The 55,467-nt window shown below is 67.0% G+C and carries 59 protein-coding genes (1 of these 59 only partly in view); 41 read left to right on the forward strand and 18 right to left on the reverse strand.

Annotated elements, in window-relative coordinates; translation table 11 throughout:
• On the reverse strand, nt 1-182 hold a 182-nt coding region (locus H623_RS21335; RefSeq protein ID WP_245558854.1), incomplete at its 3' end, for a helix-turn-helix domain-containing protein.
• 364 nt (nt 183-546) lie between these two features.
• Here H623_RS21335 and H623_RS0101355 point away from each other — a divergent pair.
• Nucleotides 547-1,716 carry a hypothetical protein gene (locus H623_RS0101355; RefSeq protein ID WP_022899144.1) on the forward strand — a complete coding sequence of 390 codons (1,170 nt, stop codon included), beginning with the start codon at nt 547-549 and terminating at the stop codon, nt 1,714-1,716.
• Nucleotides 1,717-1,921: 205 nt separating this feature from the next.
• Here the strand turns inward: H623_RS0101355 and H623_RS21620 are convergent, their stop codons facing one another.
• Nucleotides 1,922-2,227 carry a site-specific integrase gene (locus tag H623_RS21620; protein ID WP_022899145.1) on the reverse strand — a complete coding sequence of 102 codons (306 nt, stop codon included), beginning with the start codon at nt 2,225-2,227 and terminating at the stop codon, nt 1,922-1,924.
• 808 nt (nt 2,228-3,035) lie between these two features.
• Between H623_RS21620 and H623_RS0101365 the strand changes: the two genes are divergently transcribed.
• From H623_RS0101365 to H623_RS0101375, 3 genes are read left to right on the forward strand one after another with little or no spacing between them, the layout of a single operon-like run.
• Nucleotides 3,036-4,121: a DUF262 domain-containing protein gene (locus H623_RS0101365; protein WP_022899146.1), complete on the forward strand. Its 1,086-nt coding sequence runs from the start codon at nt 3,036-3,038 to the stop codon at nt 4,119-4,121.
• Nucleotides 4,108-4,860, forward strand: coding sequence for an MAE_28990/MAE_18760 family HEPN-like nuclease (locus tag H623_RS0101370; protein ID WP_022899147.1), 753 nt, complete (start codon nt 4,108-4,110; stop codon nt 4,858-4,860). The genes H623_RS0101365 and H623_RS0101370 overlap by 14 nt, the downstream gene beginning before the upstream one ends.
• Nucleotides 4,860-5,939: a DNA cytosine methyltransferase gene (locus tag H623_RS0101375; protein ID WP_022899148.1), complete on the forward strand. Its 1,080-nt coding sequence runs from the start codon at nt 4,860-4,862 to the stop codon at nt 5,937-5,939. Before H623_RS0101370 ends, H623_RS0101375 begins: the two co-directional genes overlap by 1 nt.
• Nucleotides 5,940-6,352: 413 nt before the next feature.
• Here the strand turns inward: H623_RS0101375 and H623_RS0101385 are convergent, their stop codons facing one another.
• Nucleotides 6,353-7,297: an NAD-dependent epimerase/dehydratase family protein gene (locus H623_RS0101385; protein ID WP_022899150.1), complete on the reverse strand. Its 945-nt coding sequence runs from the start codon at nt 7,295-7,297 to the stop codon at nt 6,353-6,355.
• Between the two features lie 76 nt (nt 7,298-7,373).
• Here H623_RS0101385 and H623_RS0101390 point away from each other — a divergent pair, with 76 nt between their 5' ends.
• Together H623_RS0101390 and H623_RS0101395 are read left to right on the forward strand one after the other, a co-directional pair.
• On the forward strand, nt 7,374-7,970 hold the full coding sequence (locus tag H623_RS0101390) for a TetR/AcrR family transcriptional regulator (RefSeq protein WP_022899151.1): 597 nt from the start codon (nt 7,374-7,376) through the stop codon (nt 7,968-7,970).
• Nucleotides 7,967-8,659: a type 1 glutamine amidotransferase domain-containing protein gene (locus tag H623_RS0101395; RefSeq protein ID WP_022899152.1), complete on the forward strand. Its 693-nt coding sequence runs from the start codon at nt 7,967-7,969 to the stop codon at nt 8,657-8,659. The genes H623_RS0101390 and H623_RS0101395 overlap by 4 nt, the downstream gene beginning before the upstream one ends.
• A 308-nt stretch (nt 8,660-8,967) precedes the next feature.
• On the opposite strand, the gene H623_RS17170 is transcribed toward H623_RS0101395, so the two are convergent.
• Nucleotides 8,968-9,396: a MerR family transcriptional regulator gene (locus H623_RS17170; RefSeq protein WP_157560856.1), complete on the reverse strand. Its 429-nt coding sequence runs from the start codon at nt 9,394-9,396 to the stop codon at nt 8,968-8,970.
• 89 nt (nt 9,397-9,485) lie between these two features.
• On the opposite strand from H623_RS17170, the gene H623_RS0101405 reads away from it, so the two are divergent.
• Nucleotides 9,486-10,391 (forward strand): NAD-dependent epimerase/dehydratase family protein, encoded by a 906-nt coding sequence (locus H623_RS0101405; RefSeq protein WP_022899154.1) that lies wholly within the window; start codon nt 9,486-9,488, stop codon nt 10,389-10,391.
• A gap of 155 nt (nt 10,392-10,546) precedes the next feature.
• Here H623_RS0101405 and H623_RS17175 read toward each other — a convergent pair whose 3' ends face one another.
• Nucleotides 10,547-10,720 (reverse strand): hypothetical protein, encoded by a 174-nt coding sequence (locus tag H623_RS17175; RefSeq protein WP_022899156.1) that lies wholly within the window; start codon nt 10,718-10,720, stop codon nt 10,547-10,549.
• 360 nt (nt 10,721-11,080) lie between these two features.
• Here H623_RS17175 and H623_RS17180 point away from each other — a divergent pair, with 360 nt between their 5' ends.
• From H623_RS17180 to H623_RS0101440, 5 genes are all read left to right on the forward strand, one after another.
• Nucleotides 11,081-11,563, forward strand: coding sequence for a fluoride efflux transporter FluC (locus H623_RS17180; RefSeq protein WP_022899157.1), 483 nt, complete (start codon nt 11,081-11,083; stop codon nt 11,561-11,563).
• Nucleotides 11,560-11,937 carry a fluoride efflux transporter FluC gene (locus H623_RS0101425; protein WP_022899158.1) on the forward strand — a complete coding sequence of 126 codons (378 nt, stop codon included), beginning with the start codon at nt 11,560-11,562 and terminating at the stop codon, nt 11,935-11,937. Before H623_RS17180 ends, H623_RS0101425 begins: the two co-directional genes overlap by 4 nt.
• Before the next feature lie 103 nt (nt 11,938-12,040).
• Nucleotides 12,041-12,364: an ArsR/SmtB family transcription factor gene (locus H623_RS0101430; protein ID WP_022899159.1), complete on the forward strand. Its 324-nt coding sequence runs from the start codon at nt 12,041-12,043 to the stop codon at nt 12,362-12,364.
• A gap of 150 nt (nt 12,365-12,514) precedes the next feature.
• Entirely contained in the window at nt 12,515-13,627 is a 1,113-nt protein-coding gene (gene nicT / locus H623_RS0101435) for a Nickel transporter NicT (protein ID WP_022899160.1), read from the forward strand.
• 94 nt (nt 13,628-13,721) lie between these two features.
• On the forward strand, nt 13,722-17,045 hold the full coding sequence (locus H623_RS0101440) for an FUSC family protein (protein ID WP_022899161.1): 3,324 nt from the start codon (nt 13,722-13,724) through the stop codon (nt 17,043-17,045).
• 9 nt (nt 17,046-17,054) lie between these two features.
• Here the strand turns inward: H623_RS0101440 and H623_RS0101445 are convergent, their stop codons facing one another.
• Nucleotides 17,055-18,083: an FUSC family protein gene (locus H623_RS0101445; RefSeq protein ID WP_084485498.1), complete on the reverse strand. Its 1,029-nt coding sequence runs from the start codon at nt 18,081-18,083 to the stop codon at nt 17,055-17,057.
• Between the two features lie 183 nt (nt 18,084-18,266).
• On the opposite strand from H623_RS0101445, the gene H623_RS0101450 reads away from it, so the two are divergent.
• Genes H623_RS0101450 through H623_RS17190 form a run of 8 tightly spaced genes read left to right on the forward strand, consistent with a single transcriptional unit; the run spans nt 18,267 to nt 25,003 of the window.
• Nucleotides 18,267-18,572 (forward strand): urease subunit gamma, encoded by a 306-nt coding sequence (locus H623_RS0101450; protein WP_022899163.1) that lies wholly within the window; start codon nt 18,267-18,269, stop codon nt 18,570-18,572.
• A 5-nt stretch (nt 18,573-18,577) separates the two neighbouring features.
• Nucleotides 18,578-19,420, forward strand: coding sequence for a sirohydrochlorin chelatase (locus tag H623_RS17185; protein WP_033371138.1), 843 nt, complete (start codon nt 18,578-18,580; stop codon nt 19,418-19,420).
• Between the two features lie 28 nt (nt 19,421-19,448).
• Nucleotides 19,449-19,892, forward strand: coding sequence for an urease subunit beta (locus H623_RS22105; protein WP_022899165.1), 444 nt, complete (start codon nt 19,449-19,451; stop codon nt 19,890-19,892).
• 2 nt (nt 19,893-19,894) lie between these two features.
• Nucleotides 19,895-21,619, forward strand: coding sequence for an urease subunit alpha (gene ureC, locus H623_RS0101465; protein WP_022899166.1), 1,725 nt, complete (start codon nt 19,895-19,897; stop codon nt 21,617-21,619).
• Between the two features lie 6 nt (nt 21,620-21,625).
• On the forward strand, nt 21,626-22,345 hold the full coding sequence (locus tag H623_RS0101470; protein ID WP_022899167.1) for an urease accessory protein UreF: 720 nt from the start codon (nt 21,626-21,628) through the stop codon (nt 22,343-22,345).
• 53 nt (nt 22,346-22,398) lie between these two features.
• Complete coding sequence (ureG, locus tag H623_RS0101475) at nt 22,399-23,034, forward strand: urease accessory protein UreG (protein WP_022899168.1); 636 nt, start codon at nt 22,399-22,401, stop codon at nt 23,032-23,034.
• A gap of 7 nt (nt 23,035-23,041) precedes the next feature.
• Complete coding sequence (locus tag H623_RS0101480; RefSeq protein ID WP_022899169.1) at nt 23,042-24,058, forward strand: urease accessory protein UreD; 1,017 nt, start codon at nt 23,042-23,044, stop codon at nt 24,056-24,058.
• 21 nt (nt 24,059-24,079) lie between these two features.
• Nucleotides 24,080-25,003, forward strand: a complete 924-nt coding sequence (locus tag H623_RS17190) for an urea transporter (protein WP_022899170.1) — start codon at nt 24,080-24,082, stop codon at nt 25,001-25,003.
• Between the two features lie 30 nt (nt 25,004-25,033).
• Here the strand turns inward: H623_RS17190 and H623_RS0101490 are convergent, their stop codons facing one another.
• Nucleotides 25,034-25,456 (reverse strand): MarR family winged helix-turn-helix transcriptional regulator, encoded by a 423-nt coding sequence (locus H623_RS0101490; protein WP_022899171.1) that lies wholly within the window; start codon nt 25,454-25,456, stop codon nt 25,034-25,036.
• A gap of 83 nt (nt 25,457-25,539) precedes the next feature.
• Here H623_RS0101490 and H623_RS0101495 point away from each other — a divergent pair, with 83 nt between their 5' ends.
• From H623_RS0101495 to H623_RS17195, 3 genes are all read left to right on the forward strand, one after another.
• Nucleotides 25,540-26,304, forward strand: a complete 765-nt coding sequence (locus H623_RS0101495) for an alpha/beta fold hydrolase (protein ID WP_022899172.1) — start codon at nt 25,540-25,542, stop codon at nt 26,302-26,304.
• Nucleotides 26,305-26,422: 118 nt separating this feature from the next.
• Nucleotides 26,423-26,692 carry a hypothetical protein gene (locus H623_RS0101500; protein WP_022899173.1) on the forward strand — a complete coding sequence of 90 codons (270 nt, stop codon included), beginning with the start codon at nt 26,423-26,425 and terminating at the stop codon, nt 26,690-26,692.
• 68 nt (nt 26,693-26,760) lie between these two features.
• Nucleotides 26,761-27,450 carry a YbhB/YbcL family Raf kinase inhibitor-like protein gene (locus tag H623_RS17195; protein WP_022899174.1) on the forward strand — a complete coding sequence of 230 codons (690 nt, stop codon included), beginning with the start codon at nt 26,761-26,763 and terminating at the stop codon, nt 27,448-27,450.
• Nucleotides 27,451-27,457: 7 nt separating this feature from the next.
• Here the strand turns inward: H623_RS17195 and H623_RS0101510 are convergent, their stop codons facing one another.
• Genes H623_RS0101510 through H623_RS17200 form a run of 3 tightly spaced genes read right to left on the reverse strand, consistent with a single transcriptional unit; the run spans nt 27,458 to nt 30,242 of the window.
• Entirely contained in the window at nt 27,458-28,285 is an 828-nt protein-coding gene (locus H623_RS0101510; protein WP_342664572.1) for a UdgX family uracil-DNA binding protein, read from the reverse strand.
• Entirely contained in the window at nt 28,228-28,884 is a 657-nt protein-coding gene (locus H623_RS0101515; RefSeq protein ID WP_022899176.1) for a response regulator transcription factor, read from the reverse strand. Before H623_RS0101515 ends, H623_RS0101510 begins: the two co-directional genes overlap by 58 nt.
• Nucleotides 28,885-28,934: 50 nt before the next feature.
• Nucleotides 28,935-30,242 carry a sensor histidine kinase gene (locus H623_RS17200; RefSeq protein WP_157560857.1) on the reverse strand — a complete coding sequence of 436 codons (1,308 nt, stop codon included), beginning with the start codon at nt 30,240-30,242 and terminating at the stop codon, nt 28,935-28,937.
• A 210-nt stretch (nt 30,243-30,452) separates the two neighbouring features.
• Here H623_RS17200 and H623_RS17205 point away from each other — a divergent pair, with 210 nt between their 5' ends.
• A complete protein-coding gene (locus tag H623_RS17205; protein ID WP_022899178.1) occupies nt 30,453-31,001 on the forward strand; it encodes a DUF4352 domain-containing protein in 549 nt (182 codons plus the stop codon).
• A 59-nt stretch (nt 31,002-31,060) separates the two neighbouring features.
• On the opposite strand, the gene H623_RS17210 is transcribed toward H623_RS17205, so the two are convergent.
• Complete coding sequence (locus tag H623_RS17210) at nt 31,061-32,263, reverse strand: multidrug effflux MFS transporter (RefSeq protein ID WP_022899179.1); 1,203 nt, start codon at nt 32,261-32,263, stop codon at nt 31,061-31,063.
• 211 nt (nt 32,264-32,474) lie between these two features.
• Here H623_RS17210 and H623_RS0101535 point away from each other — a divergent pair, with 211 nt between their 5' ends.
• From H623_RS0101535 to H623_RS0101565, 7 genes are all read left to right on the forward strand, one after another.
• The gene (locus H623_RS0101535; RefSeq protein WP_022899180.1) at nt 32,475-33,926 is read left to right on the forward strand and encodes a magnesium chelatase ATPase subunit I; all 1,452 of its coding nucleotides are present in this window, start codon (nt 32,475-32,477) and stop codon (nt 33,924-33,926) included.
• Nucleotides 33,919-36,075, forward strand: coding sequence for a vWA domain-containing protein (locus tag H623_RS17215; RefSeq protein ID WP_022899181.1), 2,157 nt, complete (start codon nt 33,919-33,921; stop codon nt 36,073-36,075). Before H623_RS0101535 ends, H623_RS17215 begins: the two co-directional genes overlap by 8 nt.
• Nucleotides 36,076-36,344: 269 nt before the next feature.
• Complete coding sequence (locus H623_RS17220) at nt 36,345-37,097, forward strand: siderophore-interacting protein (RefSeq protein WP_022899182.1); 753 nt, start codon at nt 36,345-36,347, stop codon at nt 37,095-37,097.
• A gap of 367 nt (nt 37,098-37,464) precedes the next feature.
• The gene (locus tag H623_RS0101550) at nt 37,465-37,779 is read left to right on the forward strand and encodes a hypothetical protein (RefSeq protein WP_022899183.1); all 315 of its coding nucleotides are present in this window, start codon (nt 37,465-37,467) and stop codon (nt 37,777-37,779) included.
• A 106-nt stretch (nt 37,780-37,885) separates the two neighbouring features.
• Nucleotides 37,886-38,263 carry an ArsR/SmtB family transcription factor gene (locus H623_RS0101555; RefSeq protein ID WP_022899184.1) on the forward strand — a complete coding sequence of 126 codons (378 nt, stop codon included), beginning with the start codon at nt 37,886-37,888 and terminating at the stop codon, nt 38,261-38,263.
• A gap of 25 nt (nt 38,264-38,288) precedes the next feature.
• Entirely contained in the window at nt 38,289-38,804 is a 516-nt protein-coding gene (locus H623_RS0101560) for an SRPBCC family protein (RefSeq protein WP_022899185.1), read from the forward strand.
• Complete coding sequence (locus H623_RS0101565) at nt 38,797-39,264, forward strand: VOC family protein (protein WP_022899186.1); 468 nt, start codon at nt 38,797-38,799, stop codon at nt 39,262-39,264. Before H623_RS0101560 ends, H623_RS0101565 begins: the two co-directional genes overlap by 8 nt.
• Nucleotides 39,265-39,351: 87 nt before the next feature.
• Here H623_RS0101565 and H623_RS0101570 read toward each other — a convergent pair whose 3' ends face one another.
• A complete protein-coding gene (locus H623_RS0101570) occupies nt 39,352-41,910 on the reverse strand; it encodes an ATP-dependent Clp protease ATP-binding subunit (RefSeq protein ID WP_022899187.1) in 2,559 nt (852 codons plus the stop codon).
• A 234-nt stretch (nt 41,911-42,144) separates the two neighbouring features.
• On the opposite strand from H623_RS0101570, the gene H623_RS0101575 reads away from it, so the two are divergent.
• The 5 genes from H623_RS0101575 to ligD all read left to right on the forward strand — a co-directional run bounded on the left by H623_RS0101575 (nt 42,145) and on the right by ligD (nt 45,074).
• Complete coding sequence (locus H623_RS0101575) at nt 42,145-42,549, forward strand: DUF7144 family membrane protein (RefSeq protein WP_026939789.1); 405 nt, start codon at nt 42,145-42,147, stop codon at nt 42,547-42,549.
• A gap of 137 nt (nt 42,550-42,686) precedes the next feature.
• Nucleotides 42,687-43,136, forward strand: coding sequence for a MerR family DNA-binding transcriptional regulator (locus H623_RS17225; RefSeq protein WP_022899189.1), 450 nt, complete (start codon nt 42,687-42,689; stop codon nt 43,134-43,136).
• On the forward strand, nt 43,133-43,450 hold the full coding sequence (locus tag H623_RS0101585) for a thioredoxin family protein (RefSeq protein WP_022899190.1): 318 nt from the start codon (nt 43,133-43,135) through the stop codon (nt 43,448-43,450). The genes H623_RS17225 and H623_RS0101585 overlap by 4 nt, the downstream gene beginning before the upstream one ends.
• A gap of 140 nt (nt 43,451-43,590) precedes the next feature.
• Nucleotides 43,591-44,004, forward strand: a complete 414-nt coding sequence (locus tag H623_RS0101590; protein WP_022899191.1) for a VOC family protein — start codon at nt 43,591-43,593, stop codon at nt 44,002-44,004.
• A gap of 23 nt (nt 44,005-44,027) precedes the next feature.
• Nucleotides 44,028-45,074: a non-homologous end-joining DNA ligase gene (gene ligD / locus H623_RS17230; RefSeq protein WP_022899192.1), complete on the forward strand. Its 1,047-nt coding sequence runs from the start codon at nt 44,028-44,030 to the stop codon at nt 45,072-45,074.
• 53 nt (nt 45,075-45,127) lie between these two features.
• Here ligD and H623_RS0101600 read toward each other — a convergent pair whose 3' ends face one another.
• The 5 genes from H623_RS0101600 to H623_RS0101620 form a co-directional block, all read right to left on the reverse strand.
• Complete coding sequence (locus tag H623_RS0101600) at nt 45,128-46,186, reverse strand: ATP-dependent DNA ligase (protein ID WP_022899193.1); 1,059 nt, start codon at nt 46,184-46,186, stop codon at nt 45,128-45,130.
• Nucleotides 46,187-46,193: 7 nt separating this feature from the next.
• Complete coding sequence (locus H623_RS0101605; RefSeq protein WP_022899194.1) at nt 46,194-47,138, reverse strand: DNA-3-methyladenine glycosylase family protein; 945 nt, start codon at nt 47,136-47,138, stop codon at nt 46,194-46,196.
• Nucleotides 47,135-47,716, reverse strand: coding sequence for a methylated-DNA--[protein]-cysteine S-methyltransferase (locus H623_RS0101610; protein WP_022899195.1), 582 nt, complete (start codon nt 47,714-47,716; stop codon nt 47,135-47,137). The genes H623_RS0101605 and H623_RS0101610 overlap by 4 nt, the downstream gene beginning before the upstream one ends.
• Nucleotides 47,713-48,207, reverse strand: coding sequence for an RNA polymerase sigma factor (locus H623_RS0101615; protein WP_026939791.1), 495 nt, complete (start codon nt 48,205-48,207; stop codon nt 47,713-47,715). The genes H623_RS0101610 and H623_RS0101615 overlap by 4 nt, the downstream gene beginning before the upstream one ends.
• 73 nt (nt 48,208-48,280) lie before the next feature.
• Nucleotides 48,281-49,306, reverse strand: a complete 1,026-nt coding sequence (locus H623_RS0101620) for an LLM class flavin-dependent oxidoreductase (protein ID WP_022899197.1) — start codon at nt 49,304-49,306, stop codon at nt 48,281-48,283.
• A 189-nt stretch (nt 49,307-49,495) separates the two neighbouring features.
• On the opposite strand from H623_RS0101620, the gene H623_RS17235 reads away from it, so the two are divergent.
• Both H623_RS17235 and H623_RS17240 read left to right on the forward strand, forming a co-directional pair.
• Entirely contained in the window at nt 49,496-50,629 is a 1,134-nt protein-coding gene (locus H623_RS17235) for a YihY/virulence factor BrkB family protein (RefSeq protein WP_169514885.1), read from the forward strand.
• Nucleotides 50,630-50,773: 144 nt separating this feature from the next.
• Nucleotides 50,774-51,076: a hypothetical protein gene (locus tag H623_RS17240; protein WP_157560858.1), complete on the forward strand. Its 303-nt coding sequence runs from the start codon at nt 50,774-50,776 to the stop codon at nt 51,074-51,076.
• Between the two features lie 151 nt (nt 51,077-51,227).
• On the opposite strand, the gene H623_RS0101635 is transcribed toward H623_RS17240, so the two are convergent.
• Entirely contained in the window at nt 51,228-53,687 is a 2,460-nt protein-coding gene (locus tag H623_RS0101635; RefSeq protein ID WP_022899200.1) for an ATP-dependent DNA ligase, read from the reverse strand.
• A gap of 118 nt (nt 53,688-53,805) precedes the next feature.
• Here H623_RS0101635 and ku point away from each other — a divergent pair, with 118 nt between their 5' ends.
• The 3 genes from ku to H623_RS21625 form a co-directional block, all read left to right on the forward strand.
• Nucleotides 53,806-54,789: a non-homologous end joining protein Ku gene (gene ku / locus H623_RS0101640; RefSeq protein ID WP_022899201.1), complete on the forward strand. Its 984-nt coding sequence runs from the start codon at nt 53,806-53,808 to the stop codon at nt 54,787-54,789.
• Nucleotides 54,790-54,926: 137 nt separating this feature from the next.
• On the forward strand, nt 54,927-55,199 hold the full coding sequence (locus H623_RS0101645; protein ID WP_022899202.1) for a DUF7218 family protein: 273 nt from the start codon (nt 54,927-54,929) through the stop codon (nt 55,197-55,199).
• 92 nt (nt 55,200-55,291) lie between these two features.
• Nucleotides 55,292-55,467, forward strand: partial view of a DUF7882 family protein gene (locus H623_RS21625; RefSeq protein WP_022899203.1) — the 5' portion only. It continues 157 nt past the right edge of the window; only the first 176 of its 333 coding nucleotides appear in the window; it begins with the start codon at nt 55,292-55,294; its stop codon lies off the right edge, out of view.

The following is a 55,467-nucleotide window of genomic DNA, read 5'->3' on the forward strand; positions in this document are numbered from 1 at the left end:
GAGGTCGCGTTCGGTGAGGTGACGGGACGTCGGGAATGCGGCTGAAACGCGCTCTCACCCTCGAGCCGATATCGGGCCACCAGTTTGGACACCCAACTCTGCGATACCCCGTAACGACGGGCGGCCTCCGACTGCGAAATACCGGACAGAACGGCACTAATCACGAGACGCTGCTTAGTCATGCCCCAGCGTCAACCGCCCAGCTACTCCCACCTCCGCAGACACGGTATTCCAATGACGCGAGACACCCATTCCGATGACGCGAGACACCCATTCCGATGTCCTGAACCAGGACACTGTCCCCCCGACGTAAAAGCCCAGAGCAGATTTCTCGCCTGGGCTTCATCACGTTCAGGGGTCGTTCTTCGTGGTCCCCTTCTGGTCCCCCTGGGGCGGCGCCGCACAGTCGCCTGTTGACAGTGGCGCCTCCTGGACTCGCTGTCCTGTGGATAAGGGGACCAAAAGGAGACCAGCTCACCTCATCCTTGACAGAGCCTTCTCGCTAGAAGCTCGCTGACGCGCAAACGACTACGGCAGAGTGGACCTGTGACCGCTGACGACATGCACTCCGAGCTTCGAGCCGTGTGGGGCCGGCTGGAGCGTCGACTGCGAGGTCGTCGTGACGACGCCAACATGGACTTCGGTGACGACACCTTCCACGTCGAGTTTGGCGATAAGGCCACTCGCGCAGTGAGTCTAGGACGATACCTCGACTCCGCGATTCAGTTGTCAGACAGGCATCTCTACGGCCCAGCGTTCACGATGCTCCGAAGCGGTCTTGAGCACGCGGTCTTCGACTGGTTGGTCTTTCTAGGCGAGACGTATGTGGAGCGCATACGGTCCGTTTCAGACGAGACGTGGGGCGAGTGGCAACGGGAACGAGAGGCAGGCGCCGATTGGGCCACGAGCATCCATACCTGGACCCGCACGAAGAAGGGTGACGTGATCATCCGATGGCGGGGATTGCTGTCGGCGCCCGATGAGCACGGCAAGCAGGAAAGACTGAGCATCTACTACTTCCTGATCGATGAATACGACGGTCTTCTAGGAAAGCCTGCTGACCAAGAGGATGACGGCTTCCTCACCAAAGACGAACTGCGACGTCGCGCTAGTGAGAACGAAGCTCGCTGGTTTGTGTACCTCCGGTGGTCCGCGCTCTTGGAGAACCTCGAACAGAACGGACTCATTGACGCTGCCGACTCGGGGCGGATCAGTGTCCACTACAGGTTTCTCTCCAGCTACGCGCACCCTGTCACGAACAGCGATGTGCGGTTGTATGGCCGCAACCTTGCCGGAGCGACGCCTCACTATGACCACTACGCGAGCGAGTTGGTTCTGCTCTATGCCATTGCGATCGCTGCACTCGAACTCCGTACCTACAGCGAAGGAATCAAAGAACGTCTGAACGCCGAAACTGCCGACCACGAGGGAACCACCGAGGACCTCAAGGCGGCAGATCAAGTTGCAGGGCACTTCTGGTTTGTAGGCGAAAATCCCCACCCGAGGGACCTTCACGACGAGGCAAACAGGCGATCAATCCGTCAACTTCGGGAAGGCGGCGACGAGCCGGTAGCTGTCCCGGAGATGTCAGAAGTGGCTTTCCCGCGCGACCCGCTCTCCAGGCTAATCAGACAGCACGCTAGTTCTTATGGGCGAGTCGCAGGAAGCGAGTACGTGAGCCCGTGGCCTCGTACCGACGCATCAGCGAGAGGATGAAACCAGGCCTTAGCACCCATCCTTCGTCAGATCCCTTGCCCCTGGCGAGCCTGCTTACGCTGCCCGGCGGCGGGAGAGGAAGGCGTTGGCCTGCTCGGCTGCTTAGGCCAGGTGGCGGTCGTCGGGGTGAAGATAGCCGCGGGTGGTTTCCATTGAGGCATGCCCGAGAATGTCTTGGAGCACGTGCAGCGGGATGCCGCGTCGGTCATCCAGGTCGCCCCCGTGTGGCGCAGGCCGTGCCGGGTGAGGTCGGGCAGTCCGAGCCCGCGACCATGCTGTCCCAATCGGTAGCGTCGCGGACCGTCGCGGTGGTGAGATAGCCGCCCTTCGGACCGACCAGTAACGAGTCCTCCGGCTGCTTGCCCTCGGTGAGGCGTTCCAGCACGGGCCGGAGCGGTTCCAGGATCGGCACCCGGCGCTCTTTGCGGCTCTTGGTCGGCTTGGTGACCAAGCCACCCTTGCCGGGGAAGACCTGCCGGCGGATGACGACGAGGTTCTTGCCGAAGTCCACGTCCCCGACTGCAACCCGGACACTTCGGAAGAGCGTGCGGCGACGAGCGCTGCGAGCATGACGAAGTCGCTGTAGGACTGGTGGACCTTCCCGCATGCCAACGTCGCCGTGATTCGGTGTCCTCTCGCTCCAAGGTCACCGACGAGGTACACGCCCATCTGCCGTCGGAGTTCTCTCTGTCACGAGTCAGTCGTGGACTCGGTGGCGAGGCAGGTTCAGCAAACTGCGCGGGTCCTTCGGGACGGCCCCTCGCGGGCACTCGGTTCATAGCCGCCTCCATGACGGAACACCGTCGCGCTATGACGAGGAAAGAGGCCCGCGATGCTGCGCACATCCATGAACCTGAGCGAACGAGGCTACGGCCTGTTCCGGTACGCGCCCACGAACCTGCTGCTCGGCGCGATCCGCTGTCGCCGCCGAGGCTTGAAGTGGGGCATCCCGGCCATGCTGGTCCTGGGCGCGGCTACTACTTCGCTACGGCGATCTGCTACACGAACATCGAGCGGGAAGGCCCCGGCCCCCTCTACCTGCTGGTCCTGCTGTTCGGCTGGAACGCCCCCAAGTTTCTTCTGGATCGGGCCGGTCAGCCTCGTCCAGCTCGTCCTCATCCGAGCACGGGAACGGAGTGCCCGCCGAGCCGCCGACGCAGGGGAGGGTGAGGAGAGCCGACAGGTGTCGGAGGCTACAGGCATCCTGTGACGTGGGCATGGGGTTCGCCCGCCTGTCGTCTCGGTGGCAGGGCAGCACCCCGGTAGCCTGAAGACAGGCCTACCTGTCGGAGGTGACGCAAGCAGAAGGAGGAGGTGCGATGGTGGCGCGCTCCAACGACCGACCGACTGCGGAGCAGATCGAGCTTGCCGAAGCACAGATCGTTGAGCAGTCCAAACGAATCGACTTCTTCCTCACTGAGTACTCCGTCGAGTTGCTGGCCCAGAAGGTCCGCGACGGCGAATACGTTGTGCCCGCGTATCAGCGTGAGTTCACCTGGGAGGAGCGTCGCAAGTCTCGGTTCATCGAGTCGTTGATTATGGGGCTTCCGATTCCGTTCATCTTCTTCTGGGAGATGCCGGACGGGCGGCTCGAAATCGTTGACGGCTCGCAGAGGCTGCGCACGATCGAAGAGTTCATCTACGGCGGATTCCAGCTCGGCGAACTCGACCCTCTGACACATCTGTCGGGATTCCGTTTCGATGACCTTCCCGAGTCGAGGCAGCGAAAGATCAAGAACCGATCAGTTCGGGGCATCGTTCTGAATGAGCATGCCGATGAGGCAGCACGACTCGACATGTTTGAGCGCATCAACACCGGCAGCAAGATCGCCAACAATGCTGAGATTCGTCGTGGCGCTCTCGCTGGACCGTTTCTGGACGTAGTGACTGAGCTTGCCAACGTGCCGCTCCTTGCCCAGCTCGCGCCGATGCCGGCGAAGGCCAAGAGAGAGCGCGGCTACGAAGAACTCGTCACGCGACTCTTCGCTTACGGGGACGGTCTTGACGGCTACCGAGACCGGCCTTCCGACTTCCTCTTCGCGTACTCAAAGAAGATGAACCAAGAGTTCGCCTCGAACCCGGACCTGGCTGACGCATATCGCCAGCGGTTCAATGCTGTTCTCGACTTTGTCTCGCGTAACTTCCCCTTCGGATTCCGTAAGGCTGAGAAGAGCACGGCCACGCCGCGGACGCGATTCGAGTCGATCGCTATAGGTGTTGACCGCGCCCTAGCTGAGATGCCGGATCTTGCCGACCGTCCAGTCGGCAAGATCGATGTTGCCTCCTGGATCAATCTGCCAGAGTTCCAGACGATCACGAGTTCGGACGGCGCTAATGCGATCGCTCGCCTTCGTGGACGTATCGACTTCGTGAAGCACAAGTTGGTGGGGCATGGCGACGATTGATCTTGCCCCGTTTTTCGAGGAGAGGTATGCAGAGATAGAGGCGTACCTCTCGTTTCTGCAGAACGTCGAGGATGCCGCCCGTGAGGGCACGCCCCGGCTCCGTGGAACCGACGCTCCGATCACCACCGAGCAGAAGAAGATTCTCAACTCAAGTCTCTACCTACAGCTTTACAACCTCGTAGAAGCGACTGTGCTCCGGTGCTTGGACGCGGTTGTCGCCGCGGTCGAGGAGACGGAACGGCGTCCGAGCGAACTAAGCATCGGTCTCCGAACTGAGTGGGTGCGTTCCATCGCGCGCACTCATGGCGACCTGGGGCCGGACAAGCGTCTGCAAGCGGCACTCGACCTGTGCGAGCAATTGTTGCGGCAGATGCCTGTCAAAGGGTTCAAGATCGAACCTGGTGGGGGCGGCAACTGGGACGACTCTTCGATTGAGAAGATATGTGAACGAGTCGGTTGCGGCCTGACGCTCTCACCTAATGTCGTTCAAGCGGCAAAGCGTCACATACGGGACGACATGGGCGCTCTCAAACTCGTCAAGGATCGTCGCAACGGGCTTGCTCATGGGTCACTGTCCTTCGTTGACTGCAGCGATGGCGTGACGGTAGCGGAACTCAAAGGGCTCGCGACTGCCGTCGGAGACTACCTGAGAGAAGCAGTTGGATGCTTCGTGAGTTTCATCCAGGTCGAGATTACCAAGAGTGAAGAGCAGGCAGAGATGGAAGGAGTGGTCGCTTGATGAACGAAAGCGAGAACGCTCCGACGATTCGTGCTGTCGATCTTTTTTGCGGAGTTGGCGGCCTGACTTACGGCCTCGTGCAGGCGGGTATCGAGGTAGTGGCGGGCATCGACATCGACCCGGCGTGCAAGTATCCCTACGAAGCTAATAACAAGGCCAAGTTCATTGAACGCGATGTCAACGAAGTCTCCGCGTCAGACGTGGCAGGAATGATTGCTGGGGCGGAAATCAGCATGATTGCTGGATGTGCTCCATGTCAGCCGTTCTCAACGTACAGTCGGTCAGGCAGGAGCAAGAAGCGCGGCGATGACTGGCAACTTGTTGAGACGTTCGGCAAGCTCGTGAAGGAAGTCCAGCCCGATCTGGTCACGATGGAGAACGTTCCTCAGTTGCTTGACCATCCCGTCTTCGCCCAGTTCCTGGAGAACTTTGAGGGTTATTCGGTTGAGTGGTCTGTTGTTCAAGCGGTTCGTGTTGGCATCCCTCAGACGCGTAAGCGCCTGGTTCTCATCGCGTCGAAGTTGGGCGCTGAAGGCCTCACGCTGGCGCAGGACAAGGAACGCGTGAAGACCGTGCGGGAGGCCATCGGCCGTCTCCGTCCGATCGATGCTGGCGAATCCGACCCGAAAGACCGCCTTCATGTCGCATCCCGATTGAGCAAGACCAATCTTGAACGGATACGCCACTCGAAGCCGGGCGGTACATGGCGCGACTGGCCCGATGAGCTCCAGGCCGCCTGTCATCGGAAGAGCACGGGCGCCACGTATCCGAGTGTATACGGCCGGATGTCGTGGGACGACGCGAGTCCGACGATCACTACCCAGTGCTTCGGGTACGGGAACGGGCGGTTTGGTCACCCCGAGCAGGATCGGGCCATCTCCTTGCGGGAGGCCGCGATCTTGCAGACCTTCCCACCTAAGTACAAGTTCGTACCTCCGGGCGAGCCTGTCCGGTTCAGCGTGCTGGGACGCCTCATCGGCAATGCCGTACCAGTGCGCCTCGGCGAGGTTGTTGGTCAGACGATCGTCGCGCACGCTTCGCGGTTCCGGCCGTCGGAGAGCCGTGTTGGGGCCGAGTGAGGTACGCCAAGACAAGAGCCGCGTGGCGCTCATCTTTCGTGGGGGACCAGAATCATGCAAACCATGCATCCCTGACGTGTTCTGCATGATCTGACGCCCGGAATCACGTCGGAATCCGGTCGGGCCGAAGCCGTTTGGACGCCTGGGGGGTCAAGGGGTCGCAGGTTCAAATCCTGTCAGCCCGACCGATAAACTACTGATCAGAAGGTGTTTTCATGAGGTCGTGAGATCGGCGTTCGCGCCGGTCTTGGACCCGACGTTGTACCCGTTGAACGCCTTGGCTCGACATGGTCGAAGCGGGCACGAGCATGTTCCTCGAGTACATGCGGCAGATGTACCCGGAGGCGATCTCCGCGAAGGCCGAGGCACGCATCGCGGATCAATAGCGCGCCGAGGGGAGCTCGTCAGATCGGTCAGCGCGGGGACGTTGTCTTCGGAGGTGCGATGAGCAGGCTCTCGAGGCCTTGCTGATGGGACGTGACGTCGAATCCGGGGAACCGCGAGGTGAACTTAGTGGAGTCGAAAACGTTGTCGTGCCGGTATCTCGGTAGAAGCTCCCGCATCTCGCGTACTTGCGGTGATACGTACCCGGCGGCACTCAGCAGCCACTTCGGGATCACGGAATAGCCGAGGTCGCGTCCGAGCACCGCGCCCGCGGTCGCGACAAACTCACGGTAGGTGGGATGCTTGGATGGAGCGGGCAGGTGCCACGTCTGCCCGAACGCGTCGGTCGTGTGGCCGAGCAGTGCGAGCGCCCGGCTCGCGTCCGGGGTCCAGATGAGGGTGCGCCGACGATCGTCGCGGACCGGCACGAGAGGCCGCTTCCCCGTCCTTATGCGATCGAGGACGAGGGCGTTCGTGAAGCTCTGCGTCTTCCCAGGTCCATAGAACTCCGGTGCGCGAGCGATGAGCACCGGAATGTCGCCGCGCTCGATCTCCTCAAGGACCGTCGTGGCCATCGCGGCACGGACTCTGCCCTTCGGCCCGACGGGCGCGAATGGGGTCTCCTCGGTCTGGACGCGGTCGTCCTGCGGGTACATGTAGGTGTTGTCGAAATAGGCGAACGCCGCGCCCGCCGCCCGGGTGGCGTTCAGCGCGTTTCGGAGCATCGTGGGGAACTGCCGTTCCCAGAGTTCGGTGTCGGCTGGAAGGCCGGCGGTGAAGTAGACAACCTCGCTGCCTGCCACTGCAGCGGCGGTCTGTCCCGCATCGAGCAGGTCCGCCTGGGCCACCGCATCGCTCGCGTTCACCTTGCGTGGATTCCGGCTAACGAGTCGCAGGTCAGTGGTGTACGCACGCGCCAGTTCGCGGGCAAGCTCGGTAGCGATCTGACCGTTCGCGCCAAGGATCGTCTGCATGGAGTTCCTCTCGTCAGAGTGTTATGTTAGCACCGCATACATTACGCAAGCGCCACGAAGGTGGCGGGGAGTATCAATGTCGACAATCGAGAAGACGTACCATCACGGCGACCTTCGCGCGGCGCTGCTCGCGGCGGCGGTCGAAAGCCTTGAAGCCGGCGAGACGCCGTCGATGCGCGCAGTTGCGCGCCGGGCGGGCGTATCGCCCGCTGCGCCGTATCGCCACTTCGCCGACCGTGACGCGCTGGATTCGGCGCTCGCCGTTCGGGGCTTCGATGATCTGCGTGGCGCTCTCGTGGCGGCGCTCGGGCGGATACCCGCGCCGGCCTCGGCGCAGGAGACTCTGTGCGCTCTGGCTGTGACGTACGTGGACTTCGCGTTGCGCCGGCCCGCGCTGTTCCATCTGATGTTCGGCAACGAATGCGACGATGCAGACAGTGAGAGGGTGCGGGCCTCCGGCCAGCTCCACGACCTGCTTGGTGATGTCGTGACGCGACTATTCCCGACCGCGGAGAGAGCCACCCTGTCGCTGGCGCTGTGGGGTCTCGCCCACGGCCTGGCCTTCCTTCACCTCGACGGCAAACTCCGTCCCGAACCCACCGATGAGGTCGCGGCGCGCGTCTGCGCCGCCATCACGATGATCCTCGCCTTGAACCAAGGAGAAGCGTCATGACCCGCATCTTGCACGTCGTCACCAACGTCGGCCACTACGACGACCCGTCGCAGCATCCGACCGGACTGTGGCTGTCCGAGCTCTCCCATGCGTGGGAGGTGTTCGAGCAACGAGGGTTCGAGCAGGCGATCGTCAGTCCGCAGGGCGGCGTATCGCCCCTGGAGCCTCGCTCGCTGAAGTTCCCCAATTACCACAAGAACGCCAAGGCGTGGCATAACGACCCGGCGCGGATGGTGCTGCTTGAGACGACCCTGAGCCCCGACGAGGTGCACTCGGCCGACTACGACGCCATCTACTTCACCGGCGGACACGCGGTCATGTTCGACTTCCCCGACAGCGAGGGACTGCAGCGCATCACTCGCGAGATCTGGGAGCGCGGCGGCATCGTGTCGTCTGTCTGCCATGGATACTGCGGGCTGCTCAACACCCGGCTATCCGACGGGACGCTGCTCGTCGAGGGCAAGAACCTCACGGGCTTCGCGTGGCAGGAGGAGGTCCTCGCGCGGGTCGACAAGCTCGTCCCTTACAACGCCGAGAAGGAGATGAAGAAGCGCGGTGCGCACTACGAGAAGGCGAAGCTGCCGTTCGTCTCTTACGCGGTCGTCGACGGCAACCTCGTTAGCGGGCAGAACCCTGGATCCGCGAAGGAGACCGCCGAAAGGGTCGCAGCTGCTCTGACCACTGACTAAGCCCTGTGCTCATATCCCTCGCGCCTTCGTCGGCTTGCGTAAGCCGACCCTGGCCTTCAGGATCGCTTGGCCAGTTGCCTCGTGGTGTCGCCCGTTTCGTAGCGATGCGCCACTTCGGCACGCTGCCATTCCGCACCCGCCTGACACGCGGTTGGAGTTCCCGAGAAGAAGCCCCGACGGACCTTGAAATATCGCGGGGTCGCGCGGCGTAACAGAGGCCGCCTATTTATTGGAACAGAGGTCGACGATGTCGACCGCGTGATGTCTCAGGACATCGGAATAGCTCGAACAAGTCGTGCAGGTTCGGGCTATTCACCCTTCTGCGGCATGGGTCGTCGCGTTCGACGTTGAAGGTCGGCTCGCGTCGCGTGTATCTGTGTCGGGCCGCCGCTGGATGTCTCGCGCAAGTAATCCGAGAGCAGGTCTCGCGTCTGCAGAAGCCGCTGGGCCTTGGCATCCATCTCGTCGCGGATCTGAGCGACACGTTCGCTGATCGCCGCGCAGTCTCCCTCGATGGGACCCGCACCGGCGGTGCACGGGAGAACCCTCTCGATCAAGCTGGTCGGGAAGCCGAGGTCGAGGAGCGACTTGATCGTTCCGACCGTCTCGGCGGCCGAGGAGTCGTACTCGCGATAACCGTTGGGCTGCCGCCGTGAGGAGATCAGACCGAGGCTCTCGTAGTACCGAAGCGATCGCGGGCTCGCGCCTGTCGCGCTGCTCAACTCACCGATCTTCACGATCCGCACCTTTCACGACTTGACCTTGACACTGGTGTTAAAGTTTAGCGTGGTGTCCGCCGCGAAACACGCGGCGGGAAGGAACACCGATGAAGATCTTCATCACGGGCGGAACCGGCTATCTGGGATCGGTTCTCGTCGAGCACCTGACCGAGGCCGGGCATGAGGTCGCCGCTCTGGCGCGGTCGACCGCGAGCGCTCAGCGACTTACCGAAGCAGGGGCCACTCCCGTTCTCGGGTCGTTGGCCGATACCGCGATCCTCACTCGAGCGGCCGGCGAGGCGGACGCCGTGATCCACGCTGCTGTCGACTACTCCATGTCGGAAGAGTCCACGCGCACGGAGCTCGCCGCCGTCACGGCTCTGGTGGCCGGTGCGGGCTCGGCCGGCACCGGCAAGCCCGTCATCTACACGAGCACCGGCCTCGTCTACGGATTCGATGCCGGCCAGGATTCTTCCGAGGACGCTGTGCTTCCCGAGGCCAGCGCGCAGCCGGTGAAGGTCGCCGCCGAACGCATCGTGCTCGACGCCGCGGGGACGACGAGCATCGTCGTGCGGGCGGGTCTCATCTTCGGTCGAGGCGGAACGGGTCTCGTCACCGGGCTCATGGAGTCCGCCGCGACGAACGGCGTCGCGACCTACATCGACGAGGGCAGCAACTCCTGGCTGCCCGTCCACGTCGACGACCTGGCGGACCTTTACGTGCGGGCGATCAGCGCGCCGGTCGCCGGCATCTTCAACGCGGTCGGCGACATCCGGTTCAGCTTCCGTGACCTTGCCGAGGCGATCGGAGATCTCACCGGCACCCCCGCCGTCTCCGTTCCCTTCGCCGCCGCGGAGCAGGCGTTGGGTCCCGCCGCCCGGGTGCTCACGACCACCAGCGGTCTTGTGAGCACGAAGGCGCGTGAGACCTTCGGCTGGACTCCTTCGAACCGCTCTCTGATCGACGACGTGCGTCACGGCTCCTACGTCGCCCTCGCCAGCGCGCACGCGTAGGCTCGCCCCCGGGAGCGGCTCGGGGCGTGTTCCACGAAGTGAGCCGCTCCCGGTGCGCGCGAGCGTGCCTTCGCTCGGCTTCCGCGCGCTCGTCGAACAGTGCCGAGCGGGCTCCGGCTCGGTCGGTTCATCGACGTCGCGAGCTTCCGACGACCTCAGCTGATCCGGAGCGACGCGATCCGGCCGTCGCGCACGACGAACGCCAGCGGGCTCGTCCCGTTGAAGCCGTTGCCTGTCACCGTCACAGTGACGGTCCACGCACCCGGCTCCGAACCGGCGCTGGCATCGACGAACTCTCGGATGGCGTCGGGAACTCGCTGCTCACTCATGGTCTTCCTCTTCTCGCGCGCTGTTGTGTGGCCCGGGGCTCGGACGGCCGAGCGACCGAACGTGCGCGCTACGAGAAGTCTTCATCACCGGGCGGACACCAGGGGGAGACCAGAAGTCACCGCCTTGCTCCCTCGTGCGGGATGAGCGAAAGCCGCGGGTCGTGCGCGAATCGAGCCCGAGGCCGACGATAACGTCGGTCCGGTGAGGCCCGGGGGGAGCTTCGGGTCGAACGCTGCGGAGTTCGACCGAGCGCCGCAGCGCACGCAGAAGCAGCACGAGACCAATGGCGGTCCAGCGGCACGACGACCGCCTGATCGGACGATCCCGGTGGAGATCGGGGTCGCACAAGGGGGCCCGCAATGACGTCCGTCGAACACGCTCGCGACAGCCATCCAACCAATCCCCGGCCGGCGTTCGCTCAGCCGAGACTCATCCTCTACGTCTTCCTCGGAGGAGGGATCGGGGTGGGGTTCCGACTCGGGATCGAGCTGCTGCTGCCCTGGTCGGCGGAGGACGGCATCCCGTGGGCTATCGTCACCACGAACCTGTCGGGCGCGTTCATCCTCGGGTTCCTGCTGACCGCGCTCGGACGTCGAGGGCCTGAGACCTCGGCGAGGCGCGACATCCGGCTCTTCGCCGGAACGGGCATTCTGGGCGGCTTCACGACGTACAGCTCGTTCGCGACCGACACAGCGGTGCTGCTCGGCACGAACCCTGTGCTGGCCGTGGGGTTCGGCACGGTCGGCGTTCTCGCGGGTGTAGTTGCCGCGGCGCTCGGAGTGTCGCTCGCGGGAGCGCTCGTGCGAGAACCATCGACGCAGACCGAGGAGGACGCGGCATGAACGCCGGAACCTTCCTTCTCGCCATGGTGGGCGGTGGCGTCGGGGCATCCATCCGGTTCGTCCTCGACGGTCGCATCATGCGCACCGTGCACACCGGTTATCCGTGGGGGACGTTCACCATCAACGTCACAGGCTGGCTGGTGCTGGGATTCCTGACCGGGCTGGCTCATTCGTCTGTGCTCGACACATCCTGGCTGTTCATCCTGGGCGAAGGAGCGCTGGGCGGCTACACGACGTTCTCCACTGCGATGGTGGACATCGTGCACATGCTGCAGAAGCGCACGAACGGCGGCCCGGTCTGGAACGGGATAGTGGTGCTCGTGCTGGCCGTCGCCGCGGCGGTGATCGGCCTTCTGATCGGACGCGCGTTCTAGCCTGCGCTGGAGAGCCGGCCGCACTCACGCTCGTCGCGCCTCCGGGGTCTCTTCGCGGGGGCGTTATGATCTGCACACCCGACCGTGGCCCGAGGGGAAGACGATGCAGGACGACCGCACGAAAGAGTCTGCGCGCCAGGCGTACGAGACGGTGGATGTCGACGGCTGGACCGCGCGGTTGACCCTGCTGGCCGATCCGACCCGGCTGCGACTCCTGCTGTGCCTGCACTACATGCCAGGGCTCAACGTGCAGGAGGTCGCGGCCGTCACCGACGTGACGCCGACGGTCGTCTCCCAGTCGTTTCGGCGGCCGCGGGCGAACGGCTGGGTTGTTTCGGAGAAGTCGGGTCGAGAGCAGATCTACCGGCTGGCGGACGAGCGACTGCACTCCCTGCTTCACACGATGGGCGCCCGGCACTCCCACTGAGCGCGCGTGGTGCAGCGGCCGTGGCGCGTGTCACCGCCACGTCACGGTCGAGCTGCGACGGCGCCGCCATGCCCGGTCTCTTGCGCTGATACCACGCGCTGGATAGCCTGACATTGCTGCACGGGGGTGCAGGTGTGGCTGGGGGGCTCAATGACGATTTCGCGCGCAATTCCGGCACCGGCACCGCAACGTCGACGCAGCGGAATTCGCGCCTACGTCGGCATGTACGGCGTGATCGCGCTCCTTCACGTGCTCGGCTGGGGCACCCTCGTCGTCTTGGTCGTGACGGCCGATCAGGGCGCCGGATCATCCGCGTTCGGGCTTGGGCTCGGTGCGGTCGCATACATGCTCGGCATGCGCCACGCGTTCGACGCGGACCACATCGCGGCGATCGACAACACCACCCGGAAACTGCGCGAGGATCCGACGAGCCGGCCGGTGTCGGTCGGATTCTGGTTCTCTCTCGGACACTCGACCGTCGTTCTCGTCATGGTCGCCCTGGTTGCGGCGGGCGTTCACGCGCTCACGGACGAGATCACGAACAAGTCGTCCTTCGTCTCGACGTATGCGGGACTGTTCGGCGCCTCGATCTCCGGGATCTTCCTGCTGATCATCGGCGCGGTGAACCTCGTGGTCCTGCTACGGATCGTCGGGGTGTACCGACGGACCCGCACCGATGCGATGGACGAGACAGAGCTGGAGCGGCAATTGGCGGGCCGCGGACTGATGAACCGATTCTTCGGACGCCTGATGCGGTTCGTCAGCCGGCCGTTCCATATCTATCCGATCGGCGTCCTTTTCGGCTTCGGGTTCGACACGGTCAGTGAGATCGCACTCCTCGCCATCGCCGGGGGAGCTGTCGCGAACGGCATGCCGTGGTACGCCGTGATGGTTCTGCCTGTGCTCTTCACCGCGGGCATGTCGCTGCTCGACACCACGGACGGAGTCTTCATGTATCGCGCGTACGAGTGGGCGTTCGAGCGGCCCGTTCGCAAGATGTACTACAACATGTTCGTCACTTCGCTCTCGGTGGTGATCGCTGTCGTCGTCGGCGCCATCGAGATCGTCGGAGTGATCTCGTCGGCCACGCACGTCGAAAACGGACCGCTCGCCTGGATCGCCGATCTCGACCTCAACTACGTCGGATTCGCGATCGTCGGTCTCTTCGCTCTCGCCTGGATCGTGTCATCGGCGATCTGGCGCACCCGGCGCATCGATCAGCGATGGTCGTCGCGGTTGATTCCCGGCGACTCCGACTCCTAGCGTCGATCGACGACGGCGACCGTGACGCGAGCACCGGCTCGCGGCGGGGTCGGCCTCCCGAGCCGCCTGAAAGGGTGTGGTTAGTATCGGCGCCATGGATGCCGTGTGGATCGCGTTCGGAATCGCTGTTCTCGCGTTCACCCTCCTCGACACGTTTCTGGTCGTGCTCAATTACAACGAGCCTGGCTTCTTCGCCAACAAGGTCGCGCGCGCCGAGTGGATCGCGATCCGCTCCTTCACCCGCCGAGTGTCGCGCCGTTGGCGTCCGCTCGTCCTCCGCCAAGTCACCGGCAGCCTGATCCTCACGACCCTGCTCTGCTGGCTGGTCGGGCTCGTGCTCGGGTTCGCGTTCATCTATCTGGGACTCATCGGACTCGGCGCGTTCCAGCTCTCCACGGGCGTGAAACCCGACTTCGTCGGAGCCTTCTATCTCAGCGTCGGCCAGTTCTCCACCGCGGGCGCGGACAACATTTCGCCCGCCGGCGGCTGGGTCAACCTCATCCCGGTGGCGGAAGCCCTGCTCAGCGTGGTGATCCTGTCGTTCTTCATCACGTTCCTCAGCAACATCTTCTCGGTCATCCAGAACCTGCGCTCGTTGTGCGCCGACTTCTTCCAGGTGGGTCCCGGCGTGGGCAGTCCGGTCGAGGCGCTGCGACCCTTTTTTCCCGGCGGCCGTTCTCGCGGCCTCGACCTGCACCTGACCAACATGGTCAACGACTTCAACCTCTACTGCGACAGCCTGCGTCAGGACCGGGCGGCGTACCACTTTCAAAGCGGCGAAGACCGCTTCTCGTTGCCGTATGCGCTCCACATGGTCGCGGGCGAGGCCGGCGCGCTGCAATGGGGGCTACCGGCGGGCCACGCCGCATCCCAGTCCCCGCAGATCGTGCGACTGATCGAGGCGTTCAGCGAGTTCCGCGACGACCGCTACGTGCAGATGGGCTGGCAGTCGCGCATCGCACCCGCGCCGCTCTCACGGGAACGGTTCGTTCAGGAGCGGGATGCCTATTCCTCGCATCGTCTCGATGTGCAGCTCGATCCGTGGGCGGCACGGTTCTTCGCGCTGAACGACGCGATGGTATCGTTGGCCCACGACAGCATTCCTGACGTCCCCGACGACGCCTACGTACGATATGTCGGCTGGCTCCCATTCGCCTCCGCCGCCCACCAGTTCGTCTCGGACGTCGGTCACGACCTCGACTTCCAGCCGATCTACCGGGATGACCCCTCGGTGCCCGCTGTCGTGACGAGCTCGTCCGATGAAGACGTGACACAGGATGCCGACGCCGGCAGCGAAGACACCCCGCGCCGCAGCCGGGTCGCGTCATGGCTTCGCCGCCGCCAGGCCTTCCTCGATCCGGGTTTCGTGCGCACCCGATCGGCGCTGAGGACGCTGGTCATCGTCATCGTCGCCGCCGGGATCGCGACTGGGATCGCCGCCGGGCTCTCGATCAGCGCGACCACCGCGGGGGCGCTGGCCGGGCTCGTGGCGATGTTCGCGTCCTCCTCGTCGACGGGACGGCAGGAGGCATCCCGTCGAGTGGGTCTCATCGGACTGATCGCCACGTTCGGCGGCATCACGTGCGGTGTGCTGCTCCCGCAGGCATCGATGTGGACCATGCTCGCTCTCGCTGCGCTGGCAGCGATCGCAGTATGGCTGAGTCGGTTCGGTCCGATGGCGGGCTCCTTCGGCCGTCTGCTCTTCATCACCGCCTTCTTCGCCTCGCTGCTCGAGGTCGAGCCGCAGGAATACGTCGCGGCGTTCATCGCGTCCGGGATCGGTGTCGTGTGCAGCTGGATCGCGAGCTTCCTCCCCACCCGGTCGCCGCGTGCCCGACTCCGCGATGCCGTGCACGCGTTCTTCGCTCGATCGGCCTCAGTGCTCGACGCCGCCGCAGACTCCGTGACCACGGGACGCGACCCCGCGATCGACAGGCGGCTGAGGGCGGCCGCCCTGGCACTTCGAGACACCGCAGCGCACCTGGCGACCAGCCTCGATCTCGACCGGCCGCCAGCGGGGCTCTCCGAAACGCGGGCCCGGATGCTCCGTCTGCGCGTGTTCGAAGCCGACTTGGCCGCGCAGGGACTCGTGCGGGCATTGTCGTCGGGATCCGACTACGCGATCACCGTCGATGTCGGCGCGGTTCTCGCGGGTGAGCTCGTGGCACTGCAGCGGCACATCATCTCCCTCGAGCACGACGACAGCGATACGCCCTTCGCTGTGCACGCGACGCCGCGACCCGACTGGAGCGAGGAGTCGCAGCGAGCACTCGCGGGCATTCGTGAGACGGCCGCCGCGTTCGATCGTCTCTCCGCGGCGAGACGCGGGGCCGAGGAAGCGGCGCCGATGACTCCGTCGACAGCGCGTGAAACGAAGCCGGCTCGCGCTGCGCGCGCCGTGCAGGACCAGCGGCAACGTGGCGCCACCGACCGTCGTGCCCTGCAGTCCGGACTCGCCGTCGCGCTGGCGCTCTTCCTCGGCGAGTTCGTCTCGTCGGGAGCGCAGTACTGGGCGGCGCTGCCCGCGTACCAGAGCCTCGCCGCAGCCGATGGGTTCAGCTGGAAGCGCAACCTCCAGCGCGGCGTCAGCACGGTCGCGGGAGCGGCCGTGGCCTTCGGCCTGACCCTGGCGACCGGGCACAGTCCCGTCACGACGTTCACGGTGCTCGGCGTCACGGTCTTCCTCACGGTCTTCCTCCGCACCGTCGCCTCGTCGTGGACGGTGTTCTGGCAGACGATCCTGCTGGCCACGATGTACGACGCGCTGAGCGCGCTCGATGTCGAAGCCGTGCAGGTGCGCATTGTCGAGACGCTCATCGGCGCCGCGATCGCGCTCCTCGTCTCCGCGCTCGTGCTGCCGACGCGCGTGCGCGCGAACACCGTGACGATGATGTCGAATGCGATCGCAGCGGCCATGGCTTCGACGCACGCGACCCTGGGCCGCCTCGCGGATCCGTCCGCTGTCGACGCGTCGTCTGCCGACGCTCTGGAGTCCCAGATGGATCGACAGTTCAGAGAGATCCACGCCGCCGCGCGCCCGCTTCGCAACGGTGCCGGCTCGATGGGGCGCGGCGGTATCGAAGCTCAGCTCGTCTCGTTATGGGCTCTGCTGTACTACGTGCACCGCTTGAGCTGCGCGGGCGCGATGACGGGTCCCTCTGCGATCACGCCGACGCAATGGCAGCAACTGGATGCGTCGACTCGCGACAACTTTCAGGCCGCGCTCGCCGTGCTCGACAACCGTGCGCCCTCCCGGATACGTGACGTCAGAGACGCCGACACGTCGCAGACGGACGGCATGACGCCCGACGAACGCGAACTGCTCGAGGACATCACGCGCATCAACGAGGTTCTTCTCACTTACGTGGATGACGTCGCGATCGGCTCGACCGACACGCTGATCGCGAGCCGGACGTGATGTCGCGGATCAGGAACTCACGAGGTCTTCGCGGTCCCTCTCCCGTCTCGTGACGAACACGTGGCCGATCGAGAGGACGACGACGGCCGCCGCCACGCCGACCAGGGTGTACATCGCACGTTCGAAGATCGCGTGATCGATCGCTGGGGAACCGCCCTCGGTCTGCAGGACGACCGCCGGGGTGAGGAAGATGACGAACACCCAGTAGGGAAGCTTCATGTTCGCCAACGCCGCCGCGACGGTCAGCACGAGCGCGACGATGGTGATGACGCCCGGCGACGACTGGAACACCGAAGCGATCACGACGGCGACCAGCGCGCCGACCAACGTGCCCACTGCGCGGGAGATCGCGCGCTTCGTGGCATCGGAATAGAGGGGCTGGACGACGACGAAGAAGGTGAGGATGATCCACCAGGAATCCGAGTCGAGCACCGTCATGGCGACGAACGTCGACACGCCGACGAGCACGCCGAGAGCAGCGGCGAAGTAGGCCGAGGTGCGGAGCGGGAAGGTTTTCGGCGGCTTCATCGGAATGGCCCGCACGACGAACTGGCCGAGCACCGCGGTCCAGAGCCCGCCGGCGAGAGCGAAGCCGACGAGAACGAGTCCGGCCGCGACCGACGACGAGGCAGCCACAGTTCCAGACGGCAGGGCGACGTTGATGTCGCCGATCAGCGCGAATGAGGTCAGCGGCGCGGCGAACGACAGCATCAGCTGCCATCCGCGAAGGGCGCTGAATCCGGTCGCCACCGCGAGCGCGGCCATGTAGAGCGCCCCGACGATCGGGAAGTCCCTCAGCAGGAGTGAGAGCCCCATCAGCAGCGGAGTGAGGACGGCGGCAGCGAAGCCCAGACGCGGGCTCTTGAACAGGCCGATCACGGCGGGAAGCATTCCGAGATACCACAACGAGGAGTTCGCGTGCCACGCGGTGAAACTCAGGATCACCATCGGCGCGAGCAGGAGCAGCGCGAGCACGACGAGCACAGCGATCGGCGGCGCGTGTCTCGGCGCGCGCTCTGATTGTCGGATAGCCGTCATACGCGTTTACGATACAGAAAGCCATGCCGGTACGCGTAGTAATTCGAATGGCTGCCGCATGCGCCTATCGCTCACTCCTGCGGTGAATGTGAAAAGCATTGCGTTCGTGTAGGCGAGCCGACATAATGCCTAAAGGGCGCGACGGGGGGTTGCGTCTACGACCTGCTGGGGACAGGAGCGGTAATGGACCTCGCGCCACGTGAGATCGACAAGCTGTACGTATACCAGGTTGCGGAACTCGCGAGACGACGGCGAGAACGCGGAACAAAGCTCAATATGAGCGAAGCGCAAGCGCTGGTGACGGAGGCCATTCTCGAGGCCGCACGCGACGGAAAGCCCGTCGCCGATTGCATGGAACTCGGCAAGAAGGTCGTCACCGAAGACGAGTGCATGCCGGGGGTGCGCGAGCGGATCACCCTGCTCCAGGTCGAGGCCACGTTCCCGGACGGAACGAAGCTCGTCTCCTGCCACGACCCGATCGGAGGGTGAGTTCGTTGACGCACGGCCGCCCGGTCCGCGTCATCCTCGTCGGGGGGCACGAGAGTGCCGACGGAGCAGATCTGGCCAGGATCGCCGGTCACCTCGACAATACGGTCAGCGCGAAACCCGGCCGCGCATTCCACAACACGGTCGTGGCTTCCCTCGAAGCGGACGAGACCGTCGTGGTTGTTCCGATGACCTTCGGCAGAAACCCCACCATGGTGGCCGACATCGCGAAGACGCTGAAGTGGTTGGCACCGAAATACCCGCGACAGATCGCGCTCGCAGAGTCGTTCGGGCGCGTCGACCACCTCACCGCATGGCTGCGAGCCGCAGCGAACCGCGCCGCAGCCGGCGGAGGGTCATGTGCACTGCTCATCGTCGCCGCACCGTCGAATCCGTTCGATGAGGCCGAGTTGCATCGCATCGCCTATCTCGTCGCCACCCACGGTGCACTGGACGAGGTGGGGGTGGCGATCGCCGGCGACGAGCCCGGTTTGCGACGTGCCGTCGAGCGGCAGCGCCGGCTCGGCGTGGAGCGCGTCGTGACCGTGCCCGCGGGGTTCGCAAAGGCGCTGCCGGAGGCGAGCGCCGAGTTCGCGGGCCCGCTGATGAGCGAGGCGGCCGTCATCCGGGTCGTCGGCGATCGGGTCGCGGATGCCGTCACCGCGCTCGGGCAAGGGGCCGACGGAATCGACTCGGGCCTCGGCGCCGATCACGGTCACGGGTACGCCCATTCTCACGCATTCGAGGAGAGTCAGGGCATTACACACCAGCACGGCAATTCTGCACCGCATGCGCATTATCACCCGAATGGGGTGACGCATACGCACGCCCATATTCACGATCACCATTGACATGAAGTACCGGGGGGAAAGGAACACCGTGGCAACCAGGAAATCGAAAGTCCATCACGACGGCGGCACCATCGAGATCAATGCCGGAAGGGATTCCGTGACGCTCAAAGTCACGAATACCGGCGACCGTCCTGTGCAGGTCGGCTCGCATTTTCATTTCTTCGAAGTGAATCCCGCCATGCGTTTCGTGCGCGAAAAGGCATGGGGAATGCATCTGGATGTTCCGGCGGGCACGGGGGTGCGGTTCGAGCCGGGTGAGACCAAGGAGGTCACTCTCGTGGCGTTCGCCGGCGGTCGTCAGATCGTCGGGTTCAACGGCCTGGTCGACGGCGGACTCGATGCCCACCAGACGAAGGTCGATGCGATGCGTCTGCTGGCGGAGCGAGGCTTTCAGAACGGCGAGCCCGACAGCAAGGTGGGCAAAGCACCGACGCCGAAGAAGACGTCCGCGACCACGAAGGGTGCGAAGTAGCCATGGCCATCATCTCTCGCCAGCAGTACACCGACCTGTTCGGCCCGACGGTCGGCGACAAGGTTCGACTCGCCGACACGAACCTCATCATCGAGATCGAGAAGGACTACGCGGCCGACAGCTACGGAGACGAGGTCGTCTATGGCGGTGGCAAGTCGGCTCGCGACGGCATGGCAGCCGATCCGCTCGCAAGCCAGAGTCACGGCGCGCTCGACCTCGTGATCACCAACGCCATCGTCATGGACCCTGTCCTGGGCATCGTCAAGGGCGATATCGGAGTCAAAGACGGCCTCATCGTGGGCGTCGGCAAGTCGGGCAACCCCAAGACGCAGAAGAACGTGGATCCGAAGCTGCTGGTCGGACCCGGCACCGAAGTGATCGCCGGCGAGCACCTCATCGCGACCGCCGGTGCGATGGATGCCCACGTGCACTTCATCTCTCCACAGCAGGCGTACTCCGCGCTGTCGAACGGCGTCACGACGCTGTTCGGCGGTGGCACGGGACCGACGGACGGCACGAACGGCACGACGTGCACGCCGGGAGCCTGGAACATCTACCGCATGCTGCAGGCGTGGGACGACCTTCCGGTCAACGTCGGAATCCACGGCAAGGGGAACGGATCGCTGCCGCAGGCGCTCATCGAGCAGATCGAGGCGGGCGCCGGCGGACTGAAAGTGCATGAGGACTGGGGTGCGACGCCGGCGGCTCTCAGCCAGGCGCTCAGCGTCGCCGATGAATACGACATCCAGATCGCGGTGCACACCGACTCGCTGAACGAGGCGGGATTCGTAGAGGAGACCGTCTCTGCCATCGATGGCCGGACGATCCACACGTATCACACCGAAGGTGCGGGCGGCGGGCACGCCCCGGACATCATCAAGATCGCCGGCCAGTCGAACGTCTTGCCGTCGTCGACGAATCCGACGCTGCCGTACACGGTGAACTCGATCGACGAGCTGCTCGACATGGTGATGGTGTGCCACCATCTCTCCTACGAGAGTCCCGAGGACATCGCCTTCGCGGATTCGCGCGTGCGTGCCGAGACGATCTCGGCCGAAACGGTGCTTCACGACCTCGGGATCATCTCGATGTTCTCCTCCGACTCGCAGGCCATGGGCCGCATCGGGGAGTCCGTCACGCGAGCGTTCCAGACGGCCCACCACTGCAAGGACAAGCGTGGAAAGCTTCCGGAGGATGCCGAGGGCAACGACAACTTCCGCGTGCTGCGATACCTCGCGAAGGTGACGATCAACCCGGCCATCACACACGGGCTCTCGTCGTACATCGGATCGCTGGAGCCCGGGAAGATGGCGGACATCGTGCTCTGGCCGGTGGACTCGTTCGCGGCCAAGCCGAAGCTCGTCCTCAAGGGCGGCCTGATCAACTGGTCGCTCATGGGAGATCCGAACGCGTCTCTTCCCACCCCGCAGCCGGTGTACTACCGACCGATGTTCGGTGCCAACGGTCAGGCGCTGAACGCCACGCGCGCAACCTTCGTGTCGCAGGCATCCATCGACAAGGGCGTGCCGGAACTCCTCGGGCTCAAGAGCAACATCCTTCCGGTGAAGGGCACCCGCACGATCGGCAAGAAGGACATGGTGCGCAACAGCGCGACCCCGCACATCGAGGTCGATCCGGAGACCTACCAGGTCTCGGTCGACGGGGAACCGGTGCACATCGAACCGGCTGAGTCGCTCCCGCTCACCCAGCTGTTCTATCTCGTCTAGCGCGACATGGTCACGCCGAAGGATGCGAGCGGGCCGGCGAGCCTGCTGATCAGCCTGCAGTTGAGCGATTCCGCGTTCCCGAGCGGGTTCTATGCAATGTCCCACGGGCTCGAGGGGTTTCACCAGCAGGGGCTCGTCGATGGCGACACGATCGGCGATCTGCTGGAGGACATCCTCGTGCGTACCGCCGGTCCGGGAGATGCGACGGCTTTGGCGCGGACGCACGGGGCAGCCGTACGGCAGGACTGGGACCACGTCGCCGAGCTCGATCGGCTGCTGTTCGCGTCGAAGCTGAACTCGGAGCTTCGGCGCTCGAGCACACGCAGCGGACGGCAACTGATCGACATCGTGAGCGAGGCGTACGCGGGAACTCACGGCGGCGACGACATCGCGACCTGGGCCGAGTGGGTGAGGTCGCGCCGCACTCCCGGATGCCAGGCGATCGCAACCGGGGTCTGTTACGCCGCAACAGGGGTAGCGGTGGAGCAGGCAGTGGTCTCCGACCTCTTCGCCTTCGCGATCAGCTTCGCGGGTGCGGCGCTTCGTCTGCGGCTCACCGATCACCGCAGCACGCAGAAGCTGCTGCGCCGGGTGCAGCCGGTGATCGAGGAGGTCGCGGCCGACGCGGTGGCGCGCCCCGAAGCGGACATCGGAGGGTTCACCCCGGTCGGCGACATCATGTCGGCCGGGCACGAACGCGCTCCGGCGCGGCTGTTCACGAGCTGACCGGCGCCGCGCTCGGCGGAACCCACGGAACATCGAGAAAGGAAAGAAGAGACATGAACGACAACGTGCTGCGAGTCGGCATCGGGGGGCCGGTGGGAACCGGGAAGACAGCGCTGACCGAAGCTCTGGTGCCTCTCTTCCTCGCCGCGGGACGCACTCCCGGCGTCATCACGAACGACATCTACACGCAGGAGGACGCGCTTCACGTGCGGCGAGAGCTCGCCGGCATCATCTCGCCGGAATGCGTCATCGGGGTCGAGACCGGCGCCTGCCCGCACACCGCGGTGCGCGACGACCCGACGATGAACCTCGCCGCCGGTGAGGAGATGCTCGAACGGTTCCCCCAGATCGACACGCTGATCTACGAGTCGGGCGGCGACAACCTGACGCTGACGTTCTCGCCCGCGCTGGCCGACGTCTTCGTCTTCGTGCTCGACACGTCGAACGGACAGAAGATGCCGCGAAAGGGCGGTCCGGGAATCACCGAGAGCGACATCCTCGTCATCAACAAGGTCGACATCGCGCAGTACGTGCGCACCGACCTCGAGGTGATGGAGCGCGACGCCCATGCCGTGCGGGAGGGACGGCCTGTCATCCTCACGAACGCGCTCGAGGGGATGGGCGTTCAGAAGCTGTGCGACACGATCATCGCGCGCTGGGAAGCGCAGCGCGGCAGGAACGTCGCCTGAGGCGCCGATGACCGAGGAACCGGGAACAGACACGGCTCACGAGAGCCGGCCCCGCATCCGCTACGGCGGCCCGCGACTGCAGCCCGAACACTACGAGCCCGCGCACGTGCCGGTCGACGTCGCACGGTACGGGGTGGACCCGCACACCCTGCCGGTCGGCAGCCCGGGCAAGGTCGGCATACTCGAGCTCGGGTTCGAGCTCCGTGGGCCCGAGGGGATGCAACGCACGGAACTGGTGCACCACTATCAGAAGTCGCCGCTGCAGATCATCGAGCCGGTGTACTACGACCCCCTGCGGCCCGACATGCCGTACACCTACCTGTTGACGACCGGGGGAGGGGTGCTGCACAACGACAGACAGCGCGCCGACCTGAAATTCGGACCCGGAACATCCGCGCACGTCACGACTCAAGCGCACACGAAGCTGTACCGAATGGAGTCGGGGTATGCGACGTCTCTCGTGAACGTCGAGATCGCGGACGGCGCCTACCTGGAGTACCTTCCGGACCCGGTCATCCCGTACGTCGACTCGCGTTTCTATCAGCGCGTCGCCGTGACCCTGAGCCGGGACGCGACGCTGGTGACGGGGGAGACGATCTATGCCGGTCGTCTCACCCGCGGCGAGCACAACGCCTATGCGGTGTTCGCGAGCGATTTCGAGGTGCGGCGCCCCGACGGTGAGCCCGTCGCGTTCGATCGGGCGCGGCTCGTCCCCAGGGAAGGGCAAGTGGGAGGGCTGGGCATCCTGGCGGGGCGAGATGTCGTGGTTTCGCTTTTCGTGGTGACACCGCGCGTTCCTGTGGCGCAGCTCGCCCAGGTCCTTCATGACACGGCGGCCCGGATCGTCGCGGATTCCGATGACGATGCCGCACTGTTCGGCGTGAGCACGCTCGCCGATGACGCCGGGGCGTGGCTGCGGTACGTCGGCGACGACACCATCACCGCCACGAAGGTGCGGACCGCTGCCGCCGCCGCGGTGCACGAGCTGATCACGGGAAGCAGCGCGCCGCAGATACGCAAGTAGCCCCACCGGGAGGGAACGACGATGAGCACGACGAGTCTCAGCACCACGACCGCCATCGTGCACTGGGGGCAGGGGGTGCTTCGGGGCCCTTCGCAGGTCTACTTCCAGCAGAACCTATTCACCGGAGTTCTGGTGCTGGCGGCGTTCTTCGTTGCGGACTGGCGGATGGGTGTGCTGGCCGTGCTCGGTGCACTCGGCGGGATCGCCGGTGGCCTGACCATGCGGTTCACGTTGGAGAACGTCTCGACCGGAATGCAGTCGTTCTGCGGGGCTCTCGTCGGCGCTGCGACGTTCGCCGCGCTGGGCGGGAACGGGTGGTGGGTGTACGCCCTGTCGATCGTGGGTGGTTTCGCGACCGGTCCCGTCACCTGGGTCGTGAATGCAGCGTTCACGAGGACTGTGCTGAAGAATTTCGAGCTTCCGTACACGACGGCACCGTTCGTGATCGTCTCGACGATCATCGCCGTGTCGACGCTGCGGCTGGCAGTGCCGAGCGCGCCGACGAAGCTGCCTTCCGAGCCGGTGGCATCCTTTTTCCTCTCTCTGCTGACGAACATCTCGCAGGTGGTCTTGATCGACAACCCGGTGTGCGGCGCGCTGATCCTTCTCGGGCTATTCATCGCGAGCTGGCGGGTCGGAGCCGCCGCCGTGCTGGGCAGCCTGTTCGGCTCGCTGGTCGCGATCGTTCTCGGAGAGCCGTGGTCGGAGATCGCCAACGGTCTCGCCAACTACTCGGGAGTGCTGACCGCGATCGCGCTGGCGGTCACCTTCCTGAAGAGTTCCATCGCGTCGTGGCTCTATTCGCTGCCCTGGATCGCGGTGACGGCGATCGTCACGCTGTTCATGCACCGGGTCGGGGTCGTGACCTACACCTGGCCATACATCCTGACCACGTGGGCGGCTCTCGTCGTCGCGTATTACATGAGACGCCTGAAACGAGCCTGACCGGGTCGTCGCGTGCGATGGATGCCAGTGCTAATCCGGACGCTCATCGTCGAGCACCGTCTCGAGCAGCTCCCGCAATGCGCTGCGCTGCCGGGCGTCGAGGCGACCCACGCTGTTCTGAAGCACCTCCGTCGCGAACGCCGAGCCGAGCTCGAGCATCCGCCGGCCTTCGTCGGTGACGCGGTGTTCGTGCGCGCGCCCTTGGCCGCGCGTGCGCACGATCAGGCCTCGGCGTTCCATGCCGGACGCCATCACGCCGAACGACTGCTCGCTCTGGAACGTCTCGGCGGCGAGCCGCCGGGCGCTCGCGCCGGGCTCCCGCTCGATGGCGCGGAGAGCATCCCACTGCACGATGGTGATCCCGGCCGCCGAGCGCAGCCGTGAGTCGAGCAGCCGATGATGCTGCCATTGCGCGCGTTTGATGAGTCGGCCCAGCTCCTGGAGCTCGTCCATTGCGCGTCATCCTCCTTGCTCGACTAAATATATTGGGTTACAGTGATCCGCACCAAGTAAAGACATTTAGTCAGGTGGATGCAATGGACACGATCACGGTCGGAGAGGCGCGACTGCACGTCGAGCAGAAGGGTGCGGGGCGTCCCGTCGTCGTCATCCACGGTGGGGGAGGGGCCGCGACTGTGGCGCCGCTGGCGGAGCACCTGGCTTCCAGGGCGCGCGTGCATGTTCCGACCTTGCCGGGATGGGATGGCGCAGAACGTCCTCAGTCCGTCGTGCGCGTCGAGGACATCTCCGACCTCTTCTTCGAGTGGTTGGAACAGGAGCGCCTGGATGATGTGGTGATCGTCGGCTCGTCGATCGGCGGATGGATCGCAGGGGAGCTCGCCGTGCGCGACCGCGACGTCGGCCGCATTGCGAAGGCGGTGCTGCTCGACACCGTCGGATTCGAGGTCCCCGGTCAGCACATCCGAGACTTCTTCGCGCTCGATGCCCGCGGTGTCGCGGAGTACTCGTGGTACGACTCGGAGCGGTTCTACGTCGATCCGGCGACCCTGCCGGCGGAGCGCACGGCGGCGATGGCATCCAACCTGGCGACGATGAAGACCGTGGCGGGCGATCCGTACATGATCAACCCCGCCCTGCTCGCCAACGTCGCGTCGGTGACGATTCCGGTGCTGGTGGCCTGGGGCGAAGCCGATCGCATCGTCACTCCCGCCTATGGGCGTGCGGTGGCCGAGGCGTTCCCGGCCGGCCGATTCGAGCTCATTCGAGAGGCGGGACACCTGCCGCAGTTGGAGCAGCCCGAGCGGGTGCACGCTCTGGTCGATGCGTTCCTCGCGGAATGACCGAACCTCGCCGGCGGTACCCTCGCCTGTCAACCCGTCGGGATCTCGACCGCGTCGGCTTACCGTGAACGCGGAGCGTCGACAGCGACGCGAACACCGACGCGAACGGAGCAGACCGATGTCGAACCAAGACGAGGGCATCCACATCGAGCCGAGCTGGGCGGAGGGCGCCATCCCCGCGCAGGACGAGGAAGCGCGGAGCGTCGACGAGATCGGCGAGCCCGACCCACTGCCCGAGGAGGATGTCGAGGCCGAGGAACAGGAGGATGTCGAGGCAGCGGGGCACGGCGTCGAGGAGGAAGCGCAGCCCGAGACGCAGGGCGAAGACCCGTACGAGTCGGCCCTGGGAGATGAAGGGGAGGGCGACCTCGCGCCGGAAGACCTGTGATGCGGCCGTCTTAGCAGTGCCGTCGCGCTGCTGCTCGTACCCGCCGCCAAGGCGGTGGCCACCGCTCGGTGGCCACCGCCTTGGCGGCGTTCTCGCCGACGGGTTCGGCTCGGGCGGCGTACTCCCGGTATTCTCGCCACGACCCGCGCGCTCCCGATGCCGCGGGTCGGGAGGACACCGTGTCGTTGGCCGAACTGCTCGTCACCCCGCTCGGCTGGATGCTCCGCGCAAAACGCTCCGACCCGGCGCGCAGTGTCGCCTTCGCCGCGGAGCTGAGCGCCGAAGGTTCGCTCGAGCTCTCCTCGTCCTCGTTCGCGGAGGGGGCGCCGATCCCGAAGACGTACAGCGGCATACCGCGTGGGCGGAACACATCGCCCGCACTCTCGTGGCGCGGCATTCCTGCGGGCGCGCGCAGTCTTCTGCTCATCATCGAAGACGTCGACGTGCCGTTCGCACGTCCGCTCATCCACACCATCGCCCTGCTCGAGCCCGGAGAGTCCGACTCGGGCGAGCTCGCCGAAGGCGCCATGACTCCGGGCAACCTCGCCGTGCACTACGTACCGGCGTTCCGCGGCTGGCTGGGCTATCAGGGCCCGCGGCCGTTCCCGGGGCACGGCGTGCACCACTACGGGTTCCACCTGTACGCACTCGACATCGAGTTGGATGCTCATGCTTTCGCCGATCTCGACGCCCTGCTTCCGCACGTGGCCGGTCACGTGCTCGCCTCAGGAGTCCTGGTCGGAACGCAATGCGCCTGACGCCGCCTCACCCGGAGCGGGACTCGTGCGCGGCGCTCGCTCCCGCGCTCGCTTGCGCGGCGACCTGCAGATCTTGAACGAAGCTGTCGAACGCCTCCTCGAACCCGTCCTTTCCGCGAAGGCGGAGCACGGCGGACGGGTGCGTCGTCACGAAGACCTCCGCATCCGGGCTCGTGGGCGGCCCGTCGAATCTCTGGCCGCGCGAGCGTCCGATCGACAGCGGTCGGCCGAGCACCGCGCGCGCGGCGGTGGCGCCGAGGCAGACGACCACGGCGGGATCCACAACCTGCAGCTCCGCCTCGAGCCAGGGATGGCAGGCCTCGATGTGCACGACGGCGGGCTTGTCGTGGATGCGTCGTTTTCCCGACGCGTGGTGGCGGAAGTGCTTCACCGCATTCGTCAGGTAGACACGCCCGCGATCGATGTGCGCCTCGACGAGCGCGCGATTCAGCAGTTCACCCGCCGGGCCGACGAACGGCTCGCCCTCGGGGTCCTCGCGATCGCCCGGCTGCTCGCCGACCAGCATCATCGCCGCAGAGGCCTTTCCCTGCGAGAACACGATGTGCCGCGCGTCGCGCCACAGCTCGCATCCGCGACAATCGGCTGCGGCGGAGCGCAACGCGCTCAGCGTGTGCCGCTCCGGAAGCCACTGCTCGGCACCGGGGCGCTCAGCGTCCCCTTGCTCCATGGTCCTATCCCAGCGACTGCGGACGGAATGCACGACCCGTTGCGACCGCGAGCGCTTGTCGCTAGAGGTGCGCCGTACCGCATGCCGTCCTAGGCATCCGCACGGGCAGCGACCACGGCGATGTCCACCCGGCCCCGCACTCCCCACTTGGCGCGGATGCTCGCGAGCGTGGACTTCACCGTGGTCGGGGCGACGAAGAAGCGGGTCGCGAGCTCGGCATCCGTCAAGCCGTTCATGACCTCGATCGCGAACTCGCGCTCCCGGTCGGTGAGCAAATCGAGCTTCGCGCGGGCGTCGCGCCGGGCCTCCGAGGCGGGCGCGCGTCGCACCCACTCGGTGAGCTGGCGGGCGGCGCGGGGCGAGTAGGCGGAGCCGCCTGCCGCGACGCTGCGAACCGCCGCGATGATGCGCAGCGGATCGTCGTCTTTGAGCAAGAAGCCGTCCGCTCCGGCGGCGATGGCGTCGAGAACCCGACCGTCGTCGTCGAAGGCCGTCATCATGATGAACCGCGGGCGGTCCTGCTTGTCTCGCAGCGACTGCACCAGCGTCACGCCGTCCATGCGCGGCATTCGCACGTCGCTCAGCACGATGTCGGGGCGCGAGGCCGGCAGTGCCGCGGCGACACGGTCGCCGTCATCGCACCGGCACACCACCTCGATGTCGTCGGTCGTCTCGAGAATGGTGGTCACGCCGGAGGCGGCCATCGCGTCGTCGTCGACGATGAGCACACGGATGCTGTCGGTCACCGCGTCAGTCTAGGGTCGGCCTCCGACGGCGCCGGCCGGTCGTGTCTGCCTCAGGCGGCCACGGACCAGGGCAGCCACGCCACGACGGCGAACGTCCCCTCGGCCGTGGGGCCCGCCTGGAAGGTGCCGCCGACGAGCTCGGTGCGCTCGCGCATGCCACGGAGCCCGTTTCCGCCTCCCCTGCTGGTCGGCGCGGCCGCGGGCGTCAACCAGTTGGCCGCGCGAACGGTGAGGCCCGTGGCCGGGCCGCCGCGCACATCCAAGGTCACGACCGATCCCGCCGCGTGTCGACGCGCGTTCGAGATCGCCTCCTGTACAAGCCGGTAGCAGGCGTGCGCGACCGCGCGATCGCAGGACGCGGGGTCGTCGACGAAGAGCTGCGCGCGAACATCCGTGCCGCTGCGCACCGCGTCGTCGATCAGCGCGGGCAAGTCGGAGAGCGCGCTCGCCTCCTCCAGCCGGCGATCGGGGTCGCGCAGCATCGTGACCAGTTGGCGCAGGTGGTCGAGCGAATTCTGCGTGGATTCGCGCACCGTGCGTGCCGCTGACACCGCCTTCGGGTTGGTCGCCTCACCCACCATGAGCTCGAGCGCACCGGCGTGCAGCGCGGTCTGGCTGAGGTCGGCCGCCAGTGTGTCATGCAATTCGCGGGCGAGGGTCTGGCGTTCGCGTTCGCGCTCGACCTCGCGGTGCAGCACGGAGACGACGCGGTTGGCCGCGGCGGATTCGTCGCGTGCCGTATCCCGCTCGCGCCTGAGGTGGCGTGCGATGCCGAACGCGGCGAAGGGGGCGACGCAGATGGCGGCCGCCACCGGCGTGAGAGCATACAGCGAAGCCGGAGCTGCCGTTCCCGGCGTCGCCTGTCCCAAGAACGAACCGAGATAGGACTGCGGACCGGCGAGGTCCCAGCAGAACGCGACGATCGTCGCGGCGTACGTCGCGGCGATCAGTCCCCAGCGTCTCCAGCCGGTGCGTGCCGCGGTCACCGCGGCCAACGCGACGAGCGCCGGAAGCGCCGTCGTCGGAACGACGAGCACGGCCGCTGTGGCGATGCACGACACGACGACCGGGTGGCGGTGGCGCCAGACCAGCAGCACCGAGGCGCCGATGACGAGGAACGCGCCGGCCATCGAGTACGCCTGAAGCGGCGCAGGGAACGTGGAGGTCTCGGTGCCGTAGACGCCGCCTGCAGACATCGCCAGCAGTGCGCAGAGCAGCACCAGCGCGAGGGATCCGATCAGGGCCCAAGCCCGACGGGCGCGTGAGCGCACACGCCCGGGGCTCGCGGGCCGCCCGCCGACTCCAGGCGGTGCGGGCATGGCCCGCCCGCTCGGCGATGAAGGGGATGCGGCGGACACGTCCCGATCGTAGGACGAGCCGCCGACGGCATCCCACCGGCATGAGGTCGGGCGGGCCGAGACGTTCGTGCGGAGTGCAGCCACGCCGTCCCCTCCTTCCGGTCGCCGGATCGTGACCGGATCGACGTGGTCGACCGAGCCCGGCGACTGGTGATCTGGGGATGGCGCACCACGCCGGCCCCATCACATCCATTCCGTCAGGAGGACCTCATGTTCACCACCGCACGCCTCGTTCGCAGCTCCGTCGTCGCCGCGATCGCCGCCGGCGCACTCGCCGTGACGCTCACCGGCTGTAGCGCCGGCAGCAGCTCGGCGCCCGCGGCAGCCGAGAAGTCCGCATCGACGAGCTCGTCGCCGAGCGCTCCCGGCATGAACACGCCGGTGAAGGCTGGCTCGTTCGAGTTCACCGTTCTCGACGTGAAGGATGCCGGCACCACGGTCGGCACCGCACCTCTCGGCAAGACCGCGCAGGGCAGCTACTTCCAGGTCGACCTCAAGGTCGCCAACACGGGCAACAGCTCGCAGACGTTCCTCGCCGACGACGTGAAGCTGAAGGACGCCGCGGGCAAGACGTACAACGCCGATGACACGGCCACTCTCTACGCCTCCGGCGACGCGAGCACGTGGGTCGCCGCGATCAATCCCGGCAACGCGGTGCAGGGACCGGTGCTCTTCGATGTGCCGACGGGCACGAAGCCGACCACGCTCCTCGTGGCCGACAACGCGTTCACGACGGGAAGCCCGATCACGATCGGGTGACCGCGTCGGCACACGGGGCAGCCCGGCATCGTGATCTGCGCGCGGCGAGCGAGCTCGACCTACATGTGCTCGCCGCGCCGCCCGATCACGGTGGCCGATGCCAGCAACGAGAGGCAGTAGAACACGAACATCGCCAGTCCCATGTTGAAGCCGTTGTCGGTGCCCAAGAGGCCCAGCAGAGGAGCGGAGACGGCGGCGGCGACCATGGTGGTCGCACCGATCACGGCGGAGGCGATCCCCGCCAGTTCGGCGTGCTCGTGCAGTGCCATCGCCTGGTTGTTCGGGGTGACGAGCTGCTGGAACCCGATGCACAGCCATGAGGTGATCGTGACTCCGACCAATCCGAGCGTGGGGGCGGCGATCATCATCAGTCCGGCGACGATCAGTGCGCCGATGAGGCCGATGATCGCCACTCGATGCGGCGTGTTGCTGCGCAACAGGCGCGGGCTGACGCGGTTCATCGCGAGCATGACCACGGCACCGCCGGCCAGGATGAGACCGTAGGCCTGCTCCGAGACGCCGTACCAGTCCTGCGCGACGAAGCTCAGCCCGGAGATGTAACAGAAGCTCGCCGCCATCATCGCGGCCTGCGAGAGCGTGGCGCCCAGGAACATCCGGCTCCCGCCCAGCACGCGGAGCCCGGAGAAGAAGCGGATCTGGCGCAGACCGCGCCGTGCGCCCTGCGTCTCGGGGAGGGCGATGAAGGCGGCGATCACGAGCGCGGCCGCCATGACGGCCTGCACCAGGAAGATGCCGTGCCAGTCGGTGTACAGGAGCAGCGCCGAGCCGATCAGGGGAGCGACGATCGGTGCTCCGGTGGAGATCAGCATGATCGTCGAATAGCGCACCGACGCGCTCTTGCCCGCCGACACGTCGCGCACGATCGCGACCGCGATCGCCGGTGCCGCCGCGGAGCCGGCACCCTGCAGCGCACGGAAGACGACGAGTGAGGCGATGTCGGGAGACATCGCCGACAGCACGGAGAACACCACGTGCGCGAGCAGTCCGATGATGAGCGGCCAGCGGCGCCCGAGCACGTCGGAGAGAGGGCCGAACACGAGTTGGCCGAGCGCCATGCCGAGCAGAGAACCCGTCAGGGTGACCTGCACCGCCGCTTCGCTCGTGCTGAACTCGTGGGCGATCTGCGGCAGCGCCGGCAGATACATGTCCATCGTCATCGGGCCCAGCGCCGACATGACGCCGAGCAGCACGATGAGCCCGCGGTGCGTCGGCATGCCGTCGGCAGGTGGATGTGAACGCATTCCCGGGTGAACTCTCGATGGATCTCGCCCGAGCGCAACGTGACGTGACGAACGCGCGGGATGCGCACAGCACGGCTCGACGGCGGCTGCCCCAAGTCTAGAAAGCAGAAACGGCCGTCCACGTCGTCTGAAGACTTCGATCAGGATGCTGAGCGAATGAACGTCCGCCCACCTCCTCCCGCTGACGGGGTCACCGTGCGTATCGTGAAGCATGACTCCCGCAGAGCAGTCGATCCCCACGGGCAACGGCGCACCGGGTCGCGGCCTCGGAGCCGGGGCGACGGCCCCCGGCATCAGCACGCTCGGGCAGCTGAAGACATCCGGGCATGTCTACAAGCCGCTGCGCACCGAGGTGCGCGACAACCTGCTGGCGATGCTGCGCGCGGGGGAGGACCCGTGGCCCGGAGTGCACGGATTCGAACGCACGGTCATCCCGCAGCTGGAACGGGCGCTGATCGCCGGCCACGACATCGTGCTCCTCGGCGAGCGCGGGCAGGGCAAGACGCGTGTGCTGCGCACGATCGGCGGCCTGCTCGACGAGTGGACGCCGGTGATCGAGGGGTCCGAGCTCGGCGAGCATCCGTACCAGGCGATCACGCATGCCTCGATCCGACGAGCCGCCGAGCTCGGCGATGAACTTCCCGTGGCCTGGCGTCACCGCAGCGAGCGGTACGTCGAGAAGCTCGCGACCCCCGACACGTCCGTCGCCGACCTGATCGGCGACGTCGATCCGATGAAGGTGGCCGAAGGCCGTTCGCTCGGCGACCCCGAGACCATCCACTTCGGTCTCATCCCGCGCAGCCACCGCGGCATCGTGGCGATCAACGAACTACCCGACCTGGCCGAGCGCATCCAGGTGTCGATGCTCAACGTGATGGAGGAGCGCGACATCCAGATCCGCGGCTACGTGCTGCGGCTGCCGCTCGACGTGCTCGTCGTCGCCAGCGCGAACCCCGAGGACTACACGAACCGCGGCAGAATCATCACGCCGCTCAAGGACCGGTTCGGCGCCGAGATCCGCACGCATTATCCGCGGCAGCTCGACGCGGAGATCGCCGTCATCCGGCAGGAGGCCGAGCTGGTGGCGGATGTCCCCGACCACCTCATCGAGATCCTCGCGCGGTTCACCCGCAATCTGCGCGAATCGAGTTCCGTCGATCAGCGCAGCGGCGTGAGCGCGCGATTCGCGATCGCGGGGGCCGAAACCATCGCCGCGTCCGCGCTGCATCGGGCGACCTCGCGCGGCGAGAGGGAGGCTGTCGCGCGCACGGTCGACCTGACCACGGCCGTCGACGTGTTGGGCGGCAAGATCGAGTTCGAGACAGGGGAGCAGGGGCGCGAATCGGAGGTGCTCACGCATCTGCTGCGCACCGCCACGGCCGACGCGGTGCGGGCGCACCTGGGCGGCATCGACTTCGGGCCGCTCGTGAATGCCATCGACGACGGCGCCATGGTGGCCACCGGAGAACGGGTCACGGCCGCGGAGTTCCTGGCCGGGCTGCCGATGCTCGGGGAGTCACCGCTGTACGACGAGATCGTGGAGCGACTGGATGCCCGCAGTGACGGCGAGCGCGCGGCCGCCCTCGAGCTCGCACTCGAGGGCCTGTACCTGGCGCGCAAGGTGGGCAAAGACACCGACGGGGATGAGACCGTCTATGGCTGACCGCTCCGCGCCGCGGCCGCGTGGCGGGGCGGTCAGCAGGTTCCAGCGCTACGACGGCGGAGATCCCCTGGCGCCGCCGGTCGATCTCGTCGAAGCGCTGGACGCGATCGGCGAGGATGTCATGGCCGGCTACTCGCCCGAACACGCGCTGAACGAGTTCCTGCGCCGCGGCGGACGCGACCAGTCCGGCCTCGACGATCTCGCGCGTCGTGTGGCGGAGCGACGGCGCGACCTGCTGAGGCGACACAACCTCGGCGGCACGCTGAACGACATCCAGAAGCTCCTGGAGAACGCCGTGCTCGAGGAGCGCAAACAGCTCGCGCGCGACGTCGACATGGATGACATGGACCGGTCGTTCGCCCAGCTGCGCCTCGATAATCTGCCCTCGTCGACCTCCGCTGCCGTGAGCGAGCTGGACGACTACGACTGGCGATCGTCGAAGGCGCGCGCCGACTATCAGAAGATCAAGGACCTGCTCGGGCAGGAGATGCTCGGCCAGCGATTCGCCGGCATGAAGCAGACGCTGCAGAACGTCACCGACGAGGATCGCCGCGCGGTGAACGAGATGCTCGCCGACCTCAACCAGCTGCTCGACAAGCATCGGCTCGGCGAGGACGGTCCGGAGGACTTCGAGCGGTTCATGGCGCAGCACGGGCAATTCTTCCCGGAGAACCCGCAGAACATCGACGAGCTCATCGATGCGCTCGCCGCCCGGTCGGCGGCGGCACAGCGCATGCTCAACTCCATGACGGACGAGCAGCGAGAGGAGCTCATGGAACTCTCCGCTCAAGCGTTCGGATCGCCCCAGCTCGCCGCGCAGCTCGCAGACCTCGACGAGAACCTGAAGGCGTTGCGCCCCGGTGAGGACTGGAGCGGTTCCGAACGCTTCGGCGGCGACGAGCCGCTCGGCATGGCGGAGGGCGCGCAGGTGCTCTCCGACATCGCAGACCTGGACGACCTCGCCGAGCAGCTCTCCCAGGCGTACGACGGCGCGCGTCTCGACGACATCGATCTGGACGCCCTCACCCGCCAGCTCGGCGACGATGCCGCCGTCGACGCTCGCACCCTGCGCGACCTCGAGCGGGCGCTCCGACAGGGCGACACGTTCCGGCGGGACTCGCGGGGCGACCTGCAGCTCACGCCGAAGGCGATGCGACGGCTCGGGCAGAGTCTGCTGCGCGACATCGCCACGCGCATGTCTCGACGCCGGGGCGAGCGCGAGGTGCGGCTGGCGGGTGCCGCGGGTGAGGCATCCGGTGGCACCAGGGCGTGGGAGTTCGGCAGCACCGAGCCGTGGGACATTCCGCGCACGATGCTCAACGGCGTGCTGCGGCGCGCCGCAACACGGGCGGGAGCACAGCAGACGGCACCGGGCGCTCGCCGCATCGAGCTCGACGACATCGAGGTGATCGAGACCGAAGATCGTACGCAGGCGGCGGTCGCCCTGCTTGTGGACACGTCGTTCTCGATGGCGATGGACGGCCGGTGGCTCCCGATGAAGCGCACCGCGCTGGCACTGCACACGCTGATCCGCACGCGCTTCCGGGGCGACCGGCTGCAACTCATCGGATTCAGCAGGCACGCGCAGGTGATGGAGATCGAGGAGCTCACCGGCCTCGATGCGATGTGGGACAAGGGAACCAATCTGCACCACGCCTTGTTGCTCGCGAACCGCTTCTTCCGCAAGAACCCCGACGCACAGCCTGTACTTCTGGTCGTCACGGACGGGGAGCCGACCTCGCATCTGGAATCCGACGGGTCCGTGCGTTTCGCCTACCCGCCGCATCCCGTCACCATCGCCCGCACCGTCGACGAATGGGATGTCTCGCAGCGGCTCGGCGCGCAGACCACGATCTTTCGTCTCGGCTCGGACCCGGGTCTGGCGCGCTTCGTCGATTCCCTGGCCCGCCGTGTCGACGGCCGGGTCGTCGCGCCCGAACTCGACGACCTCGGGGTGGCCGTCGTCGACAGCTATCTGGGTTCGCGCGCCGCCCGCTCGAGTGGACGCCGGGTCGGGTCGCCGATGGACGGGAGGACGCCCGGCCCCGGTTCCGCGCAGCACCGGGATGCGGAAGGCGGCGCCTTCGGCGGACTCCGCGACGACTTCGGCGGCTGGTATGGCGGACGCGGGTTCTGGGTGGACGAATAAGCCGACGAGGTCGCCTAGGTCGACGCGCAAGAAGCGGACGACGAGCGTTTCGCTCCCTCTTCGCAACAAGGGCTCCACGCTTCTTAATAAGGATTGCCTAACCTAATTGAAGGCGATAATGTCGAGCGCGCGGGGGCATCCGCGTCATCGACATTGTGAGCCCGGGGCGGGCCGTCGACGGTCACGCGGATGCACCCGCGCCAACCCCAACGAGGTGCGGCGCGCGATCTGCGGGCCACGCACCGATCGCGAGAGAGCCGAGGAACGACATGCCCGCGAACTGGCAGCGAGGTGTGCTGAAGGCCATGGGTGTGAAGAACCACCCGGTCGAGGTGGTCGACGTCGCCGACCTCGCACCGTGGTACCGGCGCATCCGTCTGTCGGCCCCGGGGTTCCTCGACGAGCTCGCCGTTCATCCCACGATCTGGATCCGCCTCTGGGTGCCGGCGCTCGAGAAGGACAAGGTGGTGCAGCGCGGGTACACGGTCGTCGACCCCGACCCCGACCCGGGCGCCGGCGAGTTCAGCCTCGACTTCGTGCTGCACGAGCCGACCGGGCCCGCGGCATCCTGGGCCAAGAACGCCGAGGTCGGCACGACAGCCGAGATCGCGCACACGCCGCAGAAGCTCGCGCTCGATCCCGAGTTGCAGACGCTCGTTCTCGCCGGCGACGCCACGGCGCTGCCCGCCATCGTCACCCTGCTGCGGGCCGCACCGTCTACCGCGTCGAAGTACGTCGTCATCCAGGACTCGCACGACGACCGTGACGCCCTCGGCATTCCGCAGGATGCCCGCACCACGCTGGCCTGGAGTGACGACGATCCCAGCGGGGCCGGCCTCGTGAACGCGCTGCAGGCGTCCGTTCCGCTCGACGGGTTCGACCCGGGGCGCGCCTACCTTTGGGCTGCCGGTGAACGCAAGCTCGTGAAGGCGGTGCGCGAGCACGCCCGCGGCCAGCTCGACCTCGGACGGCACCGCCAGCACGCACAGAACTACTGGATCGCGGGGCACTCTGCCGGCTGAGCAGCGGCGCTTCGCGCCGCGCGGCCGGCTGAGCAGCGGCACTTCGCGCCGCGCGGCCGGCTGAGCAGTAGTGCTTCGCGCCGTGCGGCCGGTGGAGCAGCGGCGCTTCGCGCCGCGCGGCCCGCTAGCCGGTAGTGGCCCCAGGCTGCTGTGTGGCCGAGGCGATCGGGACAGCCGTCCGTAAATCAGGCCATATCCGGTCAGGCGGCAGATATATGGATGTGACCCGAGACTCCCTGAAATAGTGTCGGCGGCACGTCGTGCGGCCGGTATTCGGGACACGGAGTGCGAACCCGGGACTGTACAGACCGGTCGTCCAGGCGAAGCTCGTACCCTGGAGAAGACGGCTCACGATCGGAGGTGCACGATGGCCGCAGACGACGCCAAGAGCGGCGGGGTCAGCGCGCGCCCGCGCTGGCGTTTCACCGCCAAGGCGCCGATGACGGCCGACGAGGCGAGACTCATCGTGCAGCAGTTCGAGCGGGGCACCCTCGACATGTCGCTTCCCGGCACCGAGGAGATCGTCGCCGAGGCGCACCGTGTGCGCCTGAAGGCCCAGTTGTGGGGAACCGATCGCCGGGATGATCGTCGTCGCCAGGCCAAAGGCACGGTCGTGGTCGTGTGTGCGTTCATCGTGGTCACCGTCGTCGGGCTGGTCGCCTGCCTCGCCGTCACCGTCTGAGCCGCGGTTTCTCGACTGCCGGCTGCGGCGCGGGCCCTCGGCGTGTCCGCGCATGATGCGCCGCACGGGTTGACGCCCTTGTCTGCCAGTCCTAATATTCAACCAAATGGTTGTATATGACGCAATGGCGGATGCCTTGACCGACGACGACGTCGATCGTCTCTTTCATGCGCTCGCGGATGCCACACGTCGCGACATCCTGTCCCGCACAATGCGTGCAGACCAGTCCATCACCGCGCTGTCGCGCGGCTACGACATGAGCTTCGCCGCCGTGCAGAAGCACGTGACAGTGCTCGCGGACGCCGGACTCGTGAGCAAGGAACGGCGGGGAAGGGAGCGGCTCGTGCGAGCTGTACCCGCACGCGTGCGACGCGCGCGAGAGTTGCTGAGCCGCTACGAGTCGCTCTGGCGCGAGCGCGCCGCGGGTATCGAGGCCATTCTCGCCGCGGACGACTCCGTCCGCGGAACCGCGCGCAGCACCTGACGACACCTATCGGAAGGAACCGATCATGACAGTCATCGGCAGTACCCAGGATCCCGAAGCACTCACTCTCACCTTCGTCGCCGAGTTCGATGCGCCGCCGACCCGCGTCTGGAAGGTCTGGGAGGACCCCCGCCAGTTGGAACGCTGGTGGGGCCCACCGTCCTGGCCGGCCACGTTCGACGTGCACGACCTCAGTGCCGGCAGGACGAGCGCCTATTACATGACCGGTCCGAATGGCGACAAGGCGCATGGATGGTGGACGGTCGTCGCCGTCGACCCGCCTCACCGTCTCGAGTTCGACGAGGGTTTCTCCGACGACGACGGGAAGCCGACCGACGACGCGCCCGCGCGCGTCGAGGTGACGCTCCAGCCGGTCTCGCTCGCCGATGACCGGGAGGGAACGCGCATGACCACCGTCAACCGGTTCGTCAGCATCGAACAACTGGAGCAGATGATGCAGATGGGAATGGAAGAGGGCATGCGTCTCGCCATGGGCCAGATCGACGCAGTCCTGGCCGAGGGGACGACGCAGCATGCCTGAGGTCGCAGGCATCCAGCCGTGCCTCTGGTTCGACGACACGGCGCGGGAGGCGATGGAGTATTACGTCACGGTGTTCCCGAACTCACGGATCGTCTCGATCGAGGAGTATCCCGACGAGGCGCTCGATCCGCACTTCGCCGGCATGCACGGCAAGGTGCTGAACGGTCGCTTCACCCTGAACGGCGTGGACTTCGTCTGTCTCGACGGGGGCCCGCTGTTCCCCTTCACCGAGGCGGTGTCCTTCGTCGTCGCGTGCGCCGATCAGGCGGAGATCGACAGTTACTGGTCGAAGCTCTCGCACGTGCCCGAGTCCGAGCAGTGCGGCTGGTGCAAGGACCGGTTCGGCGTCAGCTGGCAGATCATCCCGGCCGAGCTGGGTGGCCTCCTGCGACGCCCCGAGCAGATCCGGGCGATGATGCAGCAGAAGAAGATCGTCATCGCCGAGCTCGAGAACGCGTGACGCTCTGACGAGGCGGCGGGACGCGCAGCCGAGTCGCTGGGCATCCCGCCGCCACAAGCGGCCCACCGCGATGGGCCGCTGGCGTCGTTACGCGGCCACCGGCATCCGGTGGTCCGCCGTGACGAGCAGGTCGTCTCCGACGGCGTCCACGCGCACGCTGTCGCCGTCGGCCACCGAGCCGTCGACCAGCAGGTCCGCGACACGGTCGTCGACCTCGCGCTGGATGACCCTCCGCAGCGGCCGCGCGCCGAACTCCGGCTCGTAGCCGTGATCCGCGATCCACTCGACGGCGGCATCCGTCACCGTCAGCGCGATCTCACGCTCGACCAGCCGCGCCTCGGTGGCTCGCAGCAGCAGCCGCACGATGTCGCGAAGCTGCACACGGTCGAGCTTGCGGAACAGCACGATCTCGTCGATGCGGTTGATGAACTCGGGCCGCATGTTCTCACGCAGCTTGCCCATCACCCTGTCCCGCAGCGCCTTCTCGTCGCCGAAGCCGTCGGCGCCCGGTGCCACGAAGCCGAGCGCTCCGCTCTTGGATGCCAGAAACTCGCTTCCGATGTTCGAGGTCATGATGACCACGGTGTTGCGGAAGTCGACCGTGCGGCCCTGGCCGTCGGTCAGGCGCCCGTCGTCCAGCACCTGCAGCAGCAGGTTGAAGATGTCGGGGTGCGCCTTCTCGATTTCGTCGAACAGCAGCACCGAGTACGGGTTGCGGCGCACACGCTCGGTCAGCTGACCGGCCTCGTCGTAACCGACGTATCCGGGAGGGGCGCCGATGAGACGCGCGGCCGTGTGCCGTTCTCCGAACTCGCTCATGTCGAACCGGATCATCGAACGTTCCGAGCCGAACAGAGACGAGGCGAGGGCCTTCGCCAGCTCCGTCTTGCCGACACCGGTCGGGCCGAGGAACAGGAAGCTGCCGACCGGACGGCGTTCGTCACCCATGCCGGTACGATTGCGGCGCACGGCCCTGGCGACCGCCGTCACAGCGTCGTCCTGGCCGATCACGCGTTCGTGCAGTTCTCCCTCGAGCTTCGCCAGCCGCTCGCGGTCCGCCTCACCGATGCGTGCGACCGGGATGCCCGTGGCGCGGGAGACGACGGAGGCGATCTGCGCCTCGTCGATGACGGCGTCGGCCTTCGAGGTGGCGCCGGCAGCGGATGCCTGTGCGAGCTTCGTCTGCACGCTCTCGATCTCGTCGCGCAGCCGCGACGCATCCTCGTAGCGTTCCGCCGACACCGCGGCGTTCTTCTCCGCCTCCAGGTCGGCCAGCTTCTGCAACAGGTCGGAGGCATCCACCTGCTTGCCGAGCTTCAACCGGAGTCGAGCACCGGCCTGGTCGATCAGATCGATCGCCTTGTCCGGCAGGAACCGGTCGGAGACGTACCGGGCGGAGAGCTCGACCGCCGAGCGAATCGCATCGTCGGTGTAGTGCACGCCGTGGTGCTCCTCGTATGCGCCCCGCAGCCCGAACAGGATGGCGACCGCGTCCTCCTCGGACGGCTCCGCCACCATGACCGGCTGGAAACGGCGCTCCAGCGCCGGATCCTTCTCGACCTGGCGGTACTCCTTGAGCGTCGTCGCCCCGACCAGGTGCAACTCGCCCTTGGCCAGGCGCGGCTTGAGGATGTTGCCGGCATCCATCCCGCCGTCGCCGCCTGCGCCGGCGCCCATCACGGTGTGCACCTCGTCGATGAACACGATCAGCTCGCCCTTGTGGGCGGAGATCTCGTCCATCAGAGTGGTGAGGCGCTCCTCGAAGTCACCGCGGTATCGGGTGCCGGCGAGCATGCCGGGAAGGTCGAGCGAGACCACGCGTTTGCCGTGCAGCTGCTCGGGCACACCGCCGTCGACGATGGCCTGCGCCAGCCCCTCGACGATCGCCGTCTTGCCCACGCCCGCCTCGCCCACGAGGACCGGGTTGTTCTTCGTGCGCCGGGAGAGGATCTCCACGGTCTGCTCGATCTCGTCGGTGCGGCCGATCACCGGGTCGAGCTCGCCGTCGCGCGCGAGCTGCGTGAGGTCGGTTCCGAAGCGGTCGAGCATGGGGGTCTCGGACGCCTGGTCCTCGGCATCCGGAGATCCTGCGGCTCCTGCACCCACCGTCGCTGCCTCGCGAATCGCCCCGGCGAGCGCCTCGGGCGTGACTCCCGCCGACGCCAGAACCGCTCCGGCGGGAGAGTCCTGGGCGATGACGAGCGCGTAGAACAGGTGCTCGGGATCGATGTACGTGGAGCCCGATGCCCGGGCCACCTGGTAGGCGTGGAACAGCGCGCGTTGCGCCGACTGCGTCAGCGCGGGCGCATCGGTCGTCGCCTCGCCGGTCTGCGGGAGCCGCTGCTCGGCCGCTCGGGCCACGCGTTCGGCGTCGACGCCGATACGTCGCATCGCCTCCGCTGCGGGGTCCTCTGCGGCCATCACGCGCAGCAGGTGCAGCGCGTCGAGCTCGTTGTGACCGTGCTCGAGTGCGTAGCGTCCTGCCCGCTGCAGCACTTCCTGAGTGCGACGGCTGAGGAATCGGGTGATGTCGATCGAGCGCGACGCACGCGCGCGCTCGCCGGCGAGGTACCGCGAGAGGAACTCGTCGAACGAGCCGCCCTCGCCGCCCATCTCGGCGTCGCCGGGGGTGAAGTTCTCAGGCACTGATTCTCCTGTTTGTCCGGGTTGTCTTCCGTTGTGCACCCGAACTTGAGTCGGGTCTTGTCAAGTTCAACGTCGGGCTCGACGGAGTATTCCCGAGCTGCGATAACAGCCGAACTCGACAGACGGCGCCGGTCAGGTACCGCGTCCTCATCGCGGCCTTCGCGGCAGCGCGCCGCGCGCCTCAGGCGCGTCGATCTCGATACGGTGATCTCGACGCCGAGTGCAGGAGAAGAGATGAGCAGCCTCGCCCGCCGCCCCGCAGGGGTGACTCTCATCGCCGTGCTCGCCTGGATCGAAGGCGCGTTCGCCATCGTCGCCGGGGTCCTCCTGCTCATCCTGAAAGACGACGCCGAGGTGCGGGATGCTTCCGGCGGCGAGCCGGCGCTCGTCACGTCGGCCATCCTGACGATCCTGTTCGGCGTCGTGGTGGTGCTCATCGCCGGTGGCCTCCTGCGCGGCTCGAGGGGTGCCCGCATCGTCGTCACCGTGCTGCAGCTGCTGGCGATCGCCTCGGACGCCCTGACAGCCTGGGCGGACCCCGCACGGTTCGCCTGGTCTGCCGTGGGAGCACTGATCTCGCTGATCATCGTGATCCTGCTCTGGACCGGACGCGCGAACGACTTCTTCCGCACCCGCTGACCATCCTTTGGGCAGTTCGCCTTTGCGCGACTCGGGCACGCGGCTTGACCCTGACCCCGGGGTCAACGTCTAGCGTGAACCGCGTCGGTCGCGATCCTGCACCGGCGCACAGATCGACGCGAAGCGAGGAGAGACGGATGAAGATCGGCGAGGTCGCCCGACGAGCCGATGTCAGCGTCAAGACGGTGCGGCATTACGAGTCTCTCGGCCTGGTGTCTTCGGCGAGGCTCTCCAACGGCTACCGAGACTACGCGGAGGACGCGCCACGGATGGTGGCCGAGGCGCACGCGTTGTCGCACGCCGGCATCCGTCTCGAACAGACCAGGCCGTTCCTGGACTGTCTCGCTGCCGGAAGCGAGAACGCAGACGACTGCGTGGCAACCCGCCCCGCATATCGCGCCGCGATCCAGGAGCTCACCGAGCGCATCGGCGAACTCGAGCGTCGACGCGCCGCCCTCGCCGCGCTCCTCGAGGCAGCGGAGGCCAGGCACGACCCCGGATGCGCCCTCCTCGGCACAGCACGAGAACAGGGCCACGACGAACCAAGCATGCAGAAGCCGAGGGCTTCAGAAGGGATCCAGGCATGATCATCGCGGATGAGACCACGTTTCGCGCCGTCGTCGAGTCGGCACCGAAGCCCGTTCTCGTGTACTTCTGGGTGACCTGGTGCGGGCCGTGCCGGGTGCTCGGACCGCTCCTGGAGCGCATGGAGGCCGACAGCGGCGCCTTCACCATCGTCAAGGTCAACGCCGACGACAGCCCCGCGCTCGCCGCGGAGTTCGGAGTGCTCGCGGTTCCGACGATGAAGCTACTGGCCGGCGGCGAGGTCGTGCGCACCATCGTGGGCGCCAAACCGCGGGCGGCGCTCGAGGCCGAGCTTGCGCCGGCTCTCACTGCGTGACACCTGGGCCACGAGGTCGAGGACGCCCGGCCTCGGAATAATGGGGGCTGACGGGGCGCCCGCACACGGGTAGCGTGAACCGCATCAGCGCCACCTGAACGAGCACGCTGAACACCAGCGCGGCCGGAAGGAGACCCGCCATGTCCGTCGTCCTCAACCCGTACCTGAGCTTCCGCGACACGGCGCGCGACGCGATGACGTTCTACCAGAGCGTCTTCAGCGGAGACCTCACCATCAGCACGTTCCGCGACTTCCACATGGATGAGGACGAGAGCGAGCTCGACAAGGTCATGCACGCTCAGCTGACCGCCCCCGGCGGCATCACGCTGATGGGCGCCGACACCCCGAACCGCATGGAGTTCACGTCGGGCGGCGCGATCACCGTGTCGCTGAGCGGCGACGACGAGCCGACGTTGCGGGGCTACTGGGAGGGGCTCTCGGAGGGCGCCGAGATCACGGAGCCGCTGAACCAGGCTCCCTGGGGCGACTGGTTCGGCATGCTCGTCGACAGGTTCGGCGTTCACTGGATGATCAACATCTCCACGCGCGGCTGACGGCGGACCCCGGAGGTAGTCGCGTGGCGAACGAGACCGTGCTCGAGGTGGACGGGCCCGACGGTGTGCGAAAGGTGCGGATCAGTCATCCGGACCGCACCGTATTTCCCGAGTCAGGGCTGACGAAGCTCGACCTCGCGCGCTACATCGAAGCGGTCGCCGAGCCGTTCCTGAGGGCGAGCGGCGACCGACCGGTCTCGCTGCAGAGGTTCCGCGACTCGATCGACGGAGAGCAGTTCTTCTCGAAGAATCCGCCTCGCGGAACCCCCGACTACGTGCGCAGCGTGATGGTGGTCTACCCGAGCGCCCGGTCGCATCCGCAGCTCGTGCTCGACGAACCGGCCGCCGCGGTGTGGGCGGTGCAGATGGGCACCGTGGTGTTCCACCCATGGCCGTCGCGGGCGGAGAACACCGACAACCCCGATCAGCTGCGCATCGATCTCGATCCCCAGCCCGGCACGGACTTCGGCGACGCCGTGCCGGCGGCACTTCGCCTCCGTGAGGTGCTCGCGGAGGCCGGGCTGGAGCCGTACGTGAAGACCTCCGGCAACCGTGGCCTCCATGTCTTCGCGCCGATCAGGCCGGAACGCGAGTTCCTCGACGTTCGTCACGCCGTCATCGCCGCGGCACGAGAGCTGGAGCGGCGCATGCCGCAGCAGGTCACGACCGCGTGGTGGAAGGAGGAACGGGGCCAGAAGGTGTTCGTCGACTTCAACCAGGCGAATCGCGACCGCACGATGGCCGGCGCCTACAGTCCCCGTGCGTTGCCGCACGCCTCGGTATCGTGTCCCGTCACCTGGGACGAGCTGGAGTCGGTGAACCCGCACGACTTCACGGTGCTCACCGTTCCGAAGCGACTCGCCGAGGTCGGCGATCCATGGGCGGACTTCGGCGAGCGCCCGGGCGGCATCGATGTCCTCCTGTCGTGGTGGCAGCGCGATCTCGATGACGGGCTCGGCGAGCTTCCCTTCCCGCCCGACTATCCGAAGATGCCGGGTGAGCCCCCGCGTGTGCAGCCGAGCAAGATGGTGGCCGAGAACTGGGACGAGAGCGGCCGCCGGGTCGACTGAGTCCGCACCCCGTTCCCCTTCATGTGCGGCCCGCCGCCCACCGCACCGGCCCGTCAGGCGAGCACGTCGGACAGGTCGTACGCGACCGGGCGCTCCAGCTGGTCGAACGTGCACGAGCGCGGCTCGCGGTCGTCACGCCATCGCTCGAACTGCACCGTGTGTCGAAACCGCATTCCCTCGAGCTGGTCGTAGCGCACCTCGAGAACGCGTTCCGGACGCAGGGAGACGAACGAGACATCCTTTCCGCTCGAGAACCGGCTGCGTTCGGTCTCGCCTTTCACGGCCTCGCCGTTCTCGTCGCGTTCCACCAGCGGGGCCAGCTCGTCGACGAGCTCGAGCCGTCTCGCATTGCTGAAGGCGGATGCCCCTCCCACGTTGCGCAGAACGCCTGCGTCGTCGTAGAGCCCGAGCAGCAACGACCCGACGCCGCGTCCGCTGGCATGCACGCGGTAGCCGAGCAGCACGACATCGGCCGTGCGGTGGTGTTTCACCTTGAGCATGGTGCGCTTGCCGGGGGAGTACGGAGCCGACAGCGGCTTGGCCACCACGCCGTCGAGGCCCGCACCCTCGAACTCGACGAGCCAACGGCGTGCGAGCGCGACATCCCTCGTCGTCTGGCACAGGTGCAGCGGCTCGCTCCAGTCGTCGGCCAATCGTTCCAGGGCTGCGCGTCGTTCTTCGAACGGGCGGCCGGTCAGGTCGTCGTCGCCCAGCGCGAGGAGGTCGAAGGCCACGAATGCGGCGGGTGTCGTCTCGGCCAGCAGCGCGATTCGGCTCGCGGCCGGATGGATGCGCTGCGACAAGGCCTCCCAGTCCAATCTCTCGGCGCCGGCCGAGCCTCGGCGCAGCACGATCTCGCCGTCGAGCACGCACCGCGGCAGCTGACGGGCGAAGGTCGCCACCAACTCGGGGAAGTAGCGGGTGAGAGACTTCGACCCGCGGCTTCCGATCTCCACCTGACGCCTGCCGTCGCCGTCGGGGTCGCCGACGCCGACGATGCCGCGAAAACCGTCCCATTTCGGCTCGTACGACAGTCCGCCGGGCACCGAGTCCGGTTCCGGCACTGCGCTGACAGCGCGGGCGAGCATCGGGGCGGGAAGCGATTCGGCCATGCGCCGATCATGCCTCACTTCGGCGCTTCGGCCCAGGGGTCGAGGCTGTTCCGGATGCCGCGTCGTGCGTCCACAGCTGCATGGTCGCGTACGCGCGCCATGGCCTCCACCTCTCGCCGAGGGCGGTGGCTTCGGCCGGCGAGATGCCGCCGAGCGCGCGCCGGAGCACGAGGTCGCCCACGGGATACGCGTCGGCGTCGCGCAGCACGCGCAGCGCGAGGTAGTCGACCGTCCACGGCCCGATGCCCGGCAGCGCCAGCAGGGCGGCGCGCACGGCGGCGTGGTCGCCGTGGCGCTCCACGCGCAGACCGGCGGCGAACGCCTCGGCGAGGGCGATCACGGTGCGGGCCCTGCTTCGCGGGATCCCGACGGCCGCACGCAACTCCTCGAGGTCCGCGGCCGCGACAGCGGCGGGGTGTGGAAAGCGGAGCAGGCCGCCCTCGCCGGCAATGCCGTATGCGGCGGCCAGCCGTCCGGTGAACGTGCGGCAGGCGGCGAGCGACACCTGTTGGCCGAGCACCGTCTGCGCCGCGGCCTCGAACGCATCCGGATGCCCGATCACGCGCACCGCGGGCCTCTCACGCACCAGCGGCCCGAGCACGACGTCGTCGGCGAATCGCTCGGCGATCTCCGCCACATCGGTGTCGAGGTCGAACCACTCCCGCACGAGGTCGACCGTGGTGGCGTCGGCGTCGCCGATGATCTGCACGCCGTCATCGTGGATGGCGACGGTCACCATTCCGGCGTCGGTGCCGGGCACGGGTCTGGTCACCGTTCCCGCCGCCGGATCGACGATCTCCACGCCCGGCACCGTGTGGTTCACGAGTGAGCGCAGTACGACATCGCGCTCCAGCGGGCCGGCAAGAAACGTACCCGCCAGCGGCATCGCCCCGTGTGAGCCGGCCCACGCGCCCGCCGAAGGGCTCGAGGGCGCCGTGGCCTCACCGGTCACGACGACGCCTCGAGGTCGAGCAGCGTGCGCTTGGCCTCCACCCCACCGACGTAGCCGCCCAGCGTCCCGTCCGCCCGCAGCACCCTGTGGCAGGGAACGACCACGGGCAGCGGGTTCGTGGCGCAGGCCGAGCCGACGGCGCGGAACGCGCGGGGGCGGCCTGCTGCCCGGGCGAGCTCCGCGTAGCTCGCGGTGTCGCCATACGCGATCGTGGGCAGCAGTCGCTGAACCTCGGCACGGAAACCCCGAGTGAGCGCGAAGTCCAGCGGAAGGTCGAAGGAGGTGCGCCGCCCCGAGAAGTATTCGTCCAGTTCGCGTGCCGCGCCGTCCAGCCGGGCAGGGGCGTGGAGCACGCGGGGGCTGATCCGGTCGGCCATGGTCTGAAGCACGCCATCGAACCCCTCGCTCTGATACGCGACTCGCACGAGCCCGTGTCGACTCGCCGCGACCAGCAGAGGCCCCACCGGGCTGTCGATCGTGCGGTAGGCCACATCGATCAGCGCGCGGGTCTCTGCGTCGTGCGCGAGTCGTTCGTGCAGGCGGGCGAGGTCGCCATCCGGCTTATTCGTCGCGGTCATCGTTCTGCCTCCATCGTCTTCCGGAGGGCGCGGATGCCGTCTGCCGCCGCCCGCCGCACCGCGTCGGCGCTTCCGCCGACGAGGTCCGCGACCTCCTGGTACTTCAGCCCGCCCAGGTGGTGGTACGTCACGGCCTGCCGCTGTCGCGGCGGAAGAGCCGAGACGGCGCGGGCCACGCGATCCGCGCTCGCACTACGTTCCGCGCTCTCTTCGGGCAGCCCGAGCACGCTCGCCGTCTCCGGCATCCGCTCCACGGTGACAGCGCGCCGCCCTGAGGCGCGGATCAGGTCGATGCACTTGCGCCGGGCGATCGTGACCAGCCACGCTTCGACGTTCGCATCGTGAGGCAGAGACGGGTAGGCATCCAGGGCCGACAGGAACGTCTCCGACCAGGCGTCATCCGCGTCGTGCACGGCGAGCATCGAGCGGCACACGCGCAGCACGACGGCACCGTGCTCGCGCACGACCGCGTCGAAGGGAAGAAGCACCATCACACGGTAGACGCTCGCGGCGACGAGAACGTGAGATCGGGCTCCTTCCCGCTGCCGACCTGGCGGTCGGAGATCAGGCCAGAAGCTCGCGCACCCGCGGGATCACCCGCGTGGCGTACAACTCGATGGAGCGCTGCAGGAGAGCGTGCGGCATCGGACCGTTCGCGTACTTCAGGTCGAACCGGTCGACGCCGAGCACCCGAATCGCCTCCGTCATGCGCTTCGCCACCGTCTCGGGCGATCCGACGTACAGGGAACCGTGCCGTACCTCGCTGATGTATTGCTCCTTGCTCTGCGGAGCCCACCCTCGCTCCGCGCCGATCCGGTCCATAGTGGCCTTCTGGTACGGATAGAGCTGTTCCATGGCGAGCTCGTCGGTGTCGGCGACGAAACCGGGGGAGTGCATCGCCAGCGGCATCGGCTCCCGTCCCATCTGTTCCTGCGCGCGCTTGTACAGGTCGACGTACGGCGCGAAACGTCCCGGGTTCCCGCCGATGATGGCGAGCGCCATCGGAATTCCGTACCGTACGGAGCGGATGACGCTCTCCGGGCTGCCGCCCACCCCGACCCACGCCTTCACGCGCCCTGCCTCGGTCTTGGGATACACCTGCTGATCGGTCAGCGGGGCGCGCACCGTGCCCGACCAGGTGACGGGCCCCTCCTCGCGCAGCAGGCTGAACAGCTCGAGCTTCTCTTCGAACAACGTCTCGTACTGCGTGAGGTCGTAGCCGAAGAGGGGGAACGACTCGGTGAACGAGCCGCGCCCGAGCGTGACCTCCGCGCGCCCGTTCGACACCGCATCGAGCGTCGCGAAGCGCTCGTACACTCGCACGGGGTCATCCGAGCTCAGCACGGTGACCGCGGTACCCACCCGGATGCGCTTCGTGCGCGCCGCGATCGCCGACAGCACGATGTCAGGCGCGCTCACCGCGAAGTCGGCGCGGTGGTGCTCGCCGATGCCGAAGGCGTCGACGCCCAACTCGTCCGCGAGAACGGCGTCATCGATCACGTCGCGGATCGTCTGGGCGGCCGGCCCCTGACCTCCGCTCTCGTCGATCGGGACGTCCCCGAACGTGTCCAGTCCGAACTTCACGGCCACGTCGGCCCCTTCCAATTGGTATATACGAATGCATGGATCGCAACACGCGCCCCCGCCTCATCATTCCCTGGCAGCGGTCGTGCGGGCCGGGCGCGACGAACGAGGGCTGCGTGCTCGCGCCTCATGCGCCTTCGCGCCCGCATGTGCAAGGGGTGGGCTCGAGCGGCGCTGCGGCGTACGGTGACGACCATGGATGCTCTCGACCTCGCGAAGAAGCACGCCAAACGCGCCGCGAAGCGCACCGACAAGCTTGTGGAGACGCGGCAGAAGGAACTTGCGGAGCGGCAACCCTCTCACGACGAACAGGCACTGCGCGATCGCGAGGCGAAGGCGGCGGCATCCGCTCGCTACGGCCGCATGCCCTGGGGCTACGTGCTCGGCCGCACGCTGCGAGAGTACGGACGTGATGGATGCTCGGACCTCGCCGCCTCCCTTACCTACTTCACGGTTCTCTCCGCGCTGCCCGCGCTGCTGGCGCTCGTCTCGGTTCTGGGCCTGCTGGGCGCCGGCCGGGCCGGATCCAAGAAGCTGCTCGACGTCGTCGACGCCATCGCGCCGGAGCAGGTGCAGCCCGTGCTGTCCGGCCTCCTGACGCAGCTCACCTCCTCGACGGCCGCCGGCCTCGGGCTGGTGATCGGCATCGTCGGTGCCGTGTGGTCCGCCTCCGGTTATGTCGGCGCGTTCATGCGTGCCGTCAACCGCATCTACGGCGTACGCGAGGGGCGGGGCACCATCGCCTTGCGCTCGCAGCAACTGCTCATCACCATCGTGGTGCTGGTGCTCGCGGTGCTCGTGGTGCTGGCGCTCGTGCTGAGCGGGCCGGTGGCACGCACCATCAGCGACGCTCTCGGCACCGGTGACGCCCTCATCACGACTTGGCAGATCATCAAGTGGCCCGTCATCGGCCTCGCCGTGATCGTCGCGGTGGCGGTGTTGTTCTTCGGTGCGCCGAATCTGCGCAGGCAGCGCATCCGCTACGTCTCGCTGGGCGCCGCGGTCGCCGTGGCGATCATGGTGCTCGGCTCCGTCGGCTTCGGCTTCTACGCGTCGAACTTCGCCAGTTACAACCGGGTCTACGGAGCGGTCGGCGGACTGCTCGTGGCGTTGCTGTGGGTCTGGCTGACCAACCTGGCGCTCGTGATCGGCGCGGAGCTGGGATCCGAGCTCGAACGCGGGCACGAGCTGTCGCTCGGGCTGCCGGCAGAGCGACAGGTGCGCCTGAAGACGCGCGGTGACTCGGCATCCGCCAAGGCGAGAAGCAAGCTCGTGGCCGACGAGCGGGTCGGGCGTGCGATCCGTGTCGCGATGGCACGCGAGGAGTGACCGAGCGCGAACCCGTTCGGGTGAGGCCGGGCGAAGCTCTCCGCAAATCGGCGCGCCGGGGTTAGCCTGACTGCATTCCGGTCCAGAAGGTTCCAGCGCCGATGCCTGGTGATCGCCGTCGGCGCGACGACAGAGGGGGAGACGATGATCGCGTCCATTCTCGAGAACGACACCGTGCACTTCGAACACCGCGGTGGCGGATACGTCATCCACCGCCTCGGACCTCAGGACTGGGTCGTGCGGGCCGACGACGGACGCACCATGGGGTCGCTCACCGTGGTGTCGCCCGAAGGCGAGGAGCACGAACCGGTGTACGGCGGCATCATGGTCGGCCAGACCGAGACCGACTACGAGGGTTCGGACTGGGAATCGATCGTGCGAGGGCTCGTCAACGAGGAACTCGACGCGGACGACGGCTCGATGACGCAGGTCGGCTCGCAGCACTGAGACGTCGCCCGTACGGGGTGTTCGCACACTGGGACGTTCGGAGCGCTGACAGAGGACCGGAGCCGGCAGAGCCGCCGCGTCGAGCGATCGCACGCCGAGCCGTTCCCGATATCGGGTTGTTCTCCGCTTTAGAGGGGTGAAGGTGCGGAGTTCAGCTCTCGCGCACGACGTCCTTGGGCGCCTTGTCCGGGCGCCAGCCTCGCCAGGACGGCTGACGCAGGCGACCGCCGCGCGTCCATTCCGCGAATTCCACCTCGCCGACGAAAACGGGCTTCACCCAGTGCACGCCACGGGCATCGGTGGAAGGAACGTCCTCGAACGGCGTCGTACGGGTCTCGATCTCGCCCAGTCGACCGGCGATCTCATCCAGGGCCGCGTCGCCGAAACCCGTCCCGACTTTACCCACGTACGCAAGCTTCTTTCCGTGCGGGATGCCCAGCAGCAGCGATCCGACACCGCCCGCGCGTCGTCCTTCCCCGGGCTTCCATCCCCCCACCACAACCTCCTGCGTGCCATGGTGCTTCACCTTGATCCACGACGTGGAACGCTTGCCTGCCGCGTACGTCGACGAGCGATCCTTGGCCACGATGCCCTCGAGCCGTTCGCGTCGGCTGCGCTTCATCGCGTCATCGATCGGGCCGGGAACGACGTCGGGAACCTGCAGCACACCGCGATGCCGGTCGACGACCACGTGCTCGAGCGCCGCACGCCGCACCTCGTACTCCTCGCCGGTCACCTCGTGCCCGTCGAGCTCGAGGATGTCGAAGGCGAAGTACCTCACCGGCACACGTGAGGCAGTGCGCGAGATCTCAGTCTCGTTCTGCAGGTTCATCCGCTGCTGCAGCAGCCCGAAGTCGGGGTGTCCTTCGTTCAGCGCGACGACCTCGCCGTCGAGCACTGCCGGCGACCGCAGGTTCGAGCCGAGGGCGGTCAGCTCCGGGTACTGGGCGGTGACGTCGTTGCCGTTCCTGGTCACCAGCCGCACCTCGTCGCCGGCGGCGTACGCGAGCGCGCGGATGCCGTCCCATTTTCCTTCGAAGACCCAGCGCTCCGGATCGTGCCTCAACTGGGCTTCCTTGCCCAGCGTCGCGAGCATCGGAGCGTACGTCTGGCGCGGGGCATCCAGTGTCATGCGATGGATCAGCCAGTTCTTCTCGTCGTGGGAACCACCGCGCGCGGAATGACCGGTGTGGATCAGCGCCACCTTCACCGGGCCGCCGAGGCCGCCTCCGGGCGAGGGGTGCAGGGTGACGATGACCTCTTCTCCGTCGCGCCACTTCTCCAAGTCGTAGACGCCGGAGTCCCAGATGTCGACGTGACCAGCTCCGTATTCCCCGTGCGGAATATCTCCCTCGAAGCCGCCGTAGTCCAACGGGTGGTCCTCGGTCTGCACCGCGAGGTGATTCTGCTTCGGGTCTGTGGGCACCCCCTTGGGAAGTGCCCAGCTCACCAGCACCCCGTCGTGCTCCAGGCGAAAGTCGAAATGCAGGCGCCGGGCTGCATGCTTCTGAATCACGAACGAGCGCCCGTTGGTCGTCGATGGCGCCTCTTCCGGCACCGGTTCCGGTGTCTTCGCGGCATCCCTCTTGCTGCGATAGACCGTCAGGCGATCGCGCGCGGCGTGTGCCTTCTCGTTCCGCCGTCCGCCGTCGTCGGAGTCGCCCTCGGCCTGCGAACCGGAACGGTGGTCTGGCAGGTCGTCCTCGATCGCGTTCTCCGAGGCATCCGCCAGCGGATCGCCCTTCTGCTCGACGCGGTTCAACACCTCCTCGTACGAGAGTTGCCGCAGGTGCGGTGAGGCCAGCTCGCGCCACGTTCGTGGAGCAGCGGCCGTCGGCTTCGCACGCCCGCGCAACGAATACGGCGCCACGGTCGTCTTGTTCGCATTGTTCTGGCTCCAGTCGATGAACACCTTGCCGGCGCGATCGACACGCCTCATCGTGCTGATCACTTCGTCCGCGTGATCGGCCTCGAGAGCGCGCGCGAGCTCGTGCGCCACGGCCGACACCTGGTCGGAGCTCTGCGATCCATCGAGCCGGGCATACAGATGGATGCCCTTGCTCCCACTGGTCACGGGCACGGCCTCCAGCCCCATGCCGCCCAGAATGTCCCTGGCCCATCGCGCGACCTCGGCGCACTCCCGCAATCCCACGCCCTCACCGGGGTCGAGGTCCAGCACGAGCCGATCGGGCGCGCGCCGCGCCCCGCGCGGCCCGGCCTGCCACTGCGGCACGTGGATCTCCAGGGCCGCTATCTGGCCCAGCCACGTCAGCACTGCCGGCTCGTTCACAAGCGGGTACACGTTCGCGTGATCCTTGTGCTGAATGCTCACCCTCGGCACCCAGTCCGGTGTCCCGTCATCGAGATTCTTCTGGAAGAACGGCTGCTCCGGATGCTCCGCCGTGCCCACACCGTTCACCCAGCGTTTGCGCGTGGCCGGCCTCTGGTGCGCCTGCTCGATGAGGTGCGGGGCGATGCGCGCGTAATACTCCAGCACGTCGCCCTTCGTCGTGCCGGTCTCGGGATAGAGCACCTTGTCGAGGTTCGTGAGCCTGATGCGGTGCCCGTCGATCTCCACCCATTGCGTCTTCGACTTCTGAGTTGCCCCCATGGGGCCGACGTTACGCTGCGCCATGGCGCTCGCCCACGCCTTGACGGATGCAGCTGCCACAGTCCCACGGAAAGGGCAAAGGGTTGTCCTGCGGAGACCGAGGCGGTGCAATAGGGGTATGCGAGCCATCGGCAAGCGGGTGATCGCCTTCGGCCTGGTGAACGTGCCGGTCAAGATCTACAGCGCGACAGAAGACCACGACATCTCCCTGCACCAGGTGCACGACAAGGACGGGGGACGGATCCGCTACCAGCGTCGCTGCGAGATCGACGGCGACATCGTTCCCTACGAGCACATCCTCAAGGCGTACGACGCCGGAGACCGCACAGTGGTGCTGACGGACGAGGACATGAAGTCGTTGCCGGAGGAGCGCAGCAACGAGATCGAGGTCGTCGAGTTCGTACCGGACGACCAGGTCGATCCCATCATGTTCGAGCGCAGCTACTTTCTCGAGCCCGACTCGAAGTCGGCGAAGGCGTACGTGCTGCTCCGTAAGACCCTCGAGGAGACGAACCGCACGGCCATCGTGAAGTTCGCGCTGCGGCAGAAGACCCGCCTCGGAGCACTGCGGGTGCGCGATGGCGTGCTCATGCTGCAGGGGCTTCTGTGGGCCGATGAGGTGCGCACTGCGGATTTCCCGAGCCTGTCCGCCGACGTGCGGATCACCGAGAAGGAGCTCGAGATGTCGTCCAAGCTCGTGGCCAGCTACGAGAGCGACTTCTCGCCGGAGAAGTTCGAGGACGACTATCAGGCGCAGCTCGAGCAGCTCATCGACGCGAAGCTCGAACAGGGGGACGCCCTCGATACCGAGGCCACCTTCGGCGAGGAGTCCGAGGGCGCGAAGGGTGAGGTCCTCGACCTGATGGAGGCCCTGCGTCGCAGCGTCGAGCGCAATCGTTCCGGTGGAAAGACGTCCTCCGGCAAGGCATCGGGCAAGACCGCCTCCCGCACATCATCGTCCGGCAAGTCGACGAGCTCGAAGTCGACGAGCTCGAAGTCGACAAGCTCGAAGTCGACAGGGAGCCGGGGCGGTTCTCGGTCTGGGAGCGGTGCGAAGCGTGAACGGGCGTCCTCGAGCAAGCCGCGCAAGAAGGCGGGCTGAAGCACCGTTGCCGTGCCTGACGGTGCGGCAACGGTGCTGTCAAGCCCCTTGAGCCGCGCCGGCACCCTTTCTAACGTGGCGAGGGCAGGAAGGCGCCGGCCGGTTCCGGTCGCGCCGAACGGCGAAGGGAAGAGACGATGCCTCGCGGAGCCAACTCGCGACTGAAGGATCCGGAACTGTATGAGGAGCTGCGCGACGACGGCGCCTCGAAGCAGAAGGCGGCGCGCATCTCCAACGCGGCGGGAACGCGCAAGGGCAGTCGCTCTTCGGTAGCGCGCAAGGGCGGTGAGTCCGGCAGCTACGACGACTGGACCGTGCCCGAGCTGAAAAAGCGGGCGAAAGAGCTCGGACTCTCCGGCTATTCGAAGAAGAAGAAGGACGAACTGATCGACGCGCTTCGTCACCACTGACCGCTCCCGCGCGGATCGTGGGACTCGACACGACGTGCACCGTTGTCTCGAACCTCCGGCGCGTCGAGGGCGCCGCCTGAGATGATGAGCGGATGGGCTACCTCATTTACGGCTCGGGCGCCGAATACGAGATCGAAGATCGCACACTCGCTCACCTCAAGATCGCGATCGTCGCGAAACTGCGGCTTCAGGAGAGTTTTCTCGTGAACTGGACCGTCTCTTCGGAACAGGGTTCCGGCCGTGTGAGCATCTGGCTCTCACCGGCGAT

Origin of the sequence: Humibacter albus DSM 18994 (genome assembly GCF_000421825.1) — a bacterium.
GTDB classification, from domain to species: Bacteria; Actinomycetota; Actinomycetes; order Actinomycetales; family Microbacteriaceae; genus Humibacter; species Humibacter albus.

Bases quoted from the DNA above. Each gene is read 5' to 3' on its own strand.
- H623_RS0101365 (WP_022899146.1), top strand. From the start codon at position 3,036: ATGGTGGCGCGCTCCAACGACCGACCGACTGCGGAGCAGATCGAGCTT.
- H623_RS0101370 (WP_022899147.1), top strand. From the start codon at position 4,108: ATGGCGACGATTGATCTTGCCCCGTTTTTCGAGGAGAGGTATGCAGAG.
- H623_RS0101375 (WP_022899148.1), top strand. From the start codon at position 4,860: ATGAACGAAAGCGAGAACGCTCCGACGATTCGTGCTGTCGATCTTTTT.
- H623_RS0101385 (WP_022899150.1), bottom strand. From the start codon at position 7,297: ATGCAGACGATCCTTGGCGCGAACGGTCAGATCGCTACCGAGCTTGCC.
- H623_RS0101390 (WP_022899151.1), top strand. From the start codon at position 7,374: ATGTCGACAATCGAGAAGACGTACCATCACGGCGACCTTCGCGCGGCG.
- H623_RS0101395 (WP_022899152.1), top strand. From the start codon at position 7,967: ATGACCCGCATCTTGCACGTCGTCACCAACGTCGGCCACTACGACGAC.
- H623_RS0101405 (WP_022899154.1), top strand. From the start codon at position 9,486: ATGAAGATCTTCATCACGGGCGGAACCGGCTATCTGGGATCGGTTCTC.
- H623_RS17175 (WP_022899156.1), bottom strand. From the start codon at position 10,720: ATGAGTGAGCAGCGAGTTCCCGACGCCATCCGAGAGTTCGTCGATGCC.
- H623_RS17180 (WP_022899157.1), top strand. From the start codon at position 11,081: ATGACGTCCGTCGAACACGCTCGCGACAGCCATCCAACCAATCCCCGG.
- H623_RS0101425 (WP_022899158.1), top strand. From the start codon at position 11,560: ATGAACGCCGGAACCTTCCTTCTCGCCATGGTGGGCGGTGGCGTCGGG.
- H623_RS0101430 (WP_022899159.1), top strand. From the start codon at position 12,041: ATGCAGGACGACCGCACGAAAGAGTCTGCGCGCCAGGCGTACGAGACG.
- nicT (WP_022899160.1), top strand. From the start codon at position 12,515: ATGACGATTTCGCGCGCAATTCCGGCACCGGCACCGCAACGTCGACGC.
- H623_RS0101440 (WP_022899161.1), top strand. From the start codon at position 13,722: ATGGATGCCGTGTGGATCGCGTTCGGAATCGCTGTTCTCGCGTTCACC.
- H623_RS0101445 (WP_084485498.1), bottom strand. From the start codon at position 18,083: ATGACGGCTATCCGACAATCAGAGCGCGCGCCGAGACACGCGCCGCCG.
- H623_RS0101450 (WP_022899163.1), top strand. From the start codon at position 18,267: ATGGACCTCGCGCCACGTGAGATCGACAAGCTGTACGTATACCAGGTT.
- ureC (WP_022899166.1), top strand. From the start codon at position 19,895: ATGGCCATCATCTCTCGCCAGCAGTACACCGACCTGTTCGGCCCGACG.
- H623_RS0101470 (WP_022899167.1), top strand. From the start codon at position 21,626: ATGGTCACGCCGAAGGATGCGAGCGGGCCGGCGAGCCTGCTGATCAGC.
- ureG (WP_022899168.1), top strand. From the start codon at position 22,399: ATGAACGACAACGTGCTGCGAGTCGGCATCGGGGGGCCGGTGGGAACC.
- H623_RS0101480 (WP_022899169.1), top strand. From the start codon at position 23,042: ATGACCGAGGAACCGGGAACAGACACGGCTCACGAGAGCCGGCCCCGC.
- H623_RS17190 (WP_022899170.1), top strand. From the start codon at position 24,080: ATGAGCACGACGAGTCTCAGCACCACGACCGCCATCGTGCACTGGGGG.
- H623_RS0101490 (WP_022899171.1), bottom strand. From the start codon at position 25,456: ATGGACGAGCTCCAGGAGCTGGGCCGACTCATCAAACGCGCGCAATGG.
- H623_RS0101495 (WP_022899172.1), top strand. From the start codon at position 25,540: ATGGACACGATCACGGTCGGAGAGGCGCGACTGCACGTCGAGCAGAAG.
- H623_RS0101500 (WP_022899173.1), top strand. From the start codon at position 26,423: ATGTCGAACCAAGACGAGGGCATCCACATCGAGCCGAGCTGGGCGGAG.
- H623_RS17205 (WP_022899178.1), top strand. From the start codon at position 30,453: ATGTTCACCACCGCACGCCTCGTTCGCAGCTCCGTCGTCGCCGCGATC.
- H623_RS17210 (WP_022899179.1), bottom strand. From the start codon at position 32,263: ATGCGTTCACATCCACCTGCCGACGGCATGCCGACGCACCGCGGGCTC.
- H623_RS0101535 (WP_022899180.1), top strand. From the start codon at position 32,475: ATGACTCCCGCAGAGCAGTCGATCCCCACGGGCAACGGCGCACCGGGT.
- H623_RS17215 (WP_022899181.1), top strand. From the start codon at position 33,919: ATGGCTGACCGCTCCGCGCCGCGGCCGCGTGGCGGGGCGGTCAGCAGG.
- H623_RS17220 (WP_022899182.1), top strand. From the start codon at position 36,345: ATGCCCGCGAACTGGCAGCGAGGTGTGCTGAAGGCCATGGGTGTGAAG.
- H623_RS0101550 (WP_022899183.1), top strand. From the start codon at position 37,465: ATGGCCGCAGACGACGCCAAGAGCGGCGGGGTCAGCGCGCGCCCGCGC.
- H623_RS0101555 (WP_022899184.1), top strand. From the start codon at position 37,886: ATGGTTGTATATGACGCAATGGCGGATGCCTTGACCGACGACGACGTC.
- H623_RS0101560 (WP_022899185.1), top strand. From the start codon at position 38,289: ATGACAGTCATCGGCAGTACCCAGGATCCCGAAGCACTCACTCTCACC.
- H623_RS0101565 (WP_022899186.1), top strand. From the start codon at position 38,797: ATGCCTGAGGTCGCAGGCATCCAGCCGTGCCTCTGGTTCGACGACACG.
- H623_RS0101575 (WP_026939789.1), top strand. From the start codon at position 42,145: ATGAGCAGCCTCGCCCGCCGCCCCGCAGGGGTGACTCTCATCGCCGTG.
- H623_RS17225 (WP_022899189.1), top strand. From the start codon at position 42,687: ATGAAGATCGGCGAGGTCGCCCGACGAGCCGATGTCAGCGTCAAGACG.
- H623_RS0101585 (WP_022899190.1), top strand. From the start codon at position 43,133: ATGATCATCGCGGATGAGACCACGTTTCGCGCCGTCGTCGAGTCGGCA.
- H623_RS0101590 (WP_022899191.1), top strand. From the start codon at position 43,591: ATGTCCGTCGTCCTCAACCCGTACCTGAGCTTCCGCGACACGGCGCGC.
- H623_RS0101600 (WP_022899193.1), bottom strand. From the start codon at position 46,186: ATGGCCGAATCGCTTCCCGCCCCGATGCTCGCCCGCGCTGTCAGCGCA.
- H623_RS0101610 (WP_022899195.1), bottom strand. From the start codon at position 47,716: ATGACCGCGACGAATAAGCCGGATGGCGACCTCGCCCGCCTGCACGAA.
- H623_RS0101615 (WP_026939791.1), bottom strand. From the start codon at position 48,207: ATGGTGCTTCTTCCCTTCGACGCGGTCGTGCGCGAGCACGGTGCCGTC.
- H623_RS17235 (WP_169514885.1), top strand. From the start codon at position 49,496: ATGGATGCTCTCGACCTCGCGAAGAAGCACGCCAAACGCGCCGCGAAG.
- H623_RS17240 (WP_157560858.1), top strand. From the start codon at position 50,774: ATGATCGCGTCCATTCTCGAGAACGACACCGTGCACTTCGAACACCGC.
- H623_RS0101635 (WP_022899200.1), bottom strand. From the start codon at position 53,687: ATGGGGGCAACTCAGAAGTCGAAGACGCAATGGGTGGAGATCGACGGG.
- ku (WP_022899201.1), top strand. From the start codon at position 53,806: ATGCGAGCCATCGGCAAGCGGGTGATCGCCTTCGGCCTGGTGAACGTG.
- H623_RS0101645 (WP_022899202.1), top strand. From the start codon at position 54,927: ATGCCTCGCGGAGCCAACTCGCGACTGAAGGATCCGGAACTGTATGAG.